This is a genomic window from Acidovorax sp. LjRoot194 (assembly GCF_964253015.1).
GTDB lineage: Bacteria > Pseudomonadota > Gammaproteobacteria > Burkholderiales > Burkholderiaceae_C > Acidovorax.
In genome coordinates, this window is record NZ_CAXUQB020000001.1 from 5,555,688 (window position 1) to 5,610,776 (window position 55,089).

54 protein-coding genes (1 of these 54 cut by a window edge) are annotated in these 55,089 nt (G+C 64.6%); 30 read left to right on the top strand and 24 right to left on the bottom strand.

Annotated features, from left to right (window positions below; translation table 11 throughout):
• Positions 1-82: 82 nt before the first annotated feature.
• The 10 genes from ACSQ3N_RS25220 to ACSQ3N_RS25265 all read right to left on the bottom strand — a co-directional run bounded on the left by ACSQ3N_RS25220 (position 83) and on the right by ACSQ3N_RS25265 (position 9,496).
• Positions 83-550, bottom strand: coding sequence for an STY0301 family protein (locus tag ACSQ3N_RS25220; RefSeq protein WP_056171133.1), 468 nt, complete (start codon positions 548-550; stop codon positions 83-85).
• A 143-nt stretch (positions 551-693) separates the two neighbouring features.
• Complete coding sequence (locus tag ACSQ3N_RS25225; RefSeq protein WP_235507441.1) at positions 694-1,164, bottom strand: STY0301 family protein; 471 nt, start codon at positions 1,162-1,164, stop codon at positions 694-696.
• 2 nt (positions 1,165-1,166) lie between these two features.
• A complete protein-coding gene (locus ACSQ3N_RS25230; protein WP_056171136.1) occupies positions 1,167-1,547 on the bottom strand; it encodes a BPSL0067 family protein in 381 nt (126 codons plus the stop codon).
• Between the two features lie 144 nt (positions 1,548-1,691).
• Complete coding sequence (locus tag ACSQ3N_RS25235) at positions 1,692-2,471, bottom strand: tyrosine-protein phosphatase (protein ID WP_436147777.1); 780 nt, start codon at positions 2,469-2,471, stop codon at positions 1,692-1,694.
• A 182-nt stretch (positions 2,472-2,653) separates the two neighbouring features.
• Complete coding sequence (locus ACSQ3N_RS25240; RefSeq protein ID WP_436147778.1) at positions 2,654-3,634, bottom strand: glycerophosphodiester phosphodiesterase family protein; 981 nt, start codon at positions 3,632-3,634, stop codon at positions 2,654-2,656.
• A 154-nt stretch (positions 3,635-3,788) separates the two neighbouring features.
• Positions 3,789-4,127 carry a DUF4124 domain-containing protein gene (locus ACSQ3N_RS25245; RefSeq protein WP_436147779.1) on the bottom strand — a complete coding sequence of 113 codons (339 nt, stop codon included), beginning with the start codon at positions 4,125-4,127 and terminating at the stop codon, positions 3,789-3,791.
• Positions 4,128-4,307: 180 nt separating this feature from the next.
• Positions 4,308-4,919 carry a YbhB/YbcL family Raf kinase inhibitor-like protein gene (locus ACSQ3N_RS25250; protein WP_436147780.1) on the bottom strand — a complete coding sequence of 204 codons (612 nt, stop codon included), beginning with the start codon at positions 4,917-4,919 and terminating at the stop codon, positions 4,308-4,310.
• 449 nt (positions 4,920-5,368) lie between these two features.
• On the bottom strand, positions 5,369-6,145 hold the full coding sequence (locus ACSQ3N_RS25255) for a helix-turn-helix transcriptional regulator (protein ID WP_436147781.1): 777 nt from the start codon (positions 6,143-6,145) through the stop codon (positions 5,369-5,371).
• A 199-nt stretch (positions 6,146-6,344) separates the two neighbouring features.
• A complete protein-coding gene (locus tag ACSQ3N_RS25260; RefSeq protein ID WP_436147782.1) occupies positions 6,345-6,572 on the bottom strand; it encodes a hypothetical protein in 228 nt (75 codons plus the stop codon).
• Positions 6,572-9,496 carry a DNA topoisomerase III gene (locus ACSQ3N_RS25265; protein ID WP_436147783.1) on the bottom strand — a complete coding sequence of 975 codons (2,925 nt, stop codon included), beginning with the start codon at positions 9,494-9,496 and terminating at the stop codon, positions 6,572-6,574. The genes ACSQ3N_RS25260 and ACSQ3N_RS25265 overlap by 1 nt, the downstream gene beginning before the upstream one ends.
• Before the next feature lie 166 nt (positions 9,497-9,662).
• On the opposite strand from ACSQ3N_RS25265, the gene ACSQ3N_RS25270 reads away from it, so the two are divergent.
• The 3 genes from ACSQ3N_RS25270 to ACSQ3N_RS25280 all read left to right on the top strand — a co-directional run bounded on the left by ACSQ3N_RS25270 (position 9,663) and on the right by ACSQ3N_RS25280 (position 12,125).
• The gene (locus ACSQ3N_RS25270) at positions 9,663-10,364 is read left to right on the top strand and encodes an SET domain-containing protein (RefSeq protein WP_056411216.1); all 702 of its coding nucleotides are present in this window, start codon (positions 9,663-9,665) and stop codon (positions 10,362-10,364) included.
• Complete coding sequence (locus tag ACSQ3N_RS25275) at positions 10,361-11,218, top strand: biotin--[acetyl-CoA-carboxylase] ligase (protein WP_436147784.1); 858 nt, start codon at positions 10,361-10,363, stop codon at positions 11,216-11,218. The genes ACSQ3N_RS25270 and ACSQ3N_RS25275 overlap by 4 nt, the downstream gene beginning before the upstream one ends.
• 157 nt (positions 11,219-11,375) lie before the next feature.
• Complete coding sequence (locus tag ACSQ3N_RS25280) at positions 11,376-12,125, top strand: SPOR domain-containing protein (protein WP_436147785.1); 750 nt, start codon at positions 11,376-11,378, stop codon at positions 12,123-12,125.
• Positions 12,126-12,426: 301 nt separating this feature from the next.
• Here the strand turns inward: ACSQ3N_RS25280 and ACSQ3N_RS25285 are convergent, their stop codons facing one another.
• The 5 genes from ACSQ3N_RS25285 to ACSQ3N_RS25305 form a co-directional block, all read right to left on the bottom strand.
• Positions 12,427-13,449 carry a tripartite tricarboxylate transporter substrate-binding protein gene (locus tag ACSQ3N_RS25285; RefSeq protein WP_436147786.1) on the bottom strand — a complete coding sequence of 341 codons (1,023 nt, stop codon included), beginning with the start codon at positions 13,447-13,449 and terminating at the stop codon, positions 12,427-12,429.
• Positions 13,450-13,691: 242 nt separating this feature from the next.
• Positions 13,692-15,143: a sensor histidine kinase N-terminal domain-containing protein gene (locus ACSQ3N_RS25290; protein ID WP_436147787.1), complete on the bottom strand. Its 1,452-nt coding sequence runs from the start codon at positions 15,141-15,143 to the stop codon at positions 13,692-13,694.
• 205 nt (positions 15,144-15,348) lie between these two features.
• The gene (locus ACSQ3N_RS25295) at positions 15,349-16,023 is read right to left on the bottom strand and encodes a response regulator (RefSeq protein WP_056171164.1); all 675 of its coding nucleotides are present in this window, start codon (positions 16,021-16,023) and stop codon (positions 15,349-15,351) included.
• Between the two features lie 202 nt (positions 16,024-16,225).
• On the bottom strand, positions 16,226-17,173 hold the full coding sequence (locus ACSQ3N_RS25300) for an N-formylglutamate amidohydrolase (protein WP_436147788.1): 948 nt from the start codon (positions 17,171-17,173) through the stop codon (positions 16,226-16,228).
• Positions 17,174-17,349: 176 nt separating this feature from the next.
• A complete protein-coding gene (locus ACSQ3N_RS25305; protein ID WP_436127944.1) occupies positions 17,350-18,315 on the bottom strand; it encodes a tripartite tricarboxylate transporter substrate binding protein BugE in 966 nt (321 codons plus the stop codon).
• Positions 18,316-18,422: 107 nt separating this feature from the next.
• Here ACSQ3N_RS25305 and ACSQ3N_RS25310 point away from each other — a divergent pair, with 107 nt between their 5' ends.
• From ACSQ3N_RS25310 to ACSQ3N_RS25320, 3 genes are all read left to right on the top strand, one after another.
• Positions 18,423-19,412 carry a LysR substrate-binding domain-containing protein gene (locus ACSQ3N_RS25310; RefSeq protein ID WP_436147789.1) on the top strand — a complete coding sequence of 330 codons (990 nt, stop codon included), beginning with the start codon at positions 18,423-18,425 and terminating at the stop codon, positions 19,410-19,412.
• A gap of 69 nt (positions 19,413-19,481) precedes the next feature.
• A complete protein-coding gene (locus ACSQ3N_RS25315) occupies positions 19,482-19,703 on the top strand; it encodes a helix-turn-helix domain-containing protein (RefSeq protein ID WP_436147790.1) in 222 nt (73 codons plus the stop codon).
• Between the two features lie 20 nt (positions 19,704-19,723).
• Positions 19,724-20,239 carry a Clp protease N-terminal domain-containing protein gene (locus ACSQ3N_RS25320; protein ID WP_436147791.1) on the top strand — a complete coding sequence of 172 codons (516 nt, stop codon included), beginning with the start codon at positions 19,724-19,726 and terminating at the stop codon, positions 20,237-20,239.
• A gap of 145 nt (positions 20,240-20,384) precedes the next feature.
• Here ACSQ3N_RS25320 and ACSQ3N_RS25325 read toward each other — a convergent pair whose 3' ends face one another.
• The gene (locus ACSQ3N_RS25325) at positions 20,385-20,930 is read right to left on the bottom strand and encodes a MarR family winged helix-turn-helix transcriptional regulator (protein ID WP_056171179.1); all 546 of its coding nucleotides are present in this window, start codon (positions 20,928-20,930) and stop codon (positions 20,385-20,387) included.
• Between the two features lie 142 nt (positions 20,931-21,072).
• Between ACSQ3N_RS25325 and recA the strand changes: the two genes are divergently transcribed.
• The gene (recA, locus tag ACSQ3N_RS25330) at positions 21,073-22,146 is read left to right on the top strand and encodes a recombinase RecA (protein ID WP_056171183.1); all 1,074 of its coding nucleotides are present in this window, start codon (positions 21,073-21,075) and stop codon (positions 22,144-22,146) included.
• A 116-nt stretch (positions 22,147-22,262) separates the two neighbouring features.
• The gene (gene recX, locus ACSQ3N_RS25335) at positions 22,263-22,724 is read left to right on the top strand and encodes a recombination regulator RecX (protein ID WP_436147792.1); all 462 of its coding nucleotides are present in this window, start codon (positions 22,263-22,265) and stop codon (positions 22,722-22,724) included.
• A 152-nt stretch (positions 22,725-22,876) separates the two neighbouring features.
• On the opposite strand, the gene argC is transcribed toward recX, so the two are convergent.
• Positions 22,877-23,809, bottom strand: a complete 933-nt coding sequence (argC, locus tag ACSQ3N_RS25340; protein ID WP_436147793.1) for an N-acetyl-gamma-glutamyl-phosphate reductase — start codon at positions 23,807-23,809, stop codon at positions 22,877-22,879.
• Positions 23,810-24,015: 206 nt separating this feature from the next.
• On the opposite strand from argC, the gene sucC reads away from it, so the two are divergent.
• The 11 genes from sucC (at position 24,016) to ACSQ3N_RS25395 (ending at position 36,849) form a co-directional block, all read left to right on the top strand.
• Positions 24,016-25,176: an ADP-forming succinate--CoA ligase subunit beta gene (sucC, locus tag ACSQ3N_RS25345; RefSeq protein ID WP_056171190.1), complete on the top strand. Its 1,161-nt coding sequence runs from the start codon at positions 24,016-24,018 to the stop codon at positions 25,174-25,176.
• A gap of 15 nt (positions 25,177-25,191) precedes the next feature.
• Complete coding sequence (gene sucD, locus ACSQ3N_RS25350; RefSeq protein ID WP_010464520.1) at positions 25,192-26,088, top strand: succinate--CoA ligase subunit alpha; 897 nt, start codon at positions 25,192-25,194, stop codon at positions 26,086-26,088.
• A 206-nt stretch (positions 26,089-26,294) separates the two neighbouring features.
• Positions 26,295-26,930 (top strand): TerC family protein, encoded by a 636-nt coding sequence (locus ACSQ3N_RS25355; RefSeq protein WP_436148009.1) that lies wholly within the window; start codon positions 26,295-26,297, stop codon positions 26,928-26,930.
• A gap of 270 nt (positions 26,931-27,200) precedes the next feature.
• Entirely contained in the window at positions 27,201-29,777 is a 2,577-nt protein-coding gene (locus ACSQ3N_RS25360; protein WP_436147794.1) for a CHASE2 domain-containing serine/threonine-protein kinase, read from the top strand.
• A gap of 17 nt (positions 29,778-29,794) precedes the next feature.
• Entirely contained in the window at positions 29,795-30,583 is a 789-nt protein-coding gene (locus ACSQ3N_RS25365) for a Stp1/IreP family PP2C-type Ser/Thr phosphatase (protein ID WP_082517039.1), read from the top strand.
• 44 nt (positions 30,584-30,627) lie between these two features.
• Positions 30,628-31,284 (top strand): FHA domain-containing protein, encoded by a 657-nt coding sequence (locus ACSQ3N_RS25370; protein ID WP_056171205.1) that lies wholly within the window; start codon positions 30,628-30,630, stop codon positions 31,282-31,284.
• A gap of 87 nt (positions 31,285-31,371) precedes the next feature.
• A complete protein-coding gene (locus tag ACSQ3N_RS25375) occupies positions 31,372-33,633 on the top strand; it encodes a CHASE2 domain-containing protein (RefSeq protein ID WP_056171208.1) in 2,262 nt (753 codons plus the stop codon).
• Positions 33,634-33,648: 15 nt separating this feature from the next.
• On the top strand, positions 33,649-34,440 hold the full coding sequence (locus ACSQ3N_RS25380; RefSeq protein ID WP_056171211.1) for a 3',5'-cyclic-nucleotide phosphodiesterase: 792 nt from the start codon (positions 33,649-33,651) through the stop codon (positions 34,438-34,440).
• 318 nt (positions 34,441-34,758) lie between these two features.
• Positions 34,759-35,331, top strand: a complete 573-nt coding sequence (locus tag ACSQ3N_RS25385) for a pilin (RefSeq protein ID WP_056171213.1) — start codon at positions 34,759-34,761, stop codon at positions 35,329-35,331.
• Positions 35,332-35,424: 93 nt separating this feature from the next.
• On the top strand, positions 35,425-36,219 hold the full coding sequence (tfpZ, locus tag ACSQ3N_RS25390; RefSeq protein ID WP_369817179.1) for a TfpX/TfpZ family type IV pilin accessory protein: 795 nt from the start codon (positions 35,425-35,427) through the stop codon (positions 36,217-36,219).
• A gap of 96 nt (positions 36,220-36,315) precedes the next feature.
• Positions 36,316-36,849: a pilin gene (locus ACSQ3N_RS25395; protein ID WP_082517040.1), complete on the top strand. Its 534-nt coding sequence runs from the start codon at positions 36,316-36,318 to the stop codon at positions 36,847-36,849.
• 57 nt (positions 36,850-36,906) lie between these two features.
• Here ACSQ3N_RS25395 and ACSQ3N_RS25400 read toward each other — a convergent pair whose 3' ends face one another.
• Together ACSQ3N_RS25400 and moaC are read right to left on the bottom strand one after the other, a co-directional pair.
• Entirely contained in the window at positions 36,907-39,936 is a 3,030-nt protein-coding gene (locus ACSQ3N_RS25400; protein ID WP_056171215.1) for a fused MFS/spermidine synthase, read from the bottom strand.
• Positions 39,937-40,058: 122 nt separating this feature from the next.
• Positions 40,059-40,532 carry a cyclic pyranopterin monophosphate synthase MoaC gene (gene moaC / locus ACSQ3N_RS25405; RefSeq protein ID WP_056171216.1) on the bottom strand — a complete coding sequence of 158 codons (474 nt, stop codon included), beginning with the start codon at positions 40,530-40,532 and terminating at the stop codon, positions 40,059-40,061.
• Between the two features lie 122 nt (positions 40,533-40,654).
• Between moaC and ACSQ3N_RS25410 the strand changes: the two genes are divergently transcribed.
• A complete protein-coding gene (locus tag ACSQ3N_RS25410; RefSeq protein WP_056171218.1) occupies positions 40,655-42,199 on the top strand; it encodes a M48 family metalloprotease in 1,545 nt (514 codons plus the stop codon).
• On the opposite strand, the gene ACSQ3N_RS25415 is transcribed toward ACSQ3N_RS25410, so the two are convergent.
• From ACSQ3N_RS25415 to ACSQ3N_RS25425, 3 genes are all read right to left on the bottom strand, one after another.
• Positions 42,167-42,520, bottom strand: coding sequence for a phage holin family protein (locus ACSQ3N_RS25415; RefSeq protein WP_056171221.1), 354 nt, complete (start codon positions 42,518-42,520; stop codon positions 42,167-42,169). The genes ACSQ3N_RS25410 and ACSQ3N_RS25415 overlap by 33 nt on opposite strands.
• A 94-nt stretch (positions 42,521-42,614) precedes the next feature.
• Entirely contained in the window at positions 42,615-43,073 is a 459-nt protein-coding gene (locus tag ACSQ3N_RS25420; RefSeq protein WP_056171223.1) for a hypothetical protein, read from the bottom strand.
• Between the two features lie 85 nt (positions 43,074-43,158).
• Positions 43,159-43,890 carry a TerC family protein gene (locus tag ACSQ3N_RS25425; RefSeq protein ID WP_056171225.1) on the bottom strand — a complete coding sequence of 244 codons (732 nt, stop codon included), beginning with the start codon at positions 43,888-43,890 and terminating at the stop codon, positions 43,159-43,161.
• A 490-nt stretch (positions 43,891-44,380) separates the two neighbouring features.
• On the opposite strand from ACSQ3N_RS25425, the gene ACSQ3N_RS25430 reads away from it, so the two are divergent.
• Positions 44,381-44,824, top strand: a complete 444-nt coding sequence (locus ACSQ3N_RS25430; RefSeq protein ID WP_056171227.1) for a DUF3717 domain-containing protein — start codon at positions 44,381-44,383, stop codon at positions 44,822-44,824.
• A gap of 164 nt (positions 44,825-44,988) precedes the next feature.
• The gene (locus ACSQ3N_RS25435; protein ID WP_056171229.1) at positions 44,989-45,294 is read left to right on the top strand and encodes a hypothetical protein; all 306 of its coding nucleotides are present in this window, start codon (positions 44,989-44,991) and stop codon (positions 45,292-45,294) included.
• Between the two features lie 144 nt (positions 45,295-45,438).
• Here ACSQ3N_RS25435 and ACSQ3N_RS25440 read toward each other — a convergent pair whose 3' ends face one another.
• Both ACSQ3N_RS25440 and purB read right to left on the bottom strand, forming a co-directional pair.
• Positions 45,439-45,999: a YaeQ family protein gene (locus tag ACSQ3N_RS25440; RefSeq protein WP_056171232.1), complete on the bottom strand. Its 561-nt coding sequence runs from the start codon at positions 45,997-45,999 to the stop codon at positions 45,439-45,441.
• 204 nt (positions 46,000-46,203) lie between these two features.
• Entirely contained in the window at positions 46,204-47,583 is a 1,380-nt protein-coding gene (gene purB, locus ACSQ3N_RS25445) for an adenylosuccinate lyase (protein WP_056171234.1), read from the bottom strand.
• Between the two features lie 132 nt (positions 47,584-47,715).
• Here purB and ACSQ3N_RS25450 point away from each other — a divergent pair, with 132 nt between their 5' ends.
• The 8 genes from ACSQ3N_RS25450 to ACSQ3N_RS25485 form a co-directional block, all read left to right on the top strand.
• Positions 47,716-48,330, top strand: a complete 615-nt coding sequence (locus tag ACSQ3N_RS25450; protein ID WP_056171236.1) for a glutathione S-transferase N-terminal domain-containing protein — start codon at positions 47,716-47,718, stop codon at positions 48,328-48,330.
• Between the two features lie 112 nt (positions 48,331-48,442).
• Positions 48,443-49,201 (top strand): TetR/AcrR family transcriptional regulator, encoded by a 759-nt coding sequence (locus ACSQ3N_RS25455; RefSeq protein WP_436147795.1) that lies wholly within the window; start codon positions 48,443-48,445, stop codon positions 49,199-49,201.
• A gap of 303 nt (positions 49,202-49,504) precedes the next feature.
• Positions 49,505-50,125 (top strand): TRAP transporter small permease, encoded by a 621-nt coding sequence (locus tag ACSQ3N_RS25460; protein WP_436147796.1) that lies wholly within the window; start codon positions 49,505-49,507, stop codon positions 50,123-50,125.
• Positions 50,126-50,171: 46 nt separating this feature from the next.
• Positions 50,172-51,452 (top strand): TRAP transporter large permease, encoded by a 1,281-nt coding sequence (locus tag ACSQ3N_RS25465; protein ID WP_056171240.1) that lies wholly within the window; start codon positions 50,172-50,174, stop codon positions 51,450-51,452.
• Positions 51,453-51,541: 89 nt separating this feature from the next.
• On the top strand, positions 51,542-52,546 hold the full coding sequence (locus ACSQ3N_RS25470) for a TRAP transporter substrate-binding protein (protein WP_056171242.1): 1,005 nt from the start codon (positions 51,542-51,544) through the stop codon (positions 52,544-52,546).
• A gap of 56 nt (positions 52,547-52,602) precedes the next feature.
• Positions 52,603-53,511: a shikimate dehydrogenase gene (locus ACSQ3N_RS25475; protein WP_436147797.1), complete on the top strand. Its 909-nt coding sequence runs from the start codon at positions 52,603-52,605 to the stop codon at positions 53,509-53,511.
• Positions 53,512-53,550: 39 nt separating this feature from the next.
• Positions 53,551-54,462, top strand: a complete 912-nt coding sequence (locus tag ACSQ3N_RS25480; protein ID WP_436147798.1) for a 4-hydroxyphenylpyruvate dioxygenase — start codon at positions 53,551-53,553, stop codon at positions 54,460-54,462.
• Between the two features lie 23 nt (positions 54,463-54,485).
• Positions 54,486-55,089: the 5' portion of a sugar phosphate isomerase/epimerase family protein gene (locus ACSQ3N_RS25485; protein WP_436147799.1), read on the top strand. It continues 302 nt past the right edge of the window; the window shows 604 of its 906 coding nt (coding positions 1-604); the start codon lies at positions 54,486-54,488; the stop codon falls past the right edge of the window.

A 55,089-nucleotide genomic window follows, 5' to 3' on the forward strand; every position in this document is an offset into this window, starting at 1 on the left:
CGAAGTTGTGGGCCTCCCGCACTGCTAGCGGCTCTTGACAATCCCTGGAATCCCACTGCCCCGTGGCTACCTTTCGCCCGATTTATTGCAGGTCGCCACTGCGACACGACCAACGCTTGAAGATGACGGGTGAAATGTTCCGGTCGTATTCCACAGTGCAAGACGTGATGCTTTTTTCGAGAGGTTTGGTTATCACAGCGGCTGTTTGCGCGTACTCACAGGCAACCCAATAAGGGAGGTCTTGGGGATAGAGTAGCCAAGTCACCACCCATGTCTTGCCCTTGCGCCGCTCGCTGCTGGGCATCAGATGCGCTCTTTCTTCCGGCGGCCCGGAGTACAGCGATACGTTGTTGAGGTAGTGGTTGCGCGAGCTACCCACCGCCTGCCAACCCGCCGGCGGTTCGGCGGTTAGCGTTTGCTGGACCTGAATGGACGCGGGGCACGTGCCCTCGTGAGCGATGCCGGACAGGGTGTGGCCTGTTTGGGCAATAGCGCAACCCGTAGCTGAAAACACCGTGAGGAAAAATACCGAGTGCCAGCGAATGGCCATAGCGACTACTCCACGACAAAAAGGCGAAGGCAGCATGGAGGGGCGGTGTGCTGTTGAACCAGCTCGTCGGGGTGCAGCGACCGCGTCCGGATTAGCTGCAGCGCGAGTCATCCACTTGCGGCAATCAAGCATTCACGTGCACTTCAGCGGCGCGCTGTGCGCTGGCAGGTCCACCGTTTTACGGTGGGCGGTGATGTATTGAGATTGTGTTCTGCGGTGCAACCGGTAGTGTCTTTGTCCAGTGGCCTAGCTGCAATCGCCGACGTCCGGAAGTACTCGCACGCTACCCAGTACGCTTGGGGGGACTCTGCAAAATTCCACTGAGAGATCAGCGTCTTGCCTTTGCGCTGCTGACTGTCCGGCGCCAGCTTCTCCAGCTTCTCGGGAGGGCCTGAGAAAAATGAGACGTTGAAATGCGGATGGCTTTCGTTGCTGGCTCGGACCTGCCAGTCGGGTCCGACCTTGTCGGCAGGAGTCTGTTGGACCTGCAGAGACTCAGGGCACTGGCCTGCTGCGGAGGATGTGGCCGACGCCACTGGCGTCTGGGCCCATACACAACCTAATCCACCCCAGACGAGAAATGTGATAGCGAAGATTTTTTTATAGGTCATCATGCTCAATCCACCACCGAAAAAGCATCACCGTTGCTACTGGGACTGATCAGGTTTCCTTTCTTGTCCTTGCCCTTGAAGGCGAGAACGCGCTTTTGGATACCGTCGACGCCGACCCACTGGTCAACCACGGTGATACCCGAAGCGTCTTGCGAGACATAGAGCGCTGCATGGTTTCCGGTACTTTTGTTTGGATACTTGCCATCCACAAACGTCGCGATGACGGTGCCCTTCTTCAGCAACAGGTTGCCTTTGACCGCTGCACCTTCGCGCCACAGAGCAGTGGCCGGCGCACGCGCATACTCTTTAACGAGGGCAACGCACTGGTGGGTTCCCGCGAGCGGCTTGCCAACAAGAGACTCCGGATTCTCATAGATATACGACATTCTGACTTTCAGATGGGAGATTAAACAAACTCCAGCATCTGATCCATCGGATAGCAACTGCTTGAGCCGGAGGAGTCTAGAAGCAAAAAACAGAGCGCAAACGTGAGAGGTGCAACCAATTGCGCTCCGAACCTGCCACCCCCGCTACTTCTGCAAATACCGCCCCACCAACGCCTCCTGCGCCGCCGCATCCACACCCAGCACATCCACCAGATACGCCTGCACGCCGCCAAAGTCGTTGTCCACCATGTGCAGCGCCGCATCCAGAAACTCTTCCTGCACTCGCCACAGCACCGACAGCACTTCTTCGGGCGCATGGCTCCCCATGCCCTCAGGCCGGCGGTACAGGGTATTGGTGAGCAGGTAGTCCTGCATGACCACATCGCGCGGCACGCCCAGGCTCAGCAGGATCAGGGCGGCGGCGAAGCCGGTGCGGTCTTTGCCGGCGGTGCAGTGAAAGACCACGGGCGTGGGCTGGTTGCCCGCCAGCAGCAACTGGAACAGCTCGGCAAAACGCGGCGCGTTGTCGTGCACGAAGCCTCGGTAGGTGTCCTGCATCAGCACCACAGCGTCTTGTGCGGTGAGCTGGCGGCCTGTGCGCTGCAGCTCCAGCGCGCGCTGCACCACGGTGGGCTCGATCACCAGGGGGTGGTAGGCCACGCCGGGCAGGGCGTAGGCGTAGGCGGCGCTTTCGGCCTTGCCGCGAAAGTCGATGGCACGGGTGACGCCCAGCTGGGCCAGCAGGGCCTGGTCTTGCGGGGTGAGCGCGGCCAGGTGGTCTGACCGGAAGAGGTGGCGCCACTTGACCGCGCGCCCGTCGCGGCCGATGTAGCCTCCCAGGTCGCGGAAGTTGCTGGCGCCCGCGAAGGGGAGGGATCGGGTGGGGCTGGCGGTGGAGTGCGTGGAGGCGGGCTGCTGGGGCATGGCGAGTGCGTGCTTATGTATGTGGCTATGTACGTGGGGACTTGCGTGGGGTGGCTGGTGGTGGTGCTGGGCCGGCGCCACGGGAGTGACGGGCCGGCGCAGGCTCCAAGCCTAGCCCAAATGCGCTGCCCGGGCTGTCACCGCCGTGTGCCACACGGCGGGCCGCGCCCCTCAGCGCGCCGTTACTTGCCCTGCACGTAGGCGTTGCGCGTGGTCACGGCCAGGTCGGGGTAGTTGGCGAACATGCCGTCCATGCCCATGTCCAGGTACTTGCGGAACTCTGCAGCAGCCAGCGTGGCGTCGGCCTGCGCAAAGGTCCAGCCGTGCACCTTCAGGCCTGCGGCGTGGGCCTGGTCGATGAAGGCCTTGGTGACGGGGTAGGTGGTGTTGTTGATGAGCACGCCCACGCCTTCGTTGAAGCTGGCCACGTCTTTCAGCGTGAGCGGCCGCACGCCGGTGGCACCCGTCACGCCCATGCGCACGCTGCCGTCGGCCGCGGTGGTGGCCACGCCCAGCAGGATGAGCGGCATCTTGTTGTTCTGCGCGATCTGCTTGGTGCGCAGGCTGCGCAGCGTGGCGTCGCTGAACGACTGGATGAAGACCTTGCTGGTGCCGTTGTAGCCGTTGGCGTTCAGCGTCTTGAGGATGCCGTCTTCCATGACCGGGTCGGCCTGCTTGGCCTCGGGGTAGATGCCCACTTCGCGGCCCACGGCGCTGCTTTGCTTCTTGGCAAAGTCCACCACCTCTTGAAAGGTGGGCACGGTGAAGGGACTGGTGGCGCTGGGCACAAAGCCGGGGTAGCTGACCTTGCCTGTGCCGGTGGGCACCACGGTCAGCGTCTTGATTTCTGCGAGGGTGAAGTCGGCCACCTTGTAGCCGCCGTTGCGCTGCGCAAAGAGCGTGGCCACGTTGGTGGTGCGGTTCAGGGTGTCGTCGTGGATGGCCACGAGTGCGCCGTCCTTGGTGATCTGCAGGTCGGGCTCGATGAAGTCGGCGCCCATGCGGATGGCCAGTTCGTAGCCGCCCAGCGTGTGCTCGGGCAGGTAGCCGCTGGCGCCGCGGTGCGCGATGACCTGGGGCTGGGCAGGGGCGTCGTCGCTGCCGCCGCAGCCGGTAACGATGAGGGCACAGAGGCAGACGGCTGCCAGGGAGAAGGCTTTCATGGGGGATCGTTCCATTTTGGAAAAGAGGCCGACTCTATCGACGCACCAAGGCAGTCTGGTGACAGGGCCCGGGGGCCTGGCACATGCGGGACAGCCTTACTACCGGGGATGCCATGCGCTCCGATCTTGATGGCGCCGGCAGGCGTTATTTGCATCACTTCGGCAGCGAGGTCAAGGCGCCGTCCACGGGTTGCTCGCGGCTGCCCTTGGGGCAGGGCTGGTCGGTGTAGGTGACGCGGCCGTCCTGCACGCACTTGCGGGGCTGCGCGGGCAGCGGCTCCGAGGCTCCGCCGCGCGCTGCGCGGGCTTGGCCGGCCTGCTGGCCCGGTGGCAGCGTGTCCGGGCCGGGGCGGGTGATTTTCTTCCACGCCTGGTCGGCCCACGGGCCCGCTTGCGGCAGCCACTGGTCGGCCGTCCACCATGCGGCGGCGGCAGCGGCCAAGAGCAGCGCGAGGGCGATGGACCAGAGGGCTCGTTCGCGGGTACTGCGCATGGGTGGGGCCTTCAGTAGTGTGGGCAGGGACGACCCACGCTGGCACGGGCCGGACGCCGCGAGCTTACGGCAAGACAACGCAGGTGCCCACCTCGCCCCGCTCCACCCGACACGGCCACTGCGGTCACTGCGGTCACTGCGGCCACTGCCATGGCCCGGGCGCCCGGGTGCGCAGCGCGCCTACTGGGCCGCGGGGCGCCCGTAGCGGGCGGTGAGGGTGGCCTTGCCCAGGCTGTGGGCGTTGACCATGTAGCCGGCCAGCGCCGCCGTTGCGTTGGCGGGCAGGTCGAGCCGCGGTACCTTGAGCGCATGCACCGTGAAGATGTAGCGGTGCGGCGCATCGCCCTCGGGCGGGCAGGTGCCGCCCCACGCGGCCACGCCGTAGTCGATGCGCACGTGGCTGGCACCTGCCGGCAGTTGCGCGCCGCCCGCCGCGCCCGCATCGGCACGCAGTTCGGTCACGCTGGCGGGGATGTTCACCACCGACCAATGCCACCAGCCCGAGCCCGTGGGTGCGTCGGGGTCGTACATGGTGACCGCAAAGCTTTGCGTGCCGGCGGGCGCGCCGCTCCAGCGCAGCGCGGGCGACTGGTTGTCGCCTGCGCAGCCAAAGCCCTTGAACTCGAAGCGCTGGGGCAGCGTGCCGCCCGCGGCGAAGTCGGGGCTGCTGAGGCTGAAGGCCTGGGCGTGGGCGTGGGCGGCTGTGACGGCCAGCGTGCCGGCTGTCAGTGCGAGGCCCACTGTGGCCATGGTGGTCAGAAGGCGGCGGTGAAGCGAGGGACGTTGTGGCATCAAGAAGGCTCCTGCAATAGCGGTGTGGAACAAGGCCTTGATGGTGCTTCGCGCCGTGCTTTGGCGCTGGCCCGGCGGCGTCAATCGCTGTGCGCTGCGCGTCAGGGGGGTCGCGCTCGGCCACACCCCAGGGCGTTCGGGCTGAGCCTGTCGAAGCCTTGCGCGGCGCTTCGACAGGCTCAGCGTGAACGGACTTGTCTTCATTTTGGCGGCTTCCCAGCGGCATAACCTCCACACCCCGATCGGGCTGAGCCCGTCGAAGCCTTGTGCAGCGCTTCGACGAGCTCAGCGTGAACGGACCGGGCTTCTTTTTCAGTGCATTCCCAACGGCATCACTTGCACAACCCGTTCGGGCTGAGCCTGTCGAAGCCCTGCGCAGCGCTTCGACGAGCTCAGCGTGAACGGTTTGTCGTTTTGTCGTTTGCCCGCAGATCGGCACAGCCGACGCATCACGGCCGCAGTTGCGATGGCGGGAAGCCGAAGCGTTCGCGGAATGCGGCGCTGAAGCGGCTGTGCGATTCGTACCCGCAGCGGCCGGCGATCTCGGAGACCTGCAGCGTGGAGCTTTGCAGCAGCACCAGCGCCGTCTCCAGCCGCACGTCGCGCAGGCACTGGCTCACGGTGTCGCCCTCTTGCGCCAGGCGGCGCTGCAGGGTGCTGGGGCTGATGGCGAAGGCCGCGGCGATGCGCTCGAGCGTCCAGTCGGCCTGGGGGCTCGGGCCCACCAGGCGCCGCACGCGTTCGGCCCAGCCCAGTTCGCCGGGGGGAGCGAAGACGATGTCCGATTCGGCCAGGAGCAGCAGCACCTCCAGCGCGCGGTGTTCGCGCAGCGCCTGCGAACTGGCGTCGCTCTCCAGCGCGGCCACGGCGCGCATGTAGCCGTCTTCGAACGCGGCATCGGCAGCGATGCCGGCGCAGCCTTGCACCGGGGCCACCGCGGCGAACTGGCCGAACTGTCGGTGGAACTGCGCCACCAGCTCGGGCGCAAAACACAGCAGGCGCGCCACATAGCGGCCTTGCGGCGCCGGGTCGTTGACGACCTCCCACTGCGCGCCGCGTGGCAGCACGAACACCCGCCCGCTGGGATAGCGGTGCCCGCCGCCGGGCGCGACCAGGTGCTTGGTGCCCGACACCACCCAGCCCACCGAATCCATGCGCACCGTGACGGTGTGGATGCGGTGGTGGACCGTGGTGGCGATCTGCAGGGACAGTGCGGGCTCGCCCATCACATCACTCTTTCCAGGGGTGCGGGTGGGCGGCGATCACCTGTGCGGTCCAGGCTGGTGACGCGATGCGCTGTGGGCAGGCCCACTGCGTGCGGTGGCCACCGCGGCGCCGAATGGACGCGAGCGACGCTGAACCAGATGCACACCTCGGCACCTCAAGCCTCGCCGCCTCACCACCACACGCCTTCACCTCAATACCTCAGCGCGTGCGCTCCCGCGTCACGTTCACATCGATATCGCCGAACACCGTCACGCCGCTGCCGCCCTGCTGCTGGCTGGCGGGGTCGCTGGAGCGTGCAGAGCCCGAGGTGCTGGTGCTGCCGCAGCCACCCAGCGCGCCGACGACCACGACGGCCCCGAGCGTGGTGAGGGCGGCGCGCCAGACGCGGCCAGCCCGCGGCGTTGTGCGTTCAGCTTGGGGGGTCATCATTCGCCTCCGAGGTGGTTGCCCAGGATGCCCGCCAGCTCGAACATGCCGGCGCTGTCCTTGCCGAACACGGCGCGCAGCTTGTCGTCGGCGACGATGGTGCGCTTGTCCTTGGGGTCCTGCAGGTTGTGGGCCTTGATGTATTCCCACAGCTTCTTCACCGCCTCGGGGCGGGCCACGGGATCGGTGCCGATCACGGCGGCCAGGGCGGCGCTGGGGGCCTTGCCGGCGGCGGCCTTGCGCGGTGCCTTGGCGGCGGCGGTCTTGGTGGCCGGGGCCTTCTTGGCGGCTGCGGGCTTGGCGGTTTTCTTGGCGGCGGCGCCGGGCTTGGCGGCCTTGGCCGCGGCGGCCTTGGCGACAGCGCCGGGGCGCGGCGGGAACTTGCTCGGCGCGAACTCGAAGTTGACCTTGCCCGCGTCTTTGTCCCAGGCCAGGTGGGCCTTGAAGGCGCGGCGGGTGCGCATGCTCACGAACTTGTCGAGCAGGTCGGTCTTGCCGGTGTCCAGCAGCTTGGTCATCTGCTCGCGCTCCACGGGCTGCTGCAGGATGATCTTGCCGCTCTTGAAGGTGCAGCTCGGCGTGGGCTGCGCGGCGGTGGGCACGGCCTTGCTGCACACGTAGTTGCTGCCGTGCTCGTGCACTTCCGATCCGCAGATGGGGCAGGGGCCGAGCGAGGCGTCTTCAAACTCCACCAGCTCGCCGGACTCCTCGCCCTTCTTGTCGTCGCCGAAGTCGAATTCGAGCTTGTAGTTGTGCGCCTCGTCGTCGTACTTGATGACGATCTCGGACGTGAAGGGCCAGCCCGCCTTGGAGCGAAAGCCCTCCAGCGGGCCGATCTTCTTGTCGCGCAGCAGCGCGTTGGCCTCGGCCGTCTCGAAGGTGCGGCCCGCGGGCGACTTGCCGAAGCTGAAGCCGCAGCCTTCCGCCCCAGGCTTGCCCACGCAGGCAAAGCGGCGGTAGTTTTCTTTGACCGTGCCGCCGCAGTTGGGGCAGGGCGATTCGAGCGTGGCGTAGTCGCCGGGGATGGTGTCGCGGTCGTATTCCTTGGCCTTCTTGACCATGCGCTCGGTCATGGCGGCGATCTCGGCCATGAAGGATTCGCGGCTGAGCTGGCCCTTTTCCATCTGCGAGAGCTTGAACTCCCATTCGCCGGTCAGGTCGGCGCGGCAGAGTTCTTCGACCTCCAGGCCGCGCAGCAGCGTCATCAGCTGGAAGGCCTTGGCCGTGGGGATGATCTCGCGGCCTTCGCGCAGCATGTACTTTTCGGTCAGCAGGCCTTCGATGATGGCCGCGCGGGTGGCTGGCGTGCCCAGGCCCTTTTCCTGCATGGCAGAGCGCAGCTCCTCGTCGTCGATCTGCTTGCCGGCGCTTTCCATGGCGCCCAGCAGCGTGGCTTCGGAGTAGCGTGCGGGGGGCTTGGTCTTGAGGCCCTTGGGGTCGGCGGCGAGGGTGCTCACGCTTTCGCCGGGTTTGACGGGCACGAGATTCTGGCCCTTGTCGCCCTCCTTGCCGCCTTCGACCTCGTCGGCCGCTTCCTTGCCGTAGATGGCCAGCCAGCCCGGCTTGACCAGCACCTTGCCTTCGGTCTTGAAGCTATGGGGCGCCACGGTGCTGATGCGGGTGGTCACCGTGTATTCGGCGCTCGGGAAGAACACCGCCATGAAGCGGCGCACGACCAGGTCGTACAGCTTCTGCTCGGCTTCGGACAGGCCGCTCGGTGCCTGCAGCGTGGGGATGATGGCAAAGTGATCGCTGACCTTGCTGTTGTCGAAGATGCGCTTGGACGGGCGCACATAGTTGTTGTTCAGCGCGGTGAGCGCGTGCGGCGCCAGGTGCCGCATGCCGCTGTCGGCCAGCATCTCGAAGGTCTGCTTGGCCACCGGCAGGTAGTCCTCGGGCAGCGCGCGCGAGTCGGTCCGCGGGTAGGTCAGGGCCTTGTGGCGCTCGTACAGGCTTTGCGCCAGCGCCAGCGTGGTCTTGGCCGAGAAGCCGAACTTGCCGTTGGCCTCGCGCTGCAGGCTGGTCAAATCGAACAGCAGGGGCGACGCTTGCGTGGTGGGCTTGCTCTCTTCGGTGACGGTGGCCGGCTTGCCGCGCACGGCGTTGGCAATAGCCGTGGCCTCGGCGGCGGACCAGACGCGGTCCGCGCGCATTTCCACATCCTCGCCCTTCTTCCACTTGGGGTCGAACCACTTGGCGGGGTACTCGCCCGCTTCGGCGCCGAAGGTGGCGTGGATTTCCCAGTAGTCGCGGCTCACGAACTTGCGGATCTTTTCTTCGCGCTCCACCACCAGCGACAGCGTGGGCGTCTGCACCCGGCCCACGGTGGTCAGAAAGAACCCGCCGTCGCGCGAGTTGAACGCCGTCATGGCACGGGTGCCGTTGATGCCCACCAGCCAGTCGGCCTCGCTGCGGCTGCGCGCGGCGTGGGCCAGGCCCGCCATCTGCTGCTCGGTGCGCAGTGCGTCGAAGCCGTCGCGGATGGCCTGCGGCGTCATGGACTGCAGCCACAGGCGCTTGACGGGCTTGCCCAAGGGCTTGGCGCCGCCGGCGTACTGCTCGATCAGGCGGAAGATCAGCTCGCCCTCGCGGCCCGCGTCACAGGCGTTGATGAGTTGCGTGACGTCCTTGCGCTTGGCCTGCTTGACCACCGCGTTCAGGCGCGTCTTGGTCTTGTCCACGGGCTTCAAGTCAAAGTACGGCGGGATCACGGGCAGGTGGGCAAAGCTCCACTTGCCGCGCTTGACGTCGAACTCCTCGGGCGCCTGGATCTCGACCAGGTGGCCCACCGCGCTGGTGACCACATAGCGGTCGTTCTCGAAGTGGTCGTCGTGCTTGTCGAACTTGCCCGCCACGGGCGTGAGGGCGCGCACGATGTCCTGTGCCACGGAGGGTTTCTCTGCAATTACCAGGGTCTTGGTCATTTTTTGGGGGGCTCTTGCCTGTCGTCGTTCGTTCTGCGTTCTGGGGGCCAAGCGACCGGGTCCGGCCCGGGCGCTTCTACAATTCGGGTTTCGCGCGCATGTACGTACGCATACATGCACGCGCACGCACACACGTGTGCACTATCAAGTTAACAGAGTTTTTGCCATGCCCCGCTTTGCATCGCCTGCTGCCCCCACCATCGCCCCGGGTCGCCGCATCCAGACCCGGCACTCGGCAGTGCACGGCAACGGCGTGTTTGCCGTGCAGGACATCGCCGAGGGCGAGGTGCTGGTGGAGTACACCGGCGAGGTCATCAGCTGGCAGGAGGCGCAGGACCGCCACCCCCACGACCCGCTGCAACCGAACCACACGTTTTACTTCCATGTGGATGAAGACCGCGTGATCGACGCAAAGTTCGGCGGCAATTCGTCGCGCTGGATCAACCACAGCTGCAACCCCAACTGCTACGCCGACGAACGGGACGGCCGCATTTTCATCACGGCGCTGCGCAATATCAAGGCAGGCGAAGAGCTCAACTACGACTATGGCCTGATCATCGAAGAGCGCTACACCCCCAAGCTCAAGGCCGAATACCCCTGCTGGTGCGGCAACGCCAACTGCCGCGGCACACTGCTGGCGCCCAAGCGCGGCTGGGCACCGCCGGTGCCGCGCAGCCCGGCGAAAGCAGCCAAAACCGCCAAGGCGGTGAAAGCGAACGCGAAGGCCAGCCAGGCCGCAGAAGCCGCCAAGCCCGCCAAGCCCATCAAAGCGGCCAAGACCGCAAAGACCCCCCAGACGGCAAAACCCTCCAAGGCCGTGAAGCCGGCCCAGCCCCAGGCGAAGACCGCCCAGGGCCGCCGCGCGTGACCGCGCCCATCCGCTGGCCCGCAGAGGCCGTGTGGGAAGCGGTGTCACCGTTGTTACCCGGTTTTACCGTCGAGGTGCTGCCCAGCATCGATTCGACCAACACCGAGCTGATGCGCCGCGCACGCGCCGGCCAGTGCGACCCCACCCTGCTCGTGGCCGAGCAGCAGACCGCAGGCCGCGGCCGCATGGGGCGCGCCTGGCAGAGCGATGTCGGCTCGTCGCTGATGATGTCCCTGGGCCTGCCGCTGGCGCCTGCCGACTGGTCGGGTTTGTCGCTGGCGGTGGGTGTGAGCGTGGCCGAGAGCCTGCAGCCCCTGCTGCCACCCGTCGGCGCGGCCCACCCTGCCCGCGTGGGCCTGAAGTGGCCCAACGATTTGTGGCTGGGCGGCGCGGGTGGCGACCGCAAGCTGGGCGGCATTCTGGTCGAGACGGCCAGCTTCGTGTCGCCGCAGGGCGCGGCGCCCGCCCCTGGCGGGCTGCCCCACACTCAGCGCTACCAGCGCTACGTGGTGGTGGGCATCGGCATCAACGTGCTGCCGCGCAGCGGCGACGGCATGAGCATGCCGCCCGGCAGCCTGCAGGACGTGGAGCCGGGCCTGGATGCACCCGCCGCGCTGCTGCGCATCGTGCCGCCGCTGGTGAGCCTGCTGCGCTCGTTCGAAGGCTACGGCTTCGGCCCCATGCAGCCCCGCTTTGCGGCGCGCGACGTGCTGCAGGGCCGCGCGGTGACGCTGAGCGACGGCACCGCAGGCACGGCCCATGGCGTGGGCGAGGACGGCGCGCTGCTGGTGCACACGGACGCGGGCATGCAGGCGATCACGAGTTCCGAGATCAGCGTGCGGCCGGTGGCATGAGATTCCCCCTGAGCCGCTTCGCGTCATCCCCCACAGGGGGACGCCACCCCTGGCCCGGCGAAGCCGGCTCCACGGTGGCGCTGGCGGGGGTAGCGCCAGTTTTTACGGCAGGTGCGTTGGACCTACGCTGGTCGAACACCGCTATTGAAAGGACACCATGCTGCGACTTGCCGTGATCGTGCTGCTGCTGGCCAATGCGGGCTACTACGCTTGGTCGCAAGGGCTGCTCAAGAGCTGGGGGCTGGCCCCGGAGGAGCAGGCGGAGCCCCAGCGCATGGACCAGCAGATCCGGCCCGAGACGCTGCAGATCCTGCGCGTGAACCCGGGCAAGACGTCCCCGTCGTCCTCTTCGGGCACCTCGCCCTCTTCTTCGGCGGCTCCGGCCACGCCCGGCTCTTCATCCGGCACGGCCACGGCGTCCAGCGATGCTGCCTCTTCGTCTTCCCCTCCTCCCACCGAATCCGCCGAATGCCTGCAGGCCGGTGTGTTCGACGAACGACAGGCCGAGGCGCTGCGCACCGCTGCCGCGCCGCTGCCGCAGGGCAGCTGGGTGATCGACCCCACGCCCGTGCCGGGCCGCTGGATGGTCTACATGGGCCGCTTCGAAGACCAGGAAGCACTGGACCGCAAACGCTCCGAGCTGCGGGCCCGCAAGGTGGACCACGACCGCGCGGGCGGCACGCTGGAGCTGGGTCTGTCACTCGGCCGCTTTGCCTCCAAGGACGCCGCCGAGCGCGAGCTGGCCAACCTGGCCACCAAGGGCGTGCGCACCGCGCGCGTGATCCAGGAGCGGCCGGACACCGCCGGCTTCACCCTGCGCCTGCCCGCAGTGACCGACGCGCTGCGCCCGCAGCTGGAGGTGCTGCGCACGGCCATGGCGGGCAAGACGCTGCGCAACTGCGGCTAGGCCCGTTGCCCGTTGCCCGTTGCCCGTTGCCCGTTGCCCGTTGCCCGTTGCCCGTTGCCCGTTGCCCGTTGCCCGTTGCCCGTTGCCCGTTGCTATAAAAAATATAGCTCTTAGCGCTTGCCCAACCAGCGGTAGAGGCTAAAAACATTCAGACCCTCGAGGCTACGCGCCTTTGCCGGATGCATCGGGTTTGTGCAAAGACAGACCGCGGCGCGCCGCAATCCACCGACATGGCACCCGAGGCAAACACCGCAGGCGATGTGTTGCCTGCCTGCGGCGGTGGACGCGGCAGCCCCCTTCTTCAATCCAGCGTGATCCGCGCAAACCGGCTCACGCGGCGCATCTTCTCCACCTCTTTGCGGATCTGCGCGGCAAACTCGTCGGGCAGGCTGCCGGATGCGAACAGGCCCTGCTCGCCCAGACGCGCCAGCACGCCGGGGTCTTTGAGCACGGCGGCCACGCCATCGCGCAGCCGGCGCGCCGCGGCGGCCGGCATGCCGGCGGGGGCCACCAGGCCGAACCATGACGGGTCGTTGTTGGAGAACAAGCTCAGCTCGGCGTAGGTGGGCACCTGGGGCAATACCGCCAGGCGCTGGTTCCACGACACCGCCAGCGCCCGCAGGCGGCCTGCCTGGATGTGCGGCAGCGACGACGCCACCTGGTCGAAGTACACCGGCACCCGGCCCGCCAGCACCTCGGCCAGCGCGGCCGTGGCGCCGGCCTGGGGCAGGTGGGTCATGCGCACATTGGCACTGCTCTTGAGCAACTCGCCCCACATGTGGCCGATGGTGCCGTTGCCCGGCGATGCGTAGGCCAGCTGACCGGGCCGTGCCTTCAGGTGCTGCACGAACTGCGCAAAGTCGCGCACCGGCAGGCCGGGGTGCACCACCAGCACGCCCGGGGCCTTGACGATCTCGGTGATGGGGGTGAAGCCGTCGAGCGCGTTGTACGGCAGCTGTTTGTAGACCGCGGGGTTCACGCCATGCGTGGACAGCGTGGCCACGCCCAGTGTGGCGCCGTCGGGTGCGGCAGCGGCCACCTCGGCCATGCAGGTGGCGCCGCCCGCGCCGGGGCGGTTTTCCACCCCCACCGGCATGCCCAGCCACTGCGACAGCGGCCCCGCCAGCACGCGCGCGGTGATGTCGGTGGCGCCGCCTGCGGCAAAGGGCACGAGCAGCCGCACGGGCTGGCTGGGCCGGGCCTGCGGTGCGCTGCCGGCCGAAGCCGGCTGCCCCTGCCCGTAGGCAAGCCCCTGAAGTGGGCCGCCCAGGCAGGCTGCGGCGGTGGAGATCAGCAGCTTGCGCCGGCTGGTAGTGGTGGGCATCGTGGAGTCCTCGCCTCGCGGCATGTGCTGCGGCCCATTCTGGGCAGGCGATGCCGCGCTGGCTAACGATGTTTGGGCCTCATCACATTCCGCGGTGGAATGTGCGGCTGCAGTGCTGGATATGCGGGGAGATTGGCACGCTGCAATGCATTGCGTGATGGACGAGACGCGACACGATGCAATCGCTGCGCGCTGCAGTGACGCACAGTTCAGTCAACAGTCGACAGGCGCCAGGCACGCCGTCAGCCCCCCGCCACCACATCCCGCGCCGCAAACCGCACGCTGAAGCACGCGCCGGGCGGGTGGTGGCCGGGGCGCGCGTCTTCCAGCGTGACCTCGGCGCCGTGCTTGCGCGCGATCTCCAGCACGATGGGCAGGCCCAGGCCCGAGCCGTCGGCCTCGCTGCCCAGGGCGCGGTAGAACGGCTGGAACACCAGTTCGCGCTCGGCCTCGGGAACGCCGGGGCCGGAGTCTTCGACCTGCAGCAGCAGCACGTGGCCGAAGGTGTCGGCCAGCACGCGGGCGGTGACCACGCCGGGCTTGGCGGGCGTGGACGGCGTGTAGTTGATGGCGTTGTCGAGCAGGTTGCGCACCAGCTCTTTCAGCAGCGTGGGATTGCCATCCAGCAGCACGCCGGGCGAGCCGGGCTCGGCGCCGTCGTAGCCCAGGTCGATGCGCTTGTCGAGCGCGCGGGGCACCGAGTCGCGCACCACCTCGATCACGAGCCGCGCCAGGTCGCAGGGCTGGCGCGCAATCCCCACGCCGCTGCCCTCGGCACGCGCCAGGGCCAGCAGTTGGTTGACGGTGTGCGTGGCGCGGATGCTGGAGCGCCCGATCTGCTGCAGCGAGCGCTTGAGCTCTTCGGTGCTGGTGCCCTCGCGCTGGGCCAAGTCGGCCTGCATGCGCAGGCCTGCAAGGGGGGTCTTGAGCTGGTGCGCCGCGTCGGCCAGAAAGCGCTTTTGCGTGGCCAGCGAGTCGTTCAGGCGCTGCAGCAGGTCGTTCACCGACGAGACCAGCGGCGCGACTTCGAGCGGCACGGTGCGGTCGTCCAGCGGCGACAGGTCGTCGGGGTTGCGTGCGCGGATGCGCTGCTCCAGCTGGTTGAGCGGCTGGATGCCGCGCGCCAGCGCCAGCCACACCAGCAGCACCGCCAGCGGCAGGATGACGAACTGCGGCAGCATCACACCCTTGATGATTTCGGTGGCAAGCACGCTGCGCTTTTCCCGCGTCTCGGCCACCTGCACCAGGGCCAGGGGCGTGCCTTCGAGCGGCAGGCGCACCCAGATGTAGGCCACGCGGATCTCGATGCCGCGCATCTCGGCATCGCGCAGGCGCACCTCGCCGGATTGGGGGACTTCGTCGCCCGCCGGCTCGGGCAGCTCGCGCTCGCCCGACAGGAACTCGCCGCCCGGAGCGATGACCTGGTAGTAGACGATGTCGGAGTCGTCGGCCCGCAAAATCTCGCTGGCGGGCTGCGGCAGGTTGAACTGCACCTTGCCGCCGGACACCGACACCAGTTGGGCCAGCGCATGGGCGTTGTATTCGAGCGCCCGGTCGAACGGCTTGTTGGCCAGGCCCTGGGCCACGAGCCAGGTCAGCGCCAGGCTGACGGGCCACAGCAGCAGCAGCGGCGTGAGCATCCAGTCGAGGATCTCGCCGAAGAGGGAGCGCTGCTCTCGCTGGAAGATTTTCAAGGTTTCAAGCCTTTTGGGCCGCTACCGCTTGTCCATCAAGCGCCAGCAGCTATCATTTTTATTGCAAATAACTCAGACGTCACACTAGCACCGCTGCCGTCAAAACTGGCGTGCTCCAGGCCAGTGCACCCGTGGAACTGGCTCCGCCAGGCCACCGGGTGCGTCCCCCTGCGGGGGAAGGCGCGCAGCGACTCAGGGGGGTTTCCTATCCCGGGATTTTCTCAAGGCAGTAGCCCAGGCCGCGCACCGTGGCAATGCGGATGGGCCCCCCTTCGATCTTTTTGCGCAGGCGGTGGATGTAGACCTCGATCGCGTTGTTGCTGACCTCTTCGCCCCATTCGCACAGGCGCTCCACCAGCTGCTCCTTGCTCACCAGCCGGCCGGCGCGCTGCAGCAGCACTTCCAGCAGGCCCAGCTCGCGGGCGGAGAGCTCGATCATCTTGCCGTCGATGGTGGCCACGCGGCCGGCCTGGTCGTACACCAGGGGGCCGTGCTTGATGGCGCTGCTGGTGCCGCCCATGCCGCGGCGCGTGAGGGCCCGCACGCGGGCTTCGAGCTCCTGCAGCGAAAACGGCTTGGCCATGTAGTCGTCGGCGCCGAAGTCCAGTCCCTTCACGCGCTCTTCCACGCTGTCGGCCGCGGTGAGGATGAGCACCGGCAGCGCCGAGCCCCGGCTGCGCAGCTTCTTGAGCACCTCCAGGCCGTGCAGCTTGGGCAGGCCCAGGTCGAGGATGAGCAGGTCGAATTCGTTGTTGGTGAGCAGGGCGGCGTCGGCCTCGGTGCCGCTGGCCACGTGGTCCACCACGGCGCCCGATCCCCGCAGCGTGCGCAGCAGCCCGTCGGCGAGCACCTGGTCGTCTTCGGCAATGAGGATGCGCATGCGGGTGTCTCCTGGTGGATGGCTGCGGTCTGGCGCCGCGCCTGCTGCCGATTCTAGGCGGCGTGGGCGCAGCGGCAGGCCGCTGGCGCAAACCGGGGCCCCGCTGCCGACCCGGCCATCGCCAACCCGCTGGGCAGGTGCAGGCCGTGCGGTGCCTGCGCCGCCTGCAGGGGCTGCTTGGCCTGCGGGGTGGGTGCCGCCGTCAGCGCGGGTCGTGCGCCAGCAGCTTGTGCACCAGGGTCTGCAGATCGGCCTGCAGCCGCGCCATGCCTTCGGGGTGCTGGGCGAGCGTGCGCTCGTCCATGTAGAGCTTGCGGTTGATTTCGACTTGGATGCTGTGGCGGTTCTGCGCGGGGTTGCCGTAGCGGCGCACCAGCTCCACGCCCTTGTAGGGGTGGTTGTATTCCACGCTGTAGCCGCACGAGCGCAGGTGGTCGCAGATCAGTGCGGACAGCTCTGGGCTGGCGGTGGTGCCGTCGCGGTCGCCGACCACGAAGTCGGCATGCTCCAGGCCCGGGAACTCGGTCGCGAAGCGGCCGGCCACGGCGGGCATCGAATGGCAGTTGAGGTGGATGCTGTAGCCGTGGCGCGCATGGGCGGCCTGGATGGCCTGCGCCACGGCAGCGTGGTAGGGGCGCCAGCAGCGGTCGATGCGCGCACGCACTTCATCGACGGTGAGCAGGCGGTTGTAGATGGGCTCGCCCTCGTCGGTGAACTTCCACACCAGGCCCTTGCCCAGGCGCACCTTGCTGAGCACCTGCGGGTCGGTGGAGATGGGGTCGGTCCAGTCGCCGTCGAGCAGCGAGGTATCGAGCTCGGTGGTGTCGCGGTTGGCATCGAGGTAGATGCGCGGAAAGTGCGCTTCGATCCAGGCCACGCCCAGGGCCGGGGCAAAGGCGTAGATCTTCTCGACGTGCGTGTCCTCGGCGCGGCGCAGTGTGGGCAGGTCGCACGCCGAGCCGAAGTCGGCCGGGTACTGGGTGCCGCTGTGCGGCGAGTCGAGCACCAGCGGCGTGCTGCCGGGCACGGCGGTCACCATGGCGGCAGCGGCAGCTGTGGCAGGAGCGGGCGATGTGTGCCCGGGCGAACCGGTCAGGCCGGGCTGGGCCTGCTGGAATCGGTGGTGAATGAGTTTCAAGGCTGCATGCATAGGCAGAGTGTGCGCAAATGGGGGCGGCTGGCCTAGCCTCCCAGACCGGAATAGGGCCATGGTTATCCCTCAGGCGCCATGGCATCCGGCTAACGGCCGGGCAGGGACGGCACCCTGCCCATGTGGGGCCTTGCACCTGCGGAGCAAGGCCTCCCGGGGTGTCAGTTCACGGCGAGTCAGTCCAGCGCGATCTTGGCGTATGCGGCCACGCGCTTCATCTTGTCGATCTCGCGGCCGATCTGCGCAGTGAAGTCCTTGGACGTTGTGCCCGAGGGGTACAGCCCCTGGCCGGCCAGGCGCTCGCGCACCGCGGGCTCCTTCAAAGCCTGGGCGACGGCCTGCTGGATGCGCTCGACCGCGGCGGGCGGCGTGCCGGCAGGGGCCACCAGGCCGAACCACGAGGGTTCGTTGGCCTGCTTGAAGCCCAGCTCGGCGTAGGTGGGCACGTCGGGCAGCACGTCCAGGCGCTCGGGCCACGACACGGCCAGCGCCTTGAGCTTGCCGGACTTGATGTGCGGCAGCGACGAGGCCACCTGGTCGAAGTACACCGCCACCTGGCCGGCCAGCACGTCGTTGACGGCCGGGCCTGCACCACGGTAGGGGATGTGCACCATGGCAGTGCCGGTGCTGCTCTTGAACAGCTCGCCCCACATGTGGCCGATGGTGCCGTTGCCGGGGGTGGCGTACGAGATCTTGCCGGGGTTGGCCTTGAGGTACTTGACCAAGTCGGCGAAGTCCTTGACGGGCAGCACCGTGGGGTTGATCACGATCACGCCCGGGGCCTTCACGATCTCGGTCACACCCACGAAATCCTTGGTCGGGTTGTAGGGCAGCTTGCTGAAGACCGCCGGGTTCACGCCGTGCGTGGACAGGGTCGCCACGCCGATGGTGAGGCCGTCGGCCGGGGCGCGCGCCACTTCGGACATGCCGATGGAGCCGCCCGCGCCGCCGCGGTTGTCCAGCACCACGGGCTGCTTGAGGATGCGGGCCAGCGACTCCTGCAGGCTGCGGGCCGTGATGTCGGTGGCGCCCCCGGGCGGGAAGGGCACGACGATGCGCAGGGGCTTGCCCTCTTGCGCCATAGACATTCCAGGAACGAAAGATACGGCAGCCAGAGCGGACAGCAGGTGACGGCGTTGCATGTGGGTTTCTCCTATGAAGAATCTGAAGGTTAAATGAACTGGTGAGTCCTACCAAGCAATGGATATGCCTGATAACATTCCTGAATGGAATGATGTGAGAACTTACGATGTCCTCCCTGCGCCGCCTTTCACCGCCCCTGCACCTGCTGCGGGCGTTTTCCACCGTCACGCGGTTCGGCGGGGTCTCGCGCGCCGCCGAGGCGCTGCACCTCACGCAGAGCGCGGTGAGCAAGCAGATCAAGGAGCTGGAGGGCTGGGTGGGCGTGGCGCTGTTCGAGCGCAACCGTAAGCGCCTGTCGCTGACCCCCGCGGGCGAGCGCTACGAAAAAGCCGTGCGCGCGGTGCTGGCGCAGCTGGAGGCCGCCACGCTGGAGCTGATCACCAGCGATGACGGCGGCGGCGCGCTGCACCTGTCCAGCCTGCCCACGTTCGGGGCCAAGTGGCTCATTCCGCGCCTGCCGCAGTTCCAGCAGCAGCACCCGCAGGTCACGCTGCACTTTGTGCCCTATGTGCACAGCTACGACTTCGAGCGGCCCGAGCTCGACTGCTCCATCCTGTTCGGCGAAGGCCACTGGCCCGGCGCCCATGCGCACTACCTGACCGGCAACGACGTCGCGCTGATCGCCCCGCGCACCCGCGTGGCCGACTGGCCGCTCAACAGCCCCCGCGACGTGGCGCAGCACACGCTGCTGCGCCACGTGACGGTGCCCGATGCCTGGCTGCGCTGGAGCGAGACACACCAGGTGGCGGGCCTCATCGACCCGCTGGCCGGGCCGCAGTTCGACCAGTTCCAGACCATGATCCGCGCGGTGATGGCGGGCATGGGGCTGGCGCTGGTGCCGCGCTGCCTGGTGCAGGACGAGATCACCGCCGGGCTGGTGCGCGAGCCGCTGGCCGAGGCGCCCCTGCGCGGCGGCTACCTGAGCGACATGGGCTACTGGTTTTGCTACCCCGAAGGCCGCACGCAGTTGCATGCACTGCAGTGCTTTCTGCAGTGGCTGCTGGTGTGCGCCGAACCCCCGGGTGCGATACCTGGCGCAGTACCCGGCGCTCCAGGGGCGCAAGGCTCGGCCGCGGCCCCGTTGCCAGGCTCGTGACCGTGTTGGTCATACGGGCTGCCGTCAACACTTGTTGACGAACTAACAGCTGTCAACTACAGTTGACGAATGCCCACGCCACCCGCACTTCCGCCCCCCGACGAACCTGAAGCCGCCCTGGCCGCCGTGGTGGCCTTGCGCCTGATGGCCGACCGGCTTGAAACCGCCGCGGTGGCATCAGCCCTGGAGCAAGGCTGGTCGTGGGCCCAGATTGCGCAGGCGCTGGGCGTGAGCAAGCAGGCCGCGCACAAGCGCCTGGCGGGTTTGGTCGGCCGTCCCCCATCTCCCTGAATCAAGGAGCCGTGACCCCTATGTTTCCACGCATTCGTGACCATTTTCAGAGCATGCGCACGCTGCAGCAGCTGTGCACCGGCGCCGAGAACCATGCCCGCACCCAGGGTCAGAGCGCGCCCGGCGCCGAGCACTTCCTGCTGGCGGCGCTCGACCTGCCGGACGGCTCGGCGCGCCGCGCTTTCGAGCGCGTGGGCGCAGACCCCGCAGCCGTGCCGGGCGCCATCGAGCAGCAGTACCGCGACGCACTGCAAGGCCTGGGGCTGGACGCACCGTTGCCCGGCGCCACCGCCACCAGCGCAGACAGACCCAGCCTCTACCAGGCCCAGCCCTCAGGCCAGGAGCTGATGCAGGCCCTGGCCCGGTCGCGCAAATCGCAGTCCGGCCCGCTGCGCGGCGCGCATGTGGTGGCGCTGGTGGCCGACATGCCGCTGGGCGTGGCAGCACGCACACTGCGGGCGCTGCAGCTGGATGCCATGCAACTGGGGGTGGCTGCGCGGGCCGAGGCGCAGGTCGCGGGCAGCAAGGCTTCGTAGCGACGCTGGGAGCTGACACCAGATGGCTGCGCCCCATGGGACGCGGCTTGCTCGCGGCGCTGAAACATGGGTCCTGTCCCTGTTGCAGGCCTTTGCTGGCCTTTGCTGGCCTCGCTAGTCGTGCTGGCCTCTTCCGCCGGTTGATCTACTCGCGACGGCCTGCGCCCAACCACTCCGCATCACCACTCGCATAGGCTTCCAGGCCGATGGCCACCACCGTGGCCACGTCGTTGCCCACCTCGGCGCGGAACTCCGCCTCCGCCTGCGCCACCGCGTCGCGAAAGGCCTGCACCCAGGCCAGCCCGGTAGCGGTAAAGCACACGCGCCGGGCACGGGCGTCCAGCGGGTCGGCCTGGCGGGTGACCAGGCCCCAGGCCTCGCACTGGTCCACCAGGTTGGCCATGGCCTGCTTGGTCATGCCGGCACGCTGGGCCAGGTCGGTCAGCCGGTCGCCCGAGAGCGCCAGATGGCGGGTGATGTGCACATGCGCGGCCGTCACCTGGTCGCGTGCCGCCAGGTTGGACAGCGCCAGCGGCACCTCCACATTGCGCGCCATGAGTTGCAGCACCCGTGCATCGAAGCGGCGCATCGCATGGCCCAGCAGACGGCCCAGGTGGGTCTGGCGCCAGCCGTCGTCCACACGGGGCGAGGAGGTGTGCTGCGGGGTGCTGGGCGGGGTACTTTCGGCCATGGGATATTGTCAGGCAAACTGACTAAATACCGTTAGGAAATGACCAAACAGGTCGCATAAACTACTGTTCAAGCATCCAGCCTGTGGTTAACCGCAGAAAGGATGAAAGCATCCAACCTGTTGTTTTTCCTAGGAGTTTCTCATGGACGTCGCAGTCAAAGGCACCAACCCCGCAAACACCGAAAAAGCCAAGGCGCTGGCCGCCGCGCTCGCCCAGATCGAGAAGCAGTTTGGCAAGGGCACGATCATGCGCCTGGGCGAAGGCGAGGTGATCGAAGACATCCAGGTGGTGTCCACCGGCTCGCTGGGCCTGGACGTGGCCCTGGGCGTGGGCGGCCTGCCCCGCGGCCGGGTGGTCGAGATCTACGGCCCGGAATCGTCGGGCAAGACCACGCTCACGCTGCAGGTCATCTCCGAGATGCAAAAGCAGGGCGGCACCTGCGCCTTCGTCGACGCCGAGCACGCGCTGGACATCCAGTACGCCCAGAAGCTGGGTGTGCACGTGCCCGACCTGCTCATCAGCCAGCCTGATACCGGCGAGCAGGCCCTGGAGATCGTGGACAGCCTGGTGCGCTCGGGCGCCGTGGACCTGATCGTCATCGACTCGGTCGCAGCCCTCACTCCCAAGGCCGAAATCGAAGGCGAAATGGGCGACTCGCTGCCCGGCCTGCAGGCCCGCCTGATGAGCCAGGCGCTGCGCAAGCTCACGGCCACGATCAAGAAGACCAATTGCATGGTCATCTTCATCAACCAGATCCGCATGAAGATCGGCGTGATGTTCGGCAGCCCCGAAACCACCACCGGCGGCAATGCGCTCAAGTTCTACGCCTCGGTGCGCCTGGATATCCGCCGCACCGGTACCATCAAGAAGGGTGACGAAGCCATCGGCAACGAAACCAAGGTCAAGGTGGTCAAGAACAAGGTGAGCCCGCCCTTCAAGACGGCCGAGTTCGACATCCTCTTCGGCGAGGGCATCAGCCGCGAAGGCGAGATCATCGACATGGGCGTGACGGCCAAGATCGTGGAGAAGTCGGGCGCCTGGTATGCCTACAAGGGCGAGAAGATCGGCCAGGGCCGCGACAACGCCCGTGAGTTCCTGCGCGAAAACCCCGACCTCGCCCGCGAGATCGAGAACAAGGTGCGCGAAGACCTGGGCGTGGCATTGCTGGCCGCCTCGGTGCCCAGAGCCTCGGCTGCCACCGCCGCCGAAGAGTGAGAGTGAGCGAGTTCCGCCAGAGCGCCACTTATCGCCACTTATCGATAGAAATAGCCCGCTACCGCTTGATTGACAAGCGGTAGCTGCTATGAATTTGATACCAACGACCATCCGCCATGGGCTTTGCCACTTTGTCGCTCAAGGGCCGGGCACTGCGGCTGCTGAGCCAGCGCGAGCACTCCCGCGCTGAACTGCAGCGCAAGCTGGCACCCCATGTGCAGGAGGGTGAGGACCTGACCGCCCTGCTGGACGACCTTGAAGCCCGCGATTTCATCAGCGAAACCCGGGTGCTGGAATCGGTGCTCCACCAGCGCGCCAGCCGCCTGGGCGGCAACCGCATCCGTCAGGAACTGCAGGCCAAGGGAATCGACCCCGACGCGGTGCAGCAAGCGCTGACCCGGCTGAAGGACACCGAATGGGCCCGCGCGCATGCCGTGTGGCAGCGCAAGTTCGGGGCCGTGGCCGAAGACCCGCAGCAGCGCGCAAAACAGGTGCGCTTTTTGGTGACGCGCGGGTTCTCCAGCGAGATCACCTGGCGCGTCGTGCGGGGTGAAGCGCCCGAATCTGAAGAGTCTTAGAAAGCGCGCACCTGGCGTGCAGGAGCGGTGTTGCAGACCAGCACCGCAACGTGCCCTGCGCCTTCTGCGGCCAGGATCTTGCGACTGCGGGCCTCTGCGGAATTCCCTGAATCCCCGCGCGCCCCGGGATCGCCCAAATGGCCTGAACCGGCTCAGAGCCCCAGCATCAACTTGAGGTTTTGCACCGCAGCACCGCTGGCGCCCTTGCCCAGGTTGTCCAGGCGGGCGATCAGCACGGCGTGGCGGTACTCTTCGTTGGCGAAAACGCGCAGTTCCAGCTTGTTGGTGTCGTTCAGTGCGGTCGCGTCCAGCTTGCCGTCGGCAGTGGCGGGCAGCACGCTGACCCATTGCTCGGGCGTGTTGCTTTTGGCGTAGTGAGCGGCCAGTGCGTCGTGCAGATCCGCGGCCTTGGGCGCACCCGGCAGCAGGTCGAGGTGCAGTGGCAACTGCACCAGCATGCCCTGGCGGAAGTTGCCCACCGACGGCACGAAGATGGGCCGGCGCGTGAGGCCGGTGTAGCGCAAGATTTCGGGCAGGTGCTTGTGCTGCAGCGTGAGCGCGTAGGTCTCGAACAGCGGCGCGGTGCCCGCCTCGTACGCCTCGATCATGGTGCGGCCGCCGCCCGAATATCCGCTGACCGACGGCAGGGCCAGGGGGAAGTCCTTGGGCACCAGGCCCGCATCCACCAGCGGGCGCAGCAGCGCGATGGCGCCGGTCGCGTAGCAGCCGGGGTTGGACACGCGGTCGGCTTGTGCCACCGCTTCGGGCTGCCCCGCAGCCAGCTCCGGAAAGCCGAACACCCAGCCTGGCGCCGTGCGGTGCGCGGTGCTGGCGTCGACGATCTTGATCGCGCGGCCAGTGCTCTGCGTGATGCCGTCGACCATGGCCACCGTCTCGCGGGCGGCATCGTCGTGCAGGCACAGCACCACCAGGTCCACACCGGCGATCAGGTCGCGCTTGGCAGAGGGGTCCTTGCGCAGCTCGGGGGCAATGCTGACCAGCTCGACCTGCGGCATAGCCTGCAGGCGCTCACGGATCTGCAGGCCCGTGGTGCCGGCTTCGCCATCGATAAAGACTCTGGACATGAGGTGACTCCTGCAAGAAAGCAGCCGCTGGGCCGCCGAAGAAAACAAGGGTGGTTGCCCGTGGCGAAGCCATGGGGGCCGTCAGGTCTGCACAGGGATGGTGCGTCGCAACATGATACAGTCGCCGGTTGCCATGTCCCAAGCCCGCGGCCAGACAACTGTTCATGGTAAACGGGTAACTATCACCCTTCCCTGAGAGAGACCTCATGAAGATTCACGAATACCAAGGCAAGGAAATCTTGCGCAATTTTGGTGTGCCCGTTCCGCGTGGCATTCCCGCATTCACGGTGCAAGAAGCCGTTGAAGCAGCCCAGAAGCTCGGCGGCCCCGTGTGGGTGGTCAAGGCCCAGATCCACGCCGGTGGCCGTGGCAAGGGCGGCGGCGTGAAGGTTGCCAAGACCATTGACGACGTCAAGCGCATCTCGGGCGAAATCCTGGGCATGCAGCTCAAGACGCACCAGACCGGCCCCGAAGGCCAGAAGGTCCGCCGCCTGTACATCGAAGACGGCGCCGACATCAAGAACGAACTGTATGTGTCCCTGGTCACCGACCGCGGCACGCAGAAGGTCGCCCTGATCGCGTCGAGCGAAGGCGGCATGGACATCGAGGAAGTGGCCCACTCCACCCCCGAGAAGATCATCACCGAGATGATCGACCCCATCGTGGGCATCACCACCGAGCAAAGCAAGAAGGTCGCAGCCGCCATCGGCCTGACCGGTGCTTCCGTCGACCAGGCCGTAGACATCTTCGCCAAGATCTACAAGTGCTACATGGAAACCGACGCGTCGCTGGTGGAAATCAACCCGCTGAACTGCGACTCCAAGGGCAATCTGATGGCCCTGGACGCGAAGTTCAACTTCGACGCTAACGCGCTGTTCCGCCACCCTGAAATCGTGGCCTTCCGCGATCTGGACGAAGAAGATCCAGCCGAAGTGGAAGCCTCCAAGTTCGACCTAGCCTACATCAGCCTGGACGGCAACATCGGCTGCCTGGTGAACGGCGCCGGCCTGGCCATGGCCACCATGGACACCATCAAGCTGTTCGGCGGCGAGCCGGCCAACTTCCTGGACGTGGGCGGCGGTGCCACCCCCGAGAAGGTCACCGAAGCCTTCAAGATCATGCTCAAGAACCCCAAGGTCGAAGGCATTCTGGTCAACATCTTCGGCGGCATCATGAAGTGCGACACCATCGCCACCGGCGTGATCACTGCCTGCAAGGCCGTGAACCTGAACGTGCCGCTGGTCGTGCGCATGAAGGGCACGAACGAAGAGCTGGGCAAGAAGATGCTGGCCGAGTCCGGCCTGCCCATCATCGCCGCAGACACCATGGCCGAAGCTGCGACCAAGATCGTTGCTGCCGTCAAGTAAGCCCGGAGAACACACATGTCGATCTACATCAACAAAGACACCAAGGTCATCACCCAGGGCATCACGGGCAAGACCGGCCAGTTCCACACTGAAAAGTGCCAGGAATACGCGAACGGCAAGAACGCCTTCGTGGCAGGCGTGAACCCCAAGAAGGCCGGCGAGTCGATCTTCAACATCCCGATCTACGCCTCCGTCAAGGAAGCCGCATCGCAGACCGGCGCCACCGTGTCGGTGATCTACGTGCCCCCAGCAGGCGCTGCTGCCGCCATCTGGGAAGCCGTCGAGGCCGACCTGGACCTGGCGATCTGCATCACCGAAGGCATCCCGGTGCGCGACATGCTGGAAGTGCGCAACAAGATGAAGGCCAAGGAAGCCGCTGGCGGCAAGCGCACGCTACTGCTGGGCCCCAACTGCCCCGGCCTGATCACGCCCGACGAAATCAAGATCGGCATCATGCCCGGCCACATCCACCGCAAGGGCCGCATCGGCGTGGTGAGCCGCTCCGGCACGCTGACGTACGAAGCCGTCGCCATGCTGACGGAAGTGGGCCTGGGCCAGTCGAGCGCCGTGGGCATTGGTGGCGACCCCATCAACGGCCTCAAGCACATCGACGTGATGAAGGCTTTCAACGACGACCCGGACACCGATGCCGTCATCATGATCGGCGAAATCGGCGGACCTGACGAAGCCGAAGCCGCCCAGTGGTGCAAGGCCAACATGAAGAAGCCTATCGTGGGCTTCATCGCTGGCGTGACCGCCCCTCCCGGCAAGCGCATGGGCCACGCCGGCGCGCTGATCTCCGGTGGTGCCGACACGGCCGATGCCAAGCTCGCCATCATGGAAGAGTCGGGCTTCATCATCACCCGCAATCCGTCGGAACTGGGCAAGCTGCTCAAGGCCCAGCTCAAGTAAGCTGCCTGCCATACCGCGGCACGGGCATTCGTAAGCACAATTACGGACGCCCGTGACCGCCAGGCCAGATAAACTGGCCGCTCCAATAAAAAGAGAAGCGCTCGGAACCCTGGTTCCCGGCGCTTCTTGCATTCATAACAGTGGAGTTCAGTATGGAGTTTATGCAAAGTGCCGATTTCTGGATCGGCCTGATGAAGATCGTCTGAATCAACATCATTCTTTCTGGCGACAACGCCGTGGTCATCGCCCTGGCGGCCCGCTCGCTTCCCCCGAATCAGCAGAGAAAAGCCGTCTTCTGGGGCTCCGGCGCCGCCGTGGTGCTGCGAATCTTGCTGACCGTCGTGGCGGCCAAGCTGCTGGAGCTGTCATTCCTGCAGATCATCGGCGGCTGCCTGCTGCTGTGGATCGGCTTTCAGCTGCTCAGTGACGGCGACGAAGACGAAGGCGAGTCCAAGACCTATGGCAGCCTGATGGCCGCGGTGCGCACCATCCTGATTGCCGATCTGGTGATGAGCCTCGACAACGTGATCGCCGTGGCGGCAGCTGCCCATGGCAACGTGGTGCTCCTGGTGCTGGGCCTGGCCATCAGCATCCCGCTGGTGATCTTCGGCAGCACGCTGATGATCAAGCTGATGGAGCGCTTTCCCATCATCGTGCTGCTGGGTGCTGCACTGATCGGCTGGGTGGGCGGCGAAACCATTGCCAACGATGCCGCCCTGCATGGCTACGCGGTGGCACACCCGTCACTCCACTACGTGGCGGCGGCGCTGGGCGCAGCGCTCGTCGTGGGCGCCGGCAAGTTCTGGGCGTCGCGCTCGCGCCGCGCCAGCGCCGCGTCATAACACCCAGCCATTTTCAGCCAGTGACAAAAATGGCAGCAGCGATGCTGCCATGGGCGTGTGGCGCGACAAGAACGGCAGGCACACGCCCCGAAGCGCCCGCCCATCGCAACGCCGCGCCCTTTCTGGCATGGATGGCGTTGGGCGCAGATATTGCTTCGAACCCACTTCAAACTCAGAGCGGAACGACAGCAAGTGGGACGAATTACCTCGGGACGGCAGCGTGGCCAATGGCGTACCGACGGTGTTCTGGCGGCTCTGACGGCCGCCGGCTTGACCGCGTTGCTGGTCGCCACCGGCGCCGTGCCATGGCTGGAAAACGCCGTCTATGACGCTGCATCCAGCATCACAGCGCCTGCACCGCTCCCCGAGATCGCCATCATCGGCATCGACGATGCAAGCCTCAAAGCCTTCGGCCACCGTCCGTGGGGGCGCGACCTCGATGCCAAGCTGATCGACCAGTTGGCGGGTGCCGGCGCCAAGACCATCGTCCTGACCAGCCCCTTGTTCGAGCCGCAATCCGATCGCGGCCTCGCCCACATCCGAAAGATCCGCGAAACGCTGGCGCGCTCCGGCGACACATCGGCCACATCGACCGAGCTGAACCAGTTGGCCGCCGCAGCGGAAAACGACCTGGACACCGATGCCCGCCTGGCGGCGAGCATCCAGCGTGCGGGCAATGTCCTCCTGGCCTCTCGATACGCATCGACAGGCACGTCGGTGCCACTGCCCTCCTACGCGCACCGCAACGCGCTGGCAGACCCCGGAGCGTTCGCTGTGACAGCCAAGTCTGTCCAGTACCCCATCACCGGCCTTGGCGCAGCTGCAGCAGGCGTGGGCACCATGGCGGCGGACACGGATGCGGACGGTGTCGTGCGGCAGGTGCCGTTGCTGGTGCGCTACGACAACATCGGTCTGCCGTCGCTCGCTTTGCTGGCGGCACGCCACAGCCTGCACCTCGGTCCGAGCGAAGTCCGCGTGGCCGACACGCCGTCCGGCCTGCGGCTGGGCGGGCTGCAGGTCGCGACCGACGCCTCTGCCGTGATGCGCCCCCGCTTTCATGCCGCGGCAGAAAACGCACCGGTCTTCCCTGTAACATCCCTGGCCAGCGTGCTACAGGGCAAGGTGCCTTCCCAAACCTTCAGCGGAAAACTCGTTCTGGTCGGCGACATGAGCGAAGCCCTGGCAACGCCACGGGCCCTGCCGAGCGGACAAACCGCCTACCCCGTGGAAGTGCTGGCGCACACCGTGTCCGCCATTCGGCTGGGCCAGAGCGTGCAGCGGCCGCCGTGGGCCTCGGCAGCGTCGTGGGGCGCCGCCGTGCTCGCGCTGGTGTTTGCGGCGTTGGCGCTTCCCAAGCTCTCGCGCCCCGCAGGCTGGGTGGCCGCTGCGGCATTGATCGTCGTGCTGGCGGGGCTGGAATGGGCCCTGCTGCGCCACGCAGGCCTGTGGGTGCCGTTACTGGCCGGGGTGGTGGCGCTCATTGCCGGGCTGCTCGCCCACACAGTCCTGTCATTGAAAGGCACGGCTGCCGGGGCCCAGTCGGCCGATGCGGGAGAAACCGACCGCATGATGGCGTTGGCGCTGCAGGGCCAGGGGCAACTCGACATGGCGTTCGAACGCCTGCGCAAGGTGCCGCAGAGCGATGCGGTGATGGACAACCTCTACCACCTCGCCCAGGACTTTGAACGCAAGCGCAACTTGGCCAAGGCCAAGGCCGTCTACAAGCACATTCTTCAGCACAACCGCGACTACAAGGACGCCCGCAGCCGCTACAAGCGCGTTCGGGCCCAGCTGCAGGCAGCCGACGCGCCGACCAGCACGCCGTCGTCCCTGCCGTCGCAGTTGCCACATTTGCCGGGGGATGCGGGCGTTGCAATCCCGATGCTGGGCCGCTACCACATCGACAAGGAAATCGGGAAAGGCGCCATGGGCGTCGTGTACCAGGGTCGGGACCCCAAGATTGGCCGCGTGGTGGCGATCAAGACGCTGGCCTTGAGCGAGGAGTTCGAAGGCGATGCGCTGGTCGACGCGAGAACCCGCTTCTTTCGAGAGGCCGAGACCGCAGGACGCTTGCAGCACCCGCACATCGTGACGATCTTCGATGCCGGCGAAGAGCACGACCTGGCCTATATCGCCATGGAGTTCCTCAAAGGCGCAGACCTGGTGCCCGCATGCCGCGCTGACCAGCTGCTGCCGGTGCCCACCGTGCTTTCGATAGCGGCCCGCGTGGCCGAGGCCTTGGACTACGCCCATGCCCACCAGGTGGTGCACCGCGACATCAAGCCGGCCAACATCATGTTCGACGGCGTCACGGACACGGTGAAGGTCACGGATTTCGGCATCGCCCGCATCACGGATTCGAGCAAGACGCGCACAGGTCTCGTACTGGGCACGCCCAGCTTCATGTCGCCCGAGCAACTGGCGGGCAAGAAGGTGGACGGCAGATCTGATCTTTATTCGCTCGGCGTCACGCTGTTTCAGCTGTTGACGGGCTCGCTGCCACTGCGCGGCGAGTCGATGACGGAACTCATGCACAAGATCGCCAGCGTGGATGCGCCCGACATCCGCCAAATCAGGCCTGAACTCACCCCTGCCGTGGCCCACGCGGTAGCCACCGCCCTCCAGAAGCGCCCGGAGGCGCGCTACCAAACGGGCCGGCAATTCGCCGACGCTCTGCGGCAGGCGGGCGCTGAGGCTGGACAAACGGGTGCCCCAGAGGCCGGAGCAGTCGTCTATGATGCGGACCGCGATGCAACAGGGCATGAGATGGTGGATTTTCAGGAAACCGTGATGGAGACACCCGCGGGGCGGGCCGCGGCATCCCCGCCGATTTCAAGCGCCCGATGACGCTCGCCCCAACATCCATGACCTACGAATTTTTCGCGCGGACTGACAAGGGTCGCGTGCGTACGAACAATGAAGACGCGGTAGCTGTCGACCGCGATGCGCAGGTCGCCATCCTGGCCGATGGCATGGGGGGCTACAACGCCGGCGAGGTCGCCAGCGGCATGGCCACCACCTTCATCCGTACCGAGATGTCCCGCTGGCTCGGCCAGGCCGGCACCACGCCGCAAACCACGGACGTCCGCCGGGCATTGGAGATCTGCGTGGAAAACGCCAACCATGCCATTCTGGGGGCGTCGTTGTCGAACCCCCAATATGCGGGCATGGGCACCACGCTGGTGGTCGGCGTCTTTCACGGCAGCCGGCTGATTCTGGGCCACATCGGCGATTCACGCTGCTACCGCCTGCGCGATGGTGCGATGCAACAGATCACACGCGACCACTCCTGGCTGCAGGAGCAGGTCGATGCAGGCTTGCTCACGGCCCAGCAGGCGGCGTTGTCCACCAACCGCAACCTCGTCACCCGCGCGCTGGGCGTGGAGCCGAACGTGATGATGGAAGTCAACGAGTTTCAGGTGGCGCCCAACGACCTGTTTCTCATGTGCTCCGACGGCCTGACCGACATGGTGGCCGACGCGGACCTGGCCGAACTCGTCCGTGCGCCGATACCGCTGGAAGAAAAAGCCACACTGCTCGTCGACACCGCCAACGCGAACGGTGGCCGTGATAACGTGAGCGTACTGCTGGTGCAGGCTGCGGCAGGGGGTAAAAAACGCAGCCTTGTGTCCCGATTGCTAGGAGCCTCTTGAAGGGCTCCCAACACAACAATTACTCATCACATCAGGAGTGGATCATGCCCAAAATGATCGTTTCAATCGACGGCGTCGTCATCAAGGAAGTCCAGCTGACCAAAGAGCGCACCACGCTCGGCCGTCGGCCGTACAACGACATCGTGATCGATAACCTTGCGGTCAGTGGCGAACATGCAGTGATCCACATGCTGGAGCAGGATGTCGAAATCGAAGACCTGGGCAGCACCAACGGCACCTATGTAAATGCCAAGGCGGTCAAGCGCCAGGAACTGCGCAACGGCGACACCATCGAGGTGGGCAAGTACAAGATCCGCTTCATGCACGAGGCCGAAGGGCAGAACTTCGAGAAGACGATGATCTTCAAGCCGGGGATGGTGCCACCGCCCATCGGAGCGGCATCTCGTCCTGCGCCGCTGGCAGCAGCAGCGCATCCGCCCATTTCGGCAGTCATCCGGGTCATGTCTGGCGCGGCAGCGGGTCGTGAGGTGTCCCTTCTGAAGGTGGTCACCACCATCGGTAAACCCGGCGTGGCTGTGGCGTCCATCACCAAGCGCCACCATGGATTTGTGCTGGCCCATGTGGAAGGCCCCGACATGCCGCTGCTCAACGGGGCGGCGATCAGCGCGTCACCCGTGCCGCTGAAAAACGGCGACCGGCTGGAATTGGCCGGGACGGAAATGCAGTTCGAGCAGAGCTGACGGGCAGGCTGAATGAACGGGCCGACCTGCATCGCCTGAGCTTTTGGCCCAAACTTCCGATTCCCAGCATCACCCACGCCGGAAATCATGTGGAAGAACATCGCGCAGCTGGCTCGCCGACGCTGGCGGCGCACGGCAGTGACGCTGGTCCCTCTCGTCTTTGCGCTGCTGCACCTGTCCGGCATTCTTCCCCTGCCGATGCTGGAGCGGCTGGACAACATCTTTTATGACATCCGATTGCGCGCCACCATGCCGCGCACCTTGGACGAACGCATTGTCATCGTCGATATCGATGAAAAAAGCCTGGAGCGGGTAGGCCACTGGCCCTGGGGCCGCGACAAGATGGCCACCCTTGCCACAGAGCTGTTCGAGCGGCAACAGGTGGCCGTCGTGGGCTTCGATGTTCTTTTTGCAGAGGCCGATGGGAGCTCGGGACTCCGTAACCTGCAACAGCTGGCACAAGGCGCGCTGAGCGACCAACCGGCATTCAGAACACAGCTGGAGCGTCTGGCGCCATCTCTGGACTTCGACTCCCTCTTCGCTGAATCATTGAAGGGGCGCCCGGCGGTGCTGGGCTACTACCTCACCAGTGACAAGGAGGGTCGAACCAAAGGCATCCTACCGCCTCCTGCACTTTCGTCAGAACGCTTGCGTGGCCTGCCCCTCAAGACATATTCGTGGGGAGGGTATGGCAGCAATATCGACATCATCGCTGGTGCGGTGCCCGTCGCAGGCTTCTTCAACTCAGTGACCGATGAAGACGGAGTGGTGCGTGCCTTGCCTTTGCTCGCAGAGTACCAAGGCAGGTACTATGAATCGCTTGCATTGGCGATGTTTCGCACCGCGTTGGGCCTGCCCGAAATCCACCCCGGCTTTGCAAACCCTGCGCCGGATGGCACCTATGACACGCTGCACAGTGTTGCACTGGTTCAGGACGGGCGTTCGCTGGCTCTCCCGGTGGATGACCGATTGGCCACCCTTATTCCCTTCCGTGGCCCCGGCGACGTTGGCGGTGGGTCGTTTCGCTATCTCTCCGCTTCGGACGTTTTGGAGGGCAAACTCCCTCCCAACGAGCTCAAGGATCGGATGATCCTGGTTGGGTCCACAGCGCCGGGTTTGCTGGATTTGAGAGTCACGCCGGTAGGCCGCGCCTATCCCGGCGTCGAGACGCATGCCAATGTCTTGTCTGCGTTTCTCGACGGCAAGAACATTGTCCGACCGGACTATGCCGTCGGGTTTGACGCATTGCAGCTTGTGTGCGCGGGCTTGCTGCTGGCATTTGCGTTGCCCGCGCTGTCCGCCGCATGGGCTGTCTTGCTGAGTGTGGGGTTGGTGAGCGGCTTGACCGTTCTCAATCTGTGGCTCTACCTCAGCCACGGTCTGGCACTGCCCCTGGCCAGCGCGGTCGTGATGGTTCTTTTGGCGTTCACGCTGAACATGGTCTATGGCTATTTTGTGGAAAGCCGCTCCAAACGTGAATTGGCCGCTCTTTTTGGCACCTACGTACCCCCAGAACTGGTGGATGAGATGGTGAAGGAGCCCGACAATTACAGCATGCAGGCCAGCAACCAAGAGTTGACGGTGATGTTTTGCGACATGCGGGGGTTCACCGCAATGTCTGAACAGATGGAGCCGTTGCAGTTGCAGGCCTTGCTCAATGACGTGTTCAGCAGACTGACGCATATCATCCGCAGCCACCGCGGCACGATCGACAAATACATGGGAGACTGTGTGATGGCGTTTTGGGGTGCACCGGTTGCGACCCCGGATCACGCCCGATTGGCCGTGCAGGCTGCTCTTGACATGGCCCGGGCCATCAAAGAGGTGAACCTGCTGCACCGAGAGCGGGGTCTGCCGGAGATCGGTATTGGTATTGGACTCAACACGGGCAATATGTGTGTGGGTGATATGGGATCAGATATAAGGCGCAGTTACACAGTGATTGGTGATTCGGTAAATCTGGCTTCGCGGCTGGAAGGCCTCTCCAAGAAGTATGCAGTGCTTACCGTTGTGAGCGAAACTACGCGTATCCAGGCAGTCCACTTCATTTGGCAAGAGTTAGATCGAGTACGTGTTAAAGGTAAAGCAGAGTCGGTTGCAATTTTCACCCCTGTTGCTCAGCTAGACGCCACAATGGCAGGACGGTCCCACGAACTCTCTCTTTGGCAAAATTTTCTCGTGGCTTATCGCGCTCAAGACTGGACAATATGCAACGAGCTTATAGCGGATTTAATGCAAATCCAACCCTCGTCTGGTCTTTATAGCATGTACGGTTCCCGCGTACAGGGTCGGCTTATGCGACCTTTTGACCCCAAGTGGGACGGCGCGAACAATTTCGACACTAAATAAACACAGGCTGCGCCCATGAAAATTCGTGTGCTGGGTTGCTCTGGTGCCATAGCAAGGGACTGCCGGACCACCTCATTTCTCGTCAACCACAGCGTTTTGATTGATGCGGGGACGGGCGTCGGCGATTTAACGCTCGAAGAAATGCGAAAGATTGACCATGTTTTTCTCACTCATTCCCATCTCGATCACATCGCAGCACTTCCGTTAATGCTTGACGCTGTGTCGTCAATGCGCAGCGCACCAGTGCAGATCCATGCGCTCCCAGCAACCATCGAGGCTCTGCGAACGCATGTCTTCAACAACGTTATCTGGCCAAATTTCGAGGCACTTCCCTCGTCGGACCAGCCTTTCATGCGGTTTTTCCCTTTGCAAATCGGGGAACAGCGTAACGCGTCCGGTTTGTTGATAGAAGCCCTTCCCGCAGTCCACACAGTTCCAGCCTTGGGCTATGCCATATGTGGCATTTCCGGTTGGTGGGTATTCACTGGAGACACCGAACGCAATCCCGAATTCTGGAAGCGATTGAACAAGTTGCCGGTAAAGATGCTTGTTATTGAAACAGCGTTTAGCGAGCGCGAAAACGCTTTAGCTCGTCTTTCTAAACACCTGGCGCCTTGCACTCTTATTGAAGAGCTGCAGCACTTTAAGTGCGGAGACTGCAAGATCTACATCACCCATACAAAGCCAGCGGAAACAGACGTGATTATGCAGGAAATCCAAGCAATGCTTAATGTGGCATCGGCGCACAGCGCCTCAGCGTCTTTAGGAATCAACTGGCTCCGTGCAGGCGATGAATTTTTTGTCTGAACCGATCTGCATCAGAGTTGCGCAGCGCAGATTAACGCACTGCGCATGCGACACGTACACGCAATTGAAATCCGCAGATGGCCAAGTCTCAAAAGACACGTAAGAAGCAATTGGTGACACTCTTGGCAGAACAAAATTGTCACTCACTCCCTTAAGTACAGTTTTGCACTTCTCCAGGTACCCCGCCTCTACAGACATGGCCTCGAAAGTTGTTAACTTGTAAGCAGATGATAGGTGGCACAGGAATTGCTTAACAGTAGCAGACCTGAAGAGTCGTTCTGCAGGTTGTTAGTTGCAATTGACTTCCAAGGAGTTTTTATGAAGCGTTTCATGCAAAAGGGTTTCACCCTGATCGAACTGATGATCGTGGTGGCCATCATCGGCATTCTGGCGGCTGTTGCTCTCCCCGCTTACCAAGACTACACCGTGCGCGCACGCGTGACTGAAGGCTTGTCCTTGGCTGGCTCGGCCAAGACGGCGGTAGCAGAAACCTTCACCAATGCCAACGGTGGCAAAGTCATCGCTTACCCTGGCTTCGGTGCCCAGCCTGCTCCCGCTGTTGGCGAGTCGGTCTACGGCTACACCTACACCAAAGGTTCCGTCGTGGATAGCGTCGCGATTGCAGAAATTACAGACGTGACTGCGCCCGTCTTGAATACATCTGGCGTTATCACAGTGACCTATCTGAAGACCGGTGCTGCGGGCGCCGCCATGGACAAGGTTGCGGCCGGCTCCAATGTGTTGTACCTGACTCCCGGTTCTGGCCTCGTGAACAATTCTGCCAACCCTGCTGCCGCGCTGGTCCAATCCGACCCTGTTGTCTGGGGCTGCGGCGTGAAGTCTACGCCAGTGTTCAAGTACGTACCCGCCAACTGCCGCTTCGTGAAGTAAAGCAGGGCCTTAAAGTCCACGGGGATCGCCCCTGATGCACAAAAGCGCCCTTAATGGGCGCTTTTTTCATTTCCGATCTTTAGTCGCTTGAGAATGACCCCTACTGTTACCCTGTCCACCCCTAACCCTGTTCGAATCTCGGCGCGTCGTGCAAGCCTTGTGCATCTTCTAGTATCGCTGGCAGTTGCACTCTTGGTAGCCATGCTGATTTTCTTAGTTTGGTATCCTTGGCCGCTGCACACAATGCTGGGGGGCTTGGGCCTGCTAGGGCTTGTTGCAGGGGTTGATGCCGTCTGCGGCCCTATGCTTACATTCCTACTATGGAACGACCGCAAAACGAAGCTTGCGCTGACTGTAGATTGCACGCTTATTGCATGTATTCAAATCGCGGCTCTGGGGTATGGACTGTACACAGTAGCAGAAGGGCGACCAGTACATGTTGTCTTTGAGGTAGACAGGCTGCGCGTTGTTAGCGCGGTTGATATCGACTCCGCAGATTTGCCACAGGCCTCGCCGGAGCTCCGTGTGTTGCCCTGGACTGGCCCGACTTGGCTAAGCGTACGGGCTCCACGAGATAGTGACGAATTGCTGAATAGTGTCGAGCTTTCTCTGGCGGGCAAGGAGCCATCAGTGCGTCCTGGATGGTGGCAAAGCTATTCCGAGGGAGTACCTGACATGCTGAAGCGTGCTCGCCCTCTGGATTTGTTAGCAAGCGCCAGGTCTGCCCAGCGGCCTTTACTGGATAAAGCCGTGAAGGAGGCGGGAGTGGACGTGGCTGATTTGGTATGGTTACCTTTGGTAAGCCGTCGCAGTATGGAATGGATTGTATTGCTCCACCGCACAACTGGCCAACCACTCGCCTACGCACCCATTGACGGATTTTTCTGAAATTCGCGGTGCACTTTATTCCACAGGCATGAAAGCTGCTGAAACATGCCGATGATCGGGTAGACATCTAGCCACAAGTCTAGGCAGGAGAAATTTATGAAACCCAGCTTCCAGCAAGGCTTTACCCTCATCGAGTTGATGATCGTAGTAGCCATTATCGGTATCCTGGCGGCTGTGGCATTACCAGCTTACCAAGACTACGTTGTGCGTGCACGCATTTCCGAAGGCTTAGGTCTAGCGAGCACTGCGAAGACTTCGGTGACAGAGACTTTTGCCAGTACTAACAGCGGAGGTATTGCTGCCTATGCAGGTAGTGGCATATCGGCAGCTGGTTCATACAACTATGAGTACAAGGCTGGCACACACGTTAAATCGATTGCCATTTCAGCCATAACAGACGTGACATCGCCTGTCGCCAAGGAAGGGGCAATTTCTATTACCTATGGCGGTCAGATTAACACAGTCCTCTTGGGCAAAGCGCTGATCTTGACTCCCGGTAGCGGTACCGTAGGCAACTCTGGGGTTCCAAGCAACGCCTTGAAAATTGGCGATCCGGTGGTGTGGGGCTGCGCCATAGATGCGCCAACGGCTTACAGATATGTCCCCGCAAACTGCCGATTTGCGCCTTGAGTGAACCGCATCGGAACGACCATTGTGTGTCGTCCGACGGCTGCAGTCTAAATCGATCTATTCGTTCGCCATCGCCAGCAGTAGCATTCGCTGCTTTTGATAAGCACCTTGTGAATTTACCTTAATGCCGTATTTTCTCTCTATTTCCACCAGCTCTTTCCAGCGCCCTTGATGCGCTTGTGCAAGAAGCACATGCGAGAGGGCAACCTGATCAAACTCTCGACGTAACGCAGGGTCCGCAGGAGGGTTTTCCAACCATGCCTGTCCCATTCGCTGCATGGAATTGTAATCACGCTTGGCAAGGGCCTCTAATAAATCAAACGCTGTTGCAAAGCCATCGAGGCGGCTTTTGCATGGCATCCATTGCGGACGAATCCATACACCTTCCAGCAATGACGGCGGCAAAAACGTTATTGTTGTATCTGCCAACTGACGCAGCGCAGCCGCGAATTCCTGACGCTTTTGTTCAGTGGCTGGAGCAGCTTTACAAGTATCTGATGCTGAATTCTTCAATAGGACGGCGGCAGACAAGGGGTAAGCTCCCAATCCCGCTACCAATTCATCTGTAGGATCTCCGCGCAAATACGCCGCCAGTGCACGTGCTTGGCGACTGGCTGTCTCAGGCGGGAAATGGCTCATGGCGGAAGGCTGGGCCTGATCGAGTGGCTTACGCACTCCCAAGGCTTCCAACATGGGTGCCCCCTGATGGGCTAAGTCCAGCAGATCAGTCGCCGTTGCCCTAGCGAAACGGGTTTTAGGCGCCTCAAGACCCAAAATGGGCAAATAATCCGAATTAATGGGCCTGGTGGCATGCAAACGAGCAAGGCCACGCAACACCCGGCCATCTGCTACTTTTCTGAAAGCTACCTGCTCAGGGGATGACAAGCCCAGACGCTCAAGCTCAGGTTTTAAAGGACCTTTCATCAAATGTGAAAAATCCGGTTCTCCAACATGACCTTTAGGGCTAGCTACGATGACCATGTCAGCGAAGTTGGTAAGCCATGCAGCGTAATCATTGAATCCTGGAGTCAATCCATTCAAAATTGAACTGACCAGCGCACCGTCTATTTCATACAGTTGAACCCATTGAACAAACAGGCCATCATCATTAAGATGTCGAGGAATGAACTTGTAGAACTCTTTGGAAAACAGTGTTCCTACGCCGCTAATCCACGGGTTCGACGGTTCAGAGATAATTATGTCGTATTTTTGCCGCTGCCCAGCAAAGTATGTCTTTGCATCATCGATCACCACGTTTGACCGTGAATCATTATATGCGCGCTCCACCCGCGTACCAAACGCCCTCGCACCTGTCACCATGGCAGATTCGATTTCTACCGTATCGACATTACGCAAACGCGCATCTCCCAACAGCGAGTGTGTAGTCAACCCTGAGCCGAAACCAATTACTCCCACCCGCTCGGGCCGCTGGTGTAACGCAAGGGGAAGAGTGCCCAGAAGGGCCATAGTAGGCTCATCGGTTGTGGGGAAGCCACCATCCCTCATCATTACACCTGCATCGGGTTTGCCGTTGGTGGCAATCGCAACCATTCCCCCTGGCTGCGCGGTCACGGACACACTGGCGGTCTTGCCATCTCGCATGTAGATGATTTTGCTATCCTTTGAGAGTGACGAATTTCCATGACGGAAGACACCGGATGCAAGTAGCATTGGGTCAAACGGAATGCGCACTGCGATGATCATCGCCACGGCAGACAATGCCACACCCAATCCAAAGCCGCGCATAGCACGCGGACTTGTCACTTCGCGACGCAGCAGTACGAGACCGATCACTAGATCAAGCAACGCAGCAATGCAAAGCGTCAGCTTCAGGCCAACCGAAGGAATCAACAGGTGGATGGCAGCAAATACGCCAACGATGGCGCCCAAGGTATTCCAAGCATAAATCCGTCCAATCGCGCGTTCGCCCCATCCAGCGCGCAGCAAAGTGACCGTGAACAAGGGCAGTGTCGTGCCAGCAAAAAAAGCTGCTGGCAGCATGATGGCAATCGCAATCGACGCAGTGCCCAAATTGAATAGCGCGTAGCCTCCATCGCTCGGAGCCAGCGACTGAATAAGCCAGCCCACCCACGAAAAAGCGTTGGCGTAAACGGCCAAAGAGGCCAGCGCTGCCACCCCCATGCAGATCTGCATCCAACCCACCAATCTCAGCGGGTTCACCGTGAGGTCGGCACGTTTACGCACCCACAAGCCGCCCAGCGCGATGCCAGCAATGAACGAGGCCAGCATCAACTCGAAAGCGTGCATGGTACTTCCCACTGCCATGCTCAGCATTCGAATCCAAACGATCTCGTAAACGAACGATGCCGCACCCGACAAAGCAGTGCCGAGCAGAACGACACGTAGCAGAGGGTTGTTGCGCAGGCTCTCGTCTGGCCCTGCTGAAAGTGCCGCTTGGCGAGGCAACGGCTCAGAATCGCGTGCAAGCCACCACGCCACTGCAGCCACCAGGAAGTTCAAAATCCCTGCTGCCACCATTGCCCCAGGAAGCCCGACCCATGGAAGCAGTACAAACACTGCTACGAGAGCGCCCACTGCCGCGCCAATACTGTTGGCAAAATAAAGCCCTCCGAGCAGGCGACCTTGGCTGTCGGGAAAGCGGCGTATAAGTCCACTACTCATCAACGGGAAAGTCATTCCTAGCAAAATGGTCTGTGGCAGGATCAAGATGGCAGCAACAATCCAGCGAAGCAGCAGAACGCTAGTAGGGTCCCCCAAAGCCGGTATCAGCGTGTCGTAACTAAACTCGGTAATGTTGGTAAAAAACCAGTGGAACGACAGACCCAACACACCGATGACGGCTTCAATTACCGCATATCCACGAATGAGATTGCGCCACCGCTGGCCTGCTTTGGCAATCCAAGCTGCACCAATGGCCATTCCACCCATAAAGATGGCCAGCACCAGCGCTTGCGCATAAGCAGCGTGGCCAAGGAAAAGCCCCAGATAATGCGACCAGATAGACTGGTAAATCAAACCTGCAAAACCGGACAAGACAAAAATGGCCAAAAGCCCTAAGCGACTACCACTATGCGCTTCCGCGTCCGATTCGATGTGCTGATTCATGTGCCAACCAATGATAAAATGATTTATAAGCAAGAAAAGTGCCCGACCACACCTTCCTTTTTTGTCGAATGAAGCGGGGAGGCCTGATTTCCAGAACCCTTTTCAAGTACCTGAAAAAATCCTCACGCCACAAAGCTGCCGGACTTGCCTCCGTGTTTTTCTACCACCTGCACGCACTGAATCACCATTCCACGGTCAGCTGCCTTGCACATATCATAAATTGTGAGCAGCGCCACCTGTACAGCAGCAAGTGCTTCCATCTCTACACCTGTAGGCCCTATAGTTTCGACAGCCGCTGTGCACTGCACTGCGCTATCAACACGCAAGCACTCAAAATCTACTGTTACTCGCGTTAAAGCGACTGGATGGCACAAGGGAATCAAGTCACTCGCCCTCTTGGCGCCCATGATCCCCGCGATACGCGCTACTCCTAACACGTCACCTTTGCTGGCCATGCCGCCCTCAATGATCCCGAGGGTGGCAGGTTGCATCTGGATACGCCCAATAGCAACCGCAATACGGTGCGTCGCAGGCTTGGCACCAATGTCTACCATGTGGGCTTGGCCCTGGGCGTCGAAGTGGGTCAGGGAAGACATATCTTGAGTGTTGCGGTAGTTACGGAGCTGATGACGAAACATTCAGCGGTTCAAGGCATCATACGAGCATGTGGAACCGCTCAAGAGCGCGGGCAAGCTCCCGCAAGCCTCCTACTCTCCCGATGCCCAATTTCAGAGTCTTCAAGCTGGTAGCGATTGCCATTCGGTCATTGACAGCTTCTATTTTGATAGCGCTTGGCACCGTCCATGTGCAGGTAGCCCGGGCCCAAACCAGTCTACCCACCCTCGGCGACAACAGCGACCTCACCACCAGCGCCGAACGCCGGCTGGGTGACCGCATTATCCGCGAGCTCTACCGTGACCCAGACTACATCGACGACCCCGTGGTGGGCGACTACGTCCAGGGCATCTGGCAACCCCTGGTGGCGGCCGCCAAGGCCCGCGGCGAGCTCTCGCCCGAGCTGGACGAGCGCTTTGCCTGGGAGATTCTCCTGGGGCGCGACCGGACGGTGAACGCGTTTGCTTTGCCCGGGGGCTACCTGGGGGTGCATCTGGGCCTCATCGGGGTGGTCACTACCCGCGACGAGCTGGCCTCGGTGCTGGCGCACGAGTTGAGCCACGTCACGCAGCGCCATATCTCGCGCCTGATCACGCAGCAGAGCAAGCAGACGCCGCTGCTTCTGGGGGCGATGATCCTGGGCGCGCTGGCAGCCAGCAAGAACCCGGGCGCGACGCAAGCCCTGGTAGTGGGTGGGCAGGCGCTCGCCATGCAGAACCAGCTGAACTTTTCACGCGACATGGAGCGTGAGGCGGACCGGATCGGCTACGGGCTGATGGCGCCTGCAGGGTTTGCGCCCCAGGGTTTTGTGAGCATGTTCGAGAAGCTCCAGCAAGCCAACCGCTTGAACGACAACGGTTCCTGGCCCTATCTCCGCAGCCATCCGTTGACCAGCGAGCGCATGGCGGACATGCATTCGCGCACGCCGCCCGGCGCAGCGGCTGCGGGCATTTCGCCGCCGGTGGGCACGATGGAGCATGCGATGGTGGCCGCCAGGGCGCGGGTGCTGTCCAACCCCGGTGTCGATACGCTGCGCCAGTGGGTGGCCGAGCCTCAGGGCACGGGCTTTGCCTCGCTGCCGGCCACGCGCCGCGCTGCCGTGCTGTACGCAGCGGCGCTCGGCAGCAATCAGCTGCGCGATGCCCAGGGTGCACGCTCGGCGGCCCAGAAGCTGGATGAGATTTCTCGCCATGACCCCGCCGCCCATCGGCTGACCCGCCTGCTGAGCGCTGAGATCGAACTCGGCGCGGGCGATGCTGGCGCGGCCCTCAGCGCGCTGCCCACGGAGGCCGGCACGCGCCGACCAGAGCTGGCGCTGCGCAGTCAGGCCCTGCTGCGCCTGGGACGGCCGGCGGACGGCACGGGCGCGCTGCAGACCTGGGTGGCCACGCACCCCCGCGACGCCACCGTCTGGCAGCTGCTGGCCTCCAACTGGCAAGCCCAGGGCCAGCCCCTGCGGGCCGTGCGCGCCGAGGCCGAGGCGCACGCAGCGCGTTACGACTACGCGGCCGCAGTGGATCGTTTCAAGGCGGGGCAGGACCTGGCGCGGCGCGGTGGGCCGCAGGTGGACCACATCGAAGCGTCCATCATCGACACGCGGCTGCGTGCCGTGGAGCTACTTCTTCGTGAACAAACCGCCGAGCGCTGACTCGATCAGGACGCCCAGGACGGTGTAGATCAATGACCCGATGAGGGCTGCCGCGAAACCCTGCACCCCAAACCCGTCCAGCACAGCAGCTGCAGCCCAGAACATCAGCGCGTTGATCACAAACAGGAAGAGCCCCAGCGTGACGATGGTGACCGGCAAGGTCAGCACCACCAGAATGGGCCGCAGTACCACGTTGAACAGGCCGATGACAAAGGCCGCGATCAACGCCGAGGTGAAGCTCTGCACCTCGACGCCACTGTAGATGTAGGCCACGAACAGCAGCGACGCTGCGCTCAGCAGCCATTTGAGAATTAGTTTCATGGCCAAAGAATAGCACCGGCCCACCGCAAAGAAAAAGGGCCCATGGGGCCCTCTCATCACCATCCGGTCCGCGCAGCGGACCGCGGCACCAGCGCTATTCCAGCGCCAGCACCCACAGGACACCAAAGCCCGTGAGCAAGCTTCCCAGCAGCGTGCCCGGCCGGGGCGACGACCAGTGGCGGCCCGCGGCGTTCTGCTCTTGCAGGTTGTCGGCCTTGGGTCGGCGGGCGTCCACCACCTGGGCGGCCGAAGGCTGCGCTGCCTGCAGCTGTTCGGTCAGCTCCACCAGCGGTCCCTTGGCCACCACGGTGGTCACGCTGCTGGCAGGCGCGCGCAGCGCAGGGAGGATCTGGGAAAAGAGCTTGTCGGCCCATTTGGCGCGCCAGTTCTCGCGCGCGCTGTGGCTCACCCATTTGCTGATGCGGTGGGTCATGCGGGGAGCACAGGCCACCAGCACCCATTCGGTCTGCCGGCTTGCGTCCCGGGCAAACAACGGCGCCAGCACCTGCTCGGCGTACGCCGCGTCGTCCACGTACACGATGACTCTGTCCATACCACCACCTCCTGTTGAGAACCAAAGGCCTGGCGAGCGACGTTGCCCGCCAGGCCTTCGTCCGATTCCTGAGAGCTCTGCCCGATCAGTGCTGTTCGGCAGGCGCAGCCGCCGCACGGCGCGACATGATGAACTTGCCGGCGGCCAGGACGAGCAGTGCACCTGCGACGCTGGCGCCGTAGCGGATCAGGTCCGTCTGCGGCAGCTTGACCATCCACTGCCACTTGTCGGGGTTGGCGAACACGGGGTCGGTGACCAGCATGCCGCCAGCGATCCAGCCCAGCAGCATGCCGCCGGCCGTGATGATCAGGGGGAAGCGCTCCATGAGCTTGATGACCAGCTGGCTGCCCCAGACGATGATCGGGATGGAGATGAGCAGGCCCAGCACCACCAGCAGGAAGGAATGTTCGCCGGCATTTTGCGCGGCACCGGCGATGGCGATGACGTTGTCGACGCTCATCACCAGGTCGGCCACGATGATGGTCTTGATGGCTGCCAGCAGCTTGTCGCTGCCTTGCACGTCGCCGTGGCCGTCTTCATCGGGAGCCAGCAGCTTGATGCCGATCCACACCAACAGCAATGCACCCACGAACTTGAGGAACGGCAGCGCCAGCAGCGTCATCGCAAATGCGATCAGGATCACCCGCAGGATGATGGCACCGGCGGTGCCCCAGATGATGCCCTTGGTACGTTGCGCAGGTGGCAGCTTGCGGCAGGCCAGCGCAATGACCACCGCGTTGTCGCCTCCCAGCAGGATGTCGATGATGATGATCTGCCCTAGGGCGACCCAGAACTCGGGCGAAGCCAAAAAATCCATAAATTCCTCTGTATCAAAGCGCGCAAAAGGAGGACCACGCCGCCACTGTAGCGCCGAGTCCGTCCAAGGGATAGAGGGCCTGCGATAGATGGATCAAGGGCTCGCCCACGGTGGGGCATTGACATGCGAAGGGCGGCCTTGATCAGCCCATGCAGGGCCCATCAAAGGTCTTGCTCGACCTGACGCACTGTGTGCGCCAGGCCCGGACCGCCGGAAGCGATGGTTCGCTTCGTACTGACGACGTATCCGATGCCTCGCCGCCCGGTCCGCCAGGGTTCTGGCCGCGCCGGGTGGCAAGTCGGGAGCTACTCCCCTTCGAAGCTGCGATTGGAACATCGCCAGCGCCTGCGCGCAAGGGCGACTCGTTGTGGTTAATGCTTACAGCGGACCCATGAATCTCTGCCAGAGCACCCGTCGCAAGCGAATAACACCGTTGGCAGGAGGCCCCGGGACGGGCAGCTATGATCCAGCCCCTTCTGATCTTTCTCCAATGGCCGCCCTCCACATCACCGACATCGAAGCCGCCATCAACCACTGGCGCAGGCGCTCCCCGTCGCCCGATGGAGTGAGCCTGGCGCCGGAGATCCGGGCGCTGGGGGAGTTGTACGCGCTCATGGTGTTCCGGCGCGAGGACGAGGTGGACGAAGCCGCCGTGCCGCCCGAGGCCCAGGCCGCGTGGCAGGCCTGGTACGACACCACGCCCGACACGCCGTGCATCGCCATCTGCTCCACCAGCCAGGGCGACGACCTGTGCAAAGGCTGCGGGCGCACGTTTGACGAAGTGCAGTTCTGGCCCGCATTCACGCCGGTGCAAAAGCGCGTGGTGTGGCGGCGCATCACGCTGGAGCACTCGGCCTGGCGCTTCAACCGGTACGCAGAGCGTGCGGCCGAAGGCGCGTCGTCCAGGGCGTCGGCTGCCGAGGCCGCATCCTAAAGATCTGCCAGTCGGTCACTGCGGCCAGGTGCGACCAGGTGCGGCAGGCGCCGCAGACTGGAGCAGGTTGGGGCAGATACGACAGCACTCCGACCGGAAGCAGGCCCGAGGGTTGAATGGCCGCAGGGCTGTACGCCACGGGAGCAAACCGCTATGGTGGGCCCATGCTGCGCCTGACCCAAGCCCCGAACATCGCGATTGCCACGCTCTGGGCAGACCTGCTGTGCGAGGCGGGCATGGCAGCATCGGTACAGCGCCAGTACCTGGGCGCCGCAGCCGGCCACCTGCCGCCCGACCAGTGCCTGCCCGAGATCTGGCTGGAGTACGACGAACACGCCACCCCTGCCCGCAGTCTGCTCCAGGCACTGGAGGACCTGCCCCAGCGCCGCTGGACCTGCCGTTGTGGCGAGATGGTGGAGGGCGGCTTCGAGCAGTGCTGGCAGTGCGGCGCGCTCATGCCGCGCGATTGACCGGCACCGCCACAGCGAAGGAATTCAGCGCGGCGGAATGCGATGCCGCGCAATCACTATCAAATTAATAGCTGCCAGCGCCCATCTATCAAGCGGTAGCTTCTTTTTTCCCAATTAATGAACGCTGAGCCCTGGAATCCGGGGTCACTTCCAGCGCACAGGCTCCACATGCACGCTGCCCTGGGTGCTGCTCAGGGTGATCGCGCCCTCCTGCACCGTGGCCTGCAGCTGCATGCTGCGCTCGGCCAACTGGGCCAGCGCCTGGGATGCCTCGGTGGGTATGCGCCAGACCTGCAGTTTTTCCAGGCGAGACAGCTTCGGCTCGATGCCCCGCCACCACACCTCGGCCGCATGGTGAAAGCAATAGACGATCACCGCGTCAGACTTGCTGCAGGCCTTGGTCAGCGGCTTGTCTTCCGGCTGCCCCACCTCGATCCACACGCGCTTGCGGCCCGTGAAGTCGGTCAGCGACGCATCGGGATCGTCCGGGTCGGACAGCCCCGCGCCAAAGGTCAGCGTGCCGTCGCCCTTGCACAGGTCGTTGAGCTGGTGGGCCTGAATGGCCAAGGCCACTAGGCGGATCATCATGCGCTCGTCGGTTTCGCTGGGGTGGCGGGCCAGGGTGAGCGCATGGTCGGCGTAGTAGCCGTGGTCGATGTCGGCGATCGAGAGATGCGCCTTGAAGATCGTGGATTTGATTGCCATGGGGCCTTGCTATAAATGTCATAGCTTCCGCCGCTTGCCTATCAAGCGGTGGAGGCCAAAAAGGCTTGAAAAAAACAGATGCGCACCGCGACTCGGCAGCAGCAACCTATGGGCACTGCCCAAGCCAGCGCATCCGTGGGACTGGCTTCGCCAGGCCATCGGGTGCGTCCCCCTTGGGGGGAAGGCGCAAAGCGCCTCAGGGGGCTACACCCTCCGGGCCAGCTCCGCCGCCTTGCCCGTGTAGCTGCCCGGCGTCATGGCCAGCAGGCGGTCCTTCTCGGCTTCAGGGATCTCCAGCGAGCGGATCAGCCCGTGCAGCGCCTCTGCCGTCACCGTCTTGCCGCGCGTGACTTCCTTGAGCTTCTCGTACGCACCCTGCACGCCAAAGCGGCGCATCACGGTCTGGATGGGCTCGGCCAGCACTTCCCAGGCGGAGTCGAGGTCGTCGGCCAGGTTTTCTTCGTTCAACTCGAGTTTGTTCAGGCCCGCCAGCAGCGAGGCGTACGCCAGCGCCGCATAGCCCAGCGCCACGCCCATGTTGCGCAGCACCGTGCTGTCGGTCAGGTCGCGCTGCCAGCGGCTGATTGGCAGCTTCTCGGACAGATGGCGCAGCAGCGCGTTGGCCAGGCCCAGGTTGCCTTCGGCGTTCTCGAAGTCGATGGGGTTGACCTTGTGCGGCATGGTGCTCGAGCCGATCTCGCCGGCCTTGAGGCGCTGCTTGAAGTAGCCCAGGCTCACATAGCCCCAGATGTCGCGCGACAGGTCGATCAGGATGGTGTTGGCGCGCGCCACGGCGTCGAACAGCTCGGCCATGTAGTCGTGCGGCTCGATCTGGATCGAGTACGGCTGGAAGGTCAGGCCCAGCCCCAGCGGTTCGGGGGTCTCGATGACCTTCTTGCTGAAGGCTTCCCAGTCGAAGTCGGGCCAGGCGGACAGGTGGGCGTTGTAGTTGCCCACGGCGCCGTTCATCTTGCCCATGATCTTGACGCTGGCGATGCGCTCGCTGGCGGCCTGCAGGCGCATGACCACGTTGGCCATCTCCTTGCCCACCGTGGTGGGGCTGGCCGTCTGGCCGTGGGTGCGGCTGAGCATGGGCACGTCGGCGTAGGCGTGCGACATCTCGCGCAGCTTGAGCACGATGCGGTCCAGGCCCGGCAGCACGACCTGGTCGCGGCCCGAGCGCAGCTGCAGCGCGTGGCTGGTGTTGTTGATGTCTTCGCTCGTGCAGGCGAAGTGCACGAACTCCGAGGCCTTCTCGAGTTCTGGACGCGCTTCGAACTTGCTCTTGATCCAGTACTCCACGGCCTTCACGTCGTGGTTGGTGGTTTTTTCGATCTCCTTGATGGCCGCAGCGTCGGCTTCGGAGAAATTCTTGATCAGGCCCAGCAGATAGGCGCGTGCGCCGGTGGTCAGGGGCTTGAACTCGGCAAAGCCCGCGTCGGACAGGGCGATGAACCAGGCCACCTCGACCTGCACACGGCGGTGCATGTAGCCGTGCTCGCTCATGATCGGGCGCAGGGCGGCAAGTTTGCTGGCGTAACGGCCGTCAAGCGGCGACAGGGCGGTAATGGTGGACAGGCTCATGGCGCGCAATTGTAGGTGTTGGGCCAGTGTCACGGCTTTGCCACACCTGCGGCCCGCCCGGCGGTGGTGCCAAGGCGCAGCCGATAGAATCAAACTCGATTGTTCAGACTACCGCGCACTGGAAGCCACACCATGAAATTGATCGGAGCCACTGCCAGCCCTTACGTCCGCAAGGTGCGCGTCGTGATGGCGGAAAAAAAGCTCGACTACCAGTTCGTGCAAGAGAACGTCTGGGCGGACGACACCACCATTGCCACGTCCAACCCGCTGGGCAAGGTGCCCTGCCTGGTGATGGAAGGCGGCGAAGCCGTCTTCGACTCGCGCGTGATCGTGGAGTACCTCGACACCCTCTCGCCCGTGGGCAAGCTCATCCCCAGCCAGGGCCGCGAGCGCGCCGAGGTCAAGACCTGGGAAGCCCTGGCCGATGGCCTCGTGGACGCCGCCATCCTGGCGCGCCTGGAAGCCACCTGGGCCCACCGCAAGGACAGCGAGCGCAGCCAGCCCTGGATCGACCGCCAGCTGCGCAAGGTGAACGACAGCTTGAAGTCCATGAGCCAGGGCCTGGGCGACAAGCCGTTTTGCAGCGGCATCCACCTGAGCCTGTCAGACATCGCCGTGGGCTGCGCCCTGGGCTGGCTGGAGTTCCGCTTCCCCGAGATCGCGTGGCGCGCCGAGTACCCCAACCTCGCCAAGCTGCTCGACAAGCTCATGCTGCGCCCGAGCTTCGCGGACACCAAGCCGTCCTGAGCCTGCGCGTGCTCCTGAGCCTGCGCGTGCATTGGCAGGCCACAGCCGTGCCTTGGCGCCGTGGCCGTGCCGCCCTGGAGACATCCAGGGCGTGCCGTATGCTACGAAGCTTATGAACGAGATGGTTCAAAAACCGAACAAGCCTGCGAAGGCTGGCAAGCCTGCCACGGCCGTCAAGGCCGCCAAGGCCACCACCCCCCGTGCCGCACGGCAACGCGCAGCCCGCGCTGCCGCCGCCACGCCGGGCGCCGACCGGGTGCGGATCAACGACCCGGACCGCACCATGGCCAACATCCTGCAGGTGGCCACGGCGGAGTTCGCGGACAAGGGCCTGGCGGGGGCTCGCATCGACGAGATCGCGGCGCTCACGAACACCAGCAAGCGCATGATCTACTACTACTTCGGTAGCAAGGAAGGCATGTACGTGGCGGTGCTGGAAGACGCGTACCGCCGCATCCGGCGCATCGAGTCGGAGCTGCACCTCGAAGACCTCGGGCCCGAAGAAGCCCTGCGCACGCTGGTGGGTTTCACAGTCGACTACCAGCTGGCCAACCCCGACTTCATCCGCCTGGTGATGAACGAAAACATGCACCGGGGCGAGTTCATCAGCCGCTCCACCACCATCCAGGAGCTCAACATCCCGGTGATCCACGCGGTGCGCGACGTCTACCAGCGCGGCGTGGCCAGCGGCGTGTTCCGCCCCGACGTGGACCCGGTGGACCTGCACATGTCCATCTCGGCGCTGTGCTTCTTCAATGTGGCCAATCAGCACACCTTCGGCGCCATCTTCAAGCGCTCGCTGGACTCCGCCGACGCCACGGCAGCGCGCCGTGCATCGATCATCGAGATGATCGTCCGCTTCTTGAAGTAACGCCCTCTGAGGCGCTGCGCGCCATTCCCCCGAGGGGGACGCACCCGGCGCAGCGGGGCGGCCCTTGCGCGGGTGCGATGGCGCTGCGGCGGTTGCGCCGGCCGTGCGGCTCGCTCAGGCTGCCCCCGCCCTCCGTTCCCGTTCCCGTTCCCGTTCCCGTTCCCGTTCCCGTTCCCGTTCCCGTTCCCGTTCCCGTTCCTCATTCTTTCTTGCACTCCCCGGTCCAGGGTTTGCACCTAGATCAAATACTAACCAGTTCGTACAAAATTATTTACCGGCATCAACGACAAGAACGGAGACACCATGTTTGCACTGGCTGACCGCGTGCTGCGGGGCTACACCCGCGCCCTGGACGCCCTCGCGGGCCTGTGCCTGGCCATCATGGTGGTGCTCGTCTTCGGCAACGTGGTGCTGCGCTACACCTTCAACTCGGGCATCACCGTGTCCGAAGAGCTGTCGCGCTGGCTCTTCGTCTGGCTGACCTTCATGGGCGCCGTGGTGGCGCTGCGCGAACACGGCCACCTGGGCGTGGACGCGATGGTGGCCCGGCTGCCGCGCCTGGGCAAGAAGATCTGCCTCGTGCTGGCCCAGGTGGCGATGATCTACGTATCGTGGCTGCTGCTCGCAGGCAGCTGGGCGCAGACGCTGATCAACTGGGAGACCGAAGCCCCAGTCACCGGCGCCTCGGTCGGCATCTTCTACGCCAGCGGGGTGCTCATGGGCGCATCGGCCATTGCCATCTTGCTGCGCGACCTGCTGCGCACGCTGTTCCTGCCGCTCACCGACCGCGAACTGATCATGGTGCAGGAAAGCGAAGAGGCGGCTGCGCTCGAGCAGATCCAGCGCGACGTACAGCAAGCCGATGCCGCTGCCATGGCGCAGAGCCTGGACGGCCGCAGCGCGCCGGGCTCGGGCAAGCCCTGACAACGTGTTCACGCCTTGAGAACAAACCGCCCGGAGCACCCTTTCCATGACCGTCGCAATCTTCCTCGGCTCGCTGCTGGTGGCCATGGCCATCGGCATTCCCATCGCGTACGCGCTGCTGCTCAGCGGCGTGGCGCTGATGTGGCACCTGGACCTGTTCGATGCCCAGATCCTGGCGCAGAACGTGATCAACGGTGCCGACAGCTTCCCGCTGCTGGCCGTGCCCTTCTTCATGTTGGCCGGCGAGATCATGAACGTGGGCGGCCTGTCGCGCCGCATCGTCAAGCTGGCGCTGGCGCTGGTCGGCCACATCCCGGGCGGCCTGGGCTACGTGGTCATCATGGCCGCCGTGATTTTGTCGGCCGTGTCGGGCTCGGCCGTGGCCGACGCGGCGGCGCTGACCTCGTTGCTGCTGCCCATGATGGTGGTCGCAGGCCACAGCAAGGAGCGCTCTGCGGGCCTCATCGCCTCGGCCGGCGTCATCGGTCCCATCATTCCGCCGTCCATCGGCTTCGTGATCTTCGGCGTGGCCGCCAACGTGTCCATCAGCAAGCTGTTCCTGGCGGGCATCTTCCCGGGCCTGTTGCTGGCACTGTCGCTGGCATTCACCTGGTGGTGGGTGGGCCGCCGCGAAAACGTCACACCTCCGCCGCGCGCCACGCGGGCTGAACTGAAGGTCGCCCTGCGCGAGGCCGGCTGGGCGCTGGGCCTGCCGATCATCATCCTGGTGGGCCTGCGCATGGGCGTGTTCACCCCCACAGAGGCCGCCGTGGTGGCCGCGATGTACGCGCTCGTCGTCTCGATGGTGGTCTACCGCGAACTCTCCTGGCGCCAGCTCATCGTCATCTTCAAGACGGCGGCCCGCACCAGCGCCGTGATCATGTTCCTGGTGGCTGCGGCCATGGTGTCGGCCTGGCTCATCACCGTGGCCGACCTCCCTGCCAAGGTCATCGGCATGCTGGAGCCCTTCATGGGCAACCCCACGCTGCTGCTGATCGCCATCATGGTGCTCGTGATGGTGGTCGGCACGGCCATGGACATGACGCCCACCATCCTCATCATGACGCCCGTGCTCATGCCGGTGGTCAAGGCCGCCGGCATCGACCCCGTGTACTTCGGTGTGCTGTTCATCATCAACAACTCCATCGGCCTCATCACGCCGCCCGTGGGCACCGTGCTCAACGTGGTGGCCGGCGTGGGCCGCATCTCGATGGGCCAGGTCACGCGCGGCGTCATGCCGTTCATGCTGGCGCAGTTCATCGTGATGTTCCTCATGGTGCTGTTCCCCTCGCTCGTCACCGTGCCCATGCGCTGGCTGGGCGGCTGATACGCCCACCCATCCGAGCATTCCACGCACACCGCGCAACCCTTTTCCGTCGTCGTTTCTGCACCGCCCAAAAACCCAAGGAGACATCCATGAAACTCTTGAAGACCCTGCTGGCCACCGCCCTCGTTGCCGCATCGCTGCTGCCCGCTGCGCACGCGCAGGAGCGTACTATCAAGTTCGCGTTCCAGAACCAGAAGGACCACCCGCAGGCGCAGGGCGCACAGAAGTTCGCCGACCTCGTCGCGGCCAAGACCAACAACCGCATCGCCGTGAAGCTGTTCCCCGGCGGCACGCTGGGCGGCGACCTGCAGACCGTCTCGGCCCTGCAAGGCGGCACGGTGGAGATGACGGTGCTCAACGCCGGCATCCTGTCGGCCCAGGCCAAGGAGTTCGGCATCTATGACTTCCCCTTCCTGTTCGCCTCGCCGCAAGAAGCCGATGCCGTGACCGATGGTCCCTTCGGCAAGAAGCTGCTCGACAAGCTGCAGGCCAAGAACCTGGTGGGCCTGGGCTACTGGGAGTTGGGCTTTCGCAACGTGACCAACAGCAAGCGGCCCATCACCAAGGCCGAGGACATCGCGGGCCTGAAGATCCGCGTGATCCAGTCGCCGATCTACATCGACATGTTCAACGCGCTGGGCGCCAACGCCGTGCCCATGCCCTTCCCAGAGCTCTACACCGCCATGGAGCAAAAGGCCGTGGACGGCCAGGAGAACCCGGTCTCCACCATCCTGTCGTCCAAGTTCGCCGAGGTGCAGAAGTACCTGACCATCACGCGCCACATGTACAACCCGCAGGCCGTCATCGTGAGCAAGAAGTTCTGGGACAGCCTGAGCCCCGCGGACCAGAAGGCCGTGACCGAAGCCATGGCCGAGGCCACCACGTTCCAGCGCGGCGTCTCGCGCGTGCAGGCCAACGTGGCGCTCGAAGACCTCAAGAAGGCCGGCATGCAGGTCACCGAGTTCCCCGCTGCAGAGCTCGACAAGCTGCGCGCCAAGGTCAAGCCCGTGGTCGAGAAGCACAGCGAAAAGGTGGGCGCCGAGACCGTGAAAGAGGTCTATGCGACGCTGGCCAAGCTGCGCGGTACCAAGTAACGCTACCTCCACCCCGTGCGCTGCGCGCTGGCGCAGCGCACCCAAGCCTATCCCCCATGAGCACCCTGCTCCCCGATCCCCCGACCGCTCCCGCAAAGACTGCCATGCCGCCCCTGAGCCCCCGCAAGGTACTGATCGGACTGATCGGCGCCGGCATCCAGAAGTCGCTGTCCCCCGCGCTGCATGAAGAAGAGGCGCGCCACCACGGCATGCGCCTGCACTACCAGCTCATCGACCTGGACCGCTCGGCCTCGTCGGCCGCACAGCTGCCCACGCTGCTGTCCGCCGCGCGCATCATGGGCTACGCGGGCTGCAACGTCACCTACCCCTGCAAGCAGGCCGTGATCCCGTACCTGGACAGCCTCTCCGAAGAGGCCCAGGCCATGGGCGCGGTCAATACAGTCGTGATCCGCGATGGCCAATTGGTGGGGCACAACACCGATGGCTCGGGCTGGGCGTGGGGGTTCACCCGCGCACTGCCCCAGGCCGACCTGTCGCACGTGGTGCTGCTGGGCGCGGGCGGCGCAGGCGCTGCCATTGCCCACGCCGTGCTGCGCCTGGGCGCGCAGCGCCTGAGCATCGTCGATGCCCAGCCCGAACGTGCGGCGCAGCTGGCCGCCGATGTGAACGCCCTGTATGGCGCACGCGCCCAGGCTGCGAACCTGCCCACCGCCATGGCCAGTGCCAGCGGGCTCATCCACGCCACGCCCACGGGCATGGACAAGCTGCCCGGCCTGCCGCTGGACGTGGGCCTGCTGCGCCCCGCGATGTGGGTGTCCGAGGTGGTGTACTTCCCGCTCGACACCGCGCTGGTGCAGGCCGCACGGGCCCTGGGCTGCCGCGTGTCGGACGGCGGCGGCATGGCCGTGGGCCAGGCCGTGGGCGCGTTCGAGCTGTTCACCGGCGAATCCCCCGACGCTGCGCGCATGGACGCGCATTTCCGCCGCCTCGTCACCGCCCGCTGACGCCCCTGCGCGCGCGGCACAACACAAGGAGTTGAACCCATGAGCACCCCGATGATGGCCGCCCGCGAAGCGCTGGGCGACATGCCCAACCCCCTGGGCCTGCAGGGCGTCGAGTTCATCGAATACGCCACCAGCCGCCCGCAGGCGCTGGGCCAGGCGCTGGAACGCATGGGCTTTCAGCCCGTGGCGCGCCACCGCTCGCGCGAGGTGCTGCTGTACCGCCAGGGGGATATGAACATCATCGTGAACGCGCACCAGGACGAGGAGCGCACCGGCGTGCACGCACCCGCAGCGCTGACCGAGCAACCGGTGCTCACCGCCGTGGCGTTCCGCGTGGGCAATGCCGCCGCGGCCTACCGCCGCGTGCTCGCGCTGGGCGCATGGGCCGTGCACACCGAGGTCGAGGTGATGGAACTGAACATCCCCGCCATCCACGGCGTGGGCGCCAGCCGCATCTACTTCGTGGACCGCTGGAAGGATTTTTCGATCTACGACGTGGACTTCGTGTCCATCCCCACGGTGCAGCCCTCGCCGACGGCCCTGTCGCCCGCGATGCAGGGCCTGCACCTGTTCGGCGTGGTGCAGTACATAGGCCTGGGCCGCGCGCAGGACTGGGCGCATTTCTACGGCGAGCTGTTCGGCTTTGCAGAGCTGTCGCCCGACACGTCGTTTGGCGTGCTCACGCACGGCCGCATCCTGGCCAGCCCCTGCGGCACGCTGCACTGGCAGTTGATCGAGCCGCTGGTGGATGCGCTGGACGCCGACCCCGAGGAGCTGCTGCAGCGCGTGGCCTTCGGCACGCCCGACGTGCTGGCCACGGTGAACGCGCTGCGCGCACGCGGTGTGGACTTCGTGGAGTCGCCCACCGGCGTGCACACCGAGACCCGTGGCGCGCTCACGCGGGCCGAGGCTGGAGCGCCCAGCTTCGAGCTGGTGCTGGACCAGCGCTGACCCCGCACCGGAGCCGAGCCGCCATGCGCACATCCACCATGCAACGCAACGTCGCCGATTTCGGCATGGACACCATCAGCCTGGCCGGCCCGCTGGAGGCCAAGCTCGCCGCCATCCAAGCCGCAGGCTTTGGCCAGATCATGCTGGCCGCCCGCGACATCGTGGGCCACCCCCAGGGCATCGAGGCCGCCGTGAACGCGGTGCGCAGCAGCGGGCTACGCGTCACCGGCTTTCAGGTGCTGCGCGACTTCGAGGGCCTGTCGGGCCACCTGCACAGCTACAAGGTGGACATCGCCAAGCAGATGATCCTGATGGCGCGCGACCTGGGCGCGCCGGTGCTGCTGGCCTGCAGCTCCACCTCGTCGCACGCCACTGCGGATGCCGACGCGATTGCGCGCGACCTGCGCAAGCTCGCCCTGCTGGCACTGCCGCACGGCATCCGCATCGCTTTCGAGGGCCTGTCGTGGGGCCGGCACATCAACGAGGTGCACCAGGCCTGGGCCGCGGTCGAGCAGGCCGACTGTCCCAACCTGGGTCTGGCCATCGACTCGTACCACCAGTTCGCCACCAGCACGCCGCTGTCGGCATTGAGCGACGTGGACCCGGAGAAGATCTACCTGGTGCAGC

Coding starts and splice junctions, on each gene's coding strand:
- ACSQ3N_RS25220 (WP_056171133.1), bottom strand. CDS start 550: ATGGCCATTCGCTGGCACTCGGTATTTTTCCTCACGGTGTTTTCAGCT.
- ACSQ3N_RS25225 (WP_235507441.1), bottom strand. CDS start 1,164: ATGATGACCTATAAAAAAATCTTCGCTATCACATTTCTCGTCTGGGGT.
- ACSQ3N_RS25230 (WP_056171136.1), bottom strand. CDS start 1,547: ATGTCGTATATCTATGAGAATCCGGAGTCTCTTGTTGGCAAGCCGCTC.
- ACSQ3N_RS25235 (WP_436147777.1), bottom strand. CDS start 2,471: ATGCCCCAGCAGCCCGCCTCCACGCACTCCACCGCCAGCCCCACCCGA.
- ACSQ3N_RS25240 (WP_436147778.1), bottom strand. CDS start 3,634: ATGAAAGCCTTCTCCCTGGCAGCCGTCTGCCTCTGTGCCCTCATCGTT.
- ACSQ3N_RS25245 (WP_436147779.1), bottom strand. CDS start 4,127: ATGCGCAGTACCCGCGAACGAGCCCTCTGGTCCATCGCCCTCGCGCTG.
- ACSQ3N_RS25250 (WP_436147780.1), bottom strand. CDS start 4,919: ATGCCACAACGTCCCTCGCTTCACCGCCGCCTTCTGACCACCATGGCC.
- ACSQ3N_RS25255 (WP_436147781.1), bottom strand. CDS start 6,145: ATGGGCGAGCCCGCACTGTCCCTGCAGATCGCCACCACGGTCCACCAC.
- ACSQ3N_RS25260 (WP_436147782.1), bottom strand. CDS start 6,572: ATGACCCCCCAAGCTGAACGCACAACGCCGCGGGCTGGCCGCGTCTGG.
- ACSQ3N_RS25265 (WP_436147783.1), bottom strand. CDS start 9,496: ATGACCAAGACCCTGGTAATTGCAGAGAAACCCTCCGTGGCACAGGAC.
- ACSQ3N_RS25270 (WP_056411216.1), top strand. CDS start 9,663: ATGCCCCGCTTTGCATCGCCTGCTGCCCCCACCATCGCCCCGGGTCGC.
- ACSQ3N_RS25280 (WP_436147785.1), top strand. CDS start 11,376: ATGCTGCGACTTGCCGTGATCGTGCTGCTGCTGGCCAATGCGGGCTAC.
- ACSQ3N_RS25285 (WP_436147786.1), bottom strand. CDS start 13,449: ATGCCCACCACTACCAGCCGGCGCAAGCTGCTGATCTCCACCGCCGCA.
- ACSQ3N_RS25295 (WP_056171164.1), bottom strand. CDS start 16,023: ATGCGCATCCTCATTGCCGAAGACGACCAGGTGCTCGCCGACGGGCTG.
- ACSQ3N_RS25300 (WP_436147788.1), bottom strand. CDS start 17,173: ATGCATGCAGCCTTGAAACTCATTCACCACCGATTCCAGCAGGCCCAG.
- ACSQ3N_RS25305 (WP_436127944.1), bottom strand. CDS start 18,315: ATGCAACGCCGTCACCTGCTGTCCGCTCTGGCTGCCGTATCTTTCGTT.
- ACSQ3N_RS25310 (WP_436147789.1), top strand. CDS start 18,423: ATGTCCTCCCTGCGCCGCCTTTCACCGCCCCTGCACCTGCTGCGGGCG.
- ACSQ3N_RS25315 (WP_436147790.1), top strand. CDS start 19,482: ATGCCCACGCCACCCGCACTTCCGCCCCCCGACGAACCTGAAGCCGCC.
- ACSQ3N_RS25320 (WP_436147791.1), top strand. CDS start 19,724: ATGTTTCCACGCATTCGTGACCATTTTCAGAGCATGCGCACGCTGCAG.
- ACSQ3N_RS25325 (WP_056171179.1), bottom strand. CDS start 20,930: ATGGCCGAAAGTACCCCGCCCAGCACCCCGCAGCACACCTCCTCGCCC.
- recA (WP_056171183.1), top strand. CDS start 21,073: ATGGACGTCGCAGTCAAAGGCACCAACCCCGCAAACACCGAAAAAGCC.
- recX (WP_436147792.1), top strand. CDS start 22,263: ATGGGCTTTGCCACTTTGTCGCTCAAGGGCCGGGCACTGCGGCTGCTG.
- argC (WP_436147793.1), bottom strand. CDS start 23,809: ATGTCCAGAGTCTTTATCGATGGCGAAGCCGGCACCACGGGCCTGCAG.
- sucC (WP_056171190.1), top strand. CDS start 24,016: ATGAAGATTCACGAATACCAAGGCAAGGAAATCTTGCGCAATTTTGGT.
- sucD (WP_010464520.1), top strand. CDS start 25,192: ATGTCGATCTACATCAACAAAGACACCAAGGTCATCACCCAGGGCATC.
- ACSQ3N_RS25365 (WP_082517039.1), top strand. CDS start 29,795: ATGACCTACGAATTTTTCGCGCGGACTGACAAGGGTCGCGTGCGTACG.
- ACSQ3N_RS25370 (WP_056171205.1), top strand. CDS start 30,628: ATGCCCAAAATGATCGTTTCAATCGACGGCGTCGTCATCAAGGAAGTC.
- ACSQ3N_RS25375 (WP_056171208.1), top strand. CDS start 31,372: ATGTGGAAGAACATCGCGCAGCTGGCTCGCCGACGCTGGCGGCGCACG.
- ACSQ3N_RS25380 (WP_056171211.1), top strand. CDS start 33,649: ATGAAAATTCGTGTGCTGGGTTGCTCTGGTGCCATAGCAAGGGACTGC.
- ACSQ3N_RS25385 (WP_056171213.1), top strand. CDS start 34,759: ATGAAGCGTTTCATGCAAAAGGGTTTCACCCTGATCGAACTGATGATC.
- tfpZ (WP_369817179.1), top strand. CDS start 35,425: ATGACCCCTACTGTTACCCTGTCCACCCCTAACCCTGTTCGAATCTCG.
- ACSQ3N_RS25395 (WP_082517040.1), top strand. CDS start 36,316: ATGAAACCCAGCTTCCAGCAAGGCTTTACCCTCATCGAGTTGATGATC.
- ACSQ3N_RS25400 (WP_056171215.1), bottom strand. CDS start 39,936: ATGAATCAGCACATCGAATCGGACGCGGAAGCGCATAGTGGTAGTCGC.
- moaC (WP_056171216.1), bottom strand. CDS start 40,532: ATGTCTTCCCTGACCCACTTCGACGCCCAGGGCCAAGCCCACATGGTA.
- ACSQ3N_RS25410 (WP_056171218.1), top strand. CDS start 40,655: ATGCCCAATTTCAGAGTCTTCAAGCTGGTAGCGATTGCCATTCGGTCA.
- ACSQ3N_RS25415 (WP_056171221.1), bottom strand. CDS start 42,520: ATGAAACTAATTCTCAAATGGCTGCTGAGCGCAGCGTCGCTGCTGTTC.
- ACSQ3N_RS25420 (WP_056171223.1), bottom strand. CDS start 43,073: ATGGACAGAGTCATCGTGTACGTGGACGACGCGGCGTACGCCGAGCAG.
- ACSQ3N_RS25425 (WP_056171225.1), bottom strand. CDS start 43,890: ATGGATTTTTTGGCTTCGCCCGAGTTCTGGGTCGCCCTAGGGCAGATC.
- ACSQ3N_RS25430 (WP_056171227.1), top strand. CDS start 44,381: ATGGCCGCCCTCCACATCACCGACATCGAAGCCGCCATCAACCACTGG.
- ACSQ3N_RS25435 (WP_056171229.1), top strand. CDS start 44,989: ATGCTGCGCCTGACCCAAGCCCCGAACATCGCGATTGCCACGCTCTGG.
- ACSQ3N_RS25440 (WP_056171232.1), bottom strand. CDS start 45,999: ATGGCAATCAAATCCACGATCTTCAAGGCGCATCTCTCGATCGCCGAC.
- purB (WP_056171234.1), bottom strand. CDS start 47,583: ATGAGCCTGTCCACCATTACCGCCCTGTCGCCGCTTGACGGCCGTTAC.
- ACSQ3N_RS25450 (WP_056171236.1), top strand. CDS start 47,716: ATGAAATTGATCGGAGCCACTGCCAGCCCTTACGTCCGCAAGGTGCGC.
- ACSQ3N_RS25455 (WP_436147795.1), top strand. CDS start 48,443: ATGAACGAGATGGTTCAAAAACCGAACAAGCCTGCGAAGGCTGGCAAG.
- ACSQ3N_RS25460 (WP_436147796.1), top strand. CDS start 49,505: ATGTTTGCACTGGCTGACCGCGTGCTGCGGGGCTACACCCGCGCCCTG.
- ACSQ3N_RS25465 (WP_056171240.1), top strand. CDS start 50,172: ATGACCGTCGCAATCTTCCTCGGCTCGCTGCTGGTGGCCATGGCCATC.
- ACSQ3N_RS25470 (WP_056171242.1), top strand. CDS start 51,542: ATGAAACTCTTGAAGACCCTGCTGGCCACCGCCCTCGTTGCCGCATCG.
- ACSQ3N_RS25475 (WP_436147797.1), top strand. CDS start 52,603: ATGAGCACCCTGCTCCCCGATCCCCCGACCGCTCCCGCAAAGACTGCC.
- ACSQ3N_RS25480 (WP_436147798.1), top strand. CDS start 53,551: ATGAGCACCCCGATGATGGCCGCCCGCGAAGCGCTGGGCGACATGCCC.